This window comes from Micromonospora noduli, assembly GCF_003264475.1.
Lineage (GTDB): Bacteria > Actinomycetota > Actinomycetes > Mycobacteriales > Micromonosporaceae > Micromonospora > Micromonospora noduli.
Genome location: NZ_PYAC01000005.1, coordinates 114330 through 170450, shown reverse-complemented (window position 1 = coordinate 170450; position 56121 = coordinate 114330). Strand labels below are relative to the sequence as shown.

54 protein-coding genes and 1 tRNA gene (1 of these 55 cut by a window edge) are annotated in these 56121 nt (G+C 71.0%); 25 read left to right on the top strand and 30 right to left on the bottom strand.

Features of this window, described 5'->3' with window-relative positions; translation table 11 throughout:
* The first annotated feature begins 64 nt into the window (after window positions 1-64).
* Complete coding sequence (locus MED15_RS09050) at window positions 65-331, top strand: BldC family transcriptional regulator (RefSeq protein WP_007454516.1); 267 nt, start codon at window positions 65-67, stop codon at window positions 329-331.
* Between the two features lie 143 nt (window positions 332-474).
* Here MED15_RS09050 and MED15_RS09045 read toward each other — a convergent pair whose 3' ends face one another.
* Window positions 475-1104, bottom strand: coding sequence for a UbiX family flavin prenyltransferase (locus MED15_RS09045; protein ID WP_091395700.1), 630 nt, complete (start codon window positions 1102-1104; stop codon window positions 475-477).
* A gap of 152 nt (window positions 1105-1256) precedes the next feature.
* Between MED15_RS09045 and MED15_RS09040 the strand changes: the two genes are divergently transcribed.
* A complete protein-coding gene (locus MED15_RS09040; RefSeq protein WP_112735326.1) occupies window positions 1257-2243 on the top strand; it encodes a terpene synthase family protein in 987 nt (328 codons plus the stop codon).
* A gap of 21 nt (window positions 2244-2264) precedes the next feature.
* Here the strand turns inward: MED15_RS09040 and mqnP are convergent, their stop codons facing one another.
* Window positions 2265-3176, bottom strand: a complete 912-nt coding sequence (mqnP, locus tag MED15_RS09035) for a menaquinone biosynthesis prenyltransferase MqnP (protein WP_112735324.1) — start codon at window positions 3174-3176, stop codon at window positions 2265-2267.
* On the bottom strand, window positions 3176-4636 hold the full coding sequence (locus tag MED15_RS09030) for a menaquinone biosynthesis decarboxylase (RefSeq protein ID WP_112586383.1): 1461 nt from the start codon (window positions 4634-4636) through the stop codon (window positions 3176-3178). Before MED15_RS09030 ends, mqnP begins: the two co-directional genes overlap by 1 nt.
* Before the next feature lie 278 nt (window positions 4637-4914).
* On the opposite strand from MED15_RS09030, the gene MED15_RS09025 reads away from it, so the two are divergent.
* Complete coding sequence (locus MED15_RS09025) at window positions 4915-5790, top strand: alpha/beta fold hydrolase (protein ID WP_112735322.1); 876 nt, start codon at window positions 4915-4917, stop codon at window positions 5788-5790.
* Between the two features lie 24 nt (window positions 5791-5814).
* Here the strand turns inward: MED15_RS09025 and MED15_RS09020 are convergent, their stop codons facing one another.
* The gene (locus tag MED15_RS09020) at window positions 5815-6372 is read right to left on the bottom strand and encodes a carboxymuconolactone decarboxylase family protein (protein WP_112603219.1); all 558 of its coding nucleotides are present in this window, start codon (window positions 6370-6372) and stop codon (window positions 5815-5817) included.
* 82 nt (window positions 6373-6454) lie between these two features.
* On the opposite strand from MED15_RS09020, the gene MED15_RS09015 reads away from it, so the two are divergent.
* Window positions 6455-6931, top strand: coding sequence for a MarR family winged helix-turn-helix transcriptional regulator (locus MED15_RS09015; protein ID WP_112586377.1), 477 nt, complete (start codon window positions 6455-6457; stop codon window positions 6929-6931).
* Window positions 6932-7063: 132 nt separating this feature from the next.
* Here the strand turns inward: MED15_RS09015 and MED15_RS09010 are convergent, their stop codons facing one another.
* The gene (locus MED15_RS09010; RefSeq protein ID WP_112586376.1) at window positions 7064-7252 is read right to left on the bottom strand and encodes a DUF397 domain-containing protein; all 189 of its coding nucleotides are present in this window, start codon (window positions 7250-7252) and stop codon (window positions 7064-7066) included.
* A complete protein-coding gene (locus MED15_RS09005) occupies window positions 7243-8049 on the bottom strand; it encodes a helix-turn-helix domain-containing protein (protein ID WP_112735320.1) in 807 nt (268 codons plus the stop codon). Before MED15_RS09005 ends, MED15_RS09010 begins: the two co-directional genes overlap by 10 nt.
* Window positions 8050-8397: 348 nt before the next feature.
* Here MED15_RS09005 and MED15_RS09000 point away from each other — a divergent pair, with 348 nt between their 5' ends.
* Window positions 8398-9759, top strand: coding sequence for a hypothetical protein (locus MED15_RS09000; protein ID WP_146766705.1), 1362 nt, complete (start codon window positions 8398-8400; stop codon window positions 9757-9759).
* A 70-nt stretch (window positions 9760-9829) separates the two neighbouring features.
* Here the strand turns inward: MED15_RS09000 and ccsB are convergent, their stop codons facing one another.
* The 6 genes from ccsB to hemL all read right to left on the bottom strand — a co-directional run bounded on the left by ccsB (window position 9830) and on the right by hemL (window position 15880).
* Window positions 9830-10801, bottom strand: coding sequence for a c-type cytochrome biogenesis protein CcsB (gene ccsB, locus MED15_RS08995; protein ID WP_112586370.1), 972 nt, complete (start codon window positions 10799-10801; stop codon window positions 9830-9832).
* On the bottom strand, window positions 10801-12444 hold the full coding sequence (gene resB / locus MED15_RS08990) for a cytochrome c biogenesis protein ResB (RefSeq protein ID WP_112603227.1): 1644 nt from the start codon (window positions 12442-12444) through the stop codon (window positions 10801-10803). Before resB ends, ccsB begins: the two co-directional genes overlap by 1 nt.
* Window positions 12444-13262: a cytochrome c biogenesis CcdA family protein gene (locus MED15_RS08985; protein WP_112735316.1), complete on the bottom strand. Its 819-nt coding sequence runs from the start codon at window positions 13260-13262 to the stop codon at window positions 12444-12446. The genes resB and MED15_RS08985 overlap by 1 nt, the downstream gene beginning before the upstream one ends.
* Window positions 13262-13831, bottom strand: a complete 570-nt coding sequence (locus tag MED15_RS08980) for a TlpA family protein disulfide reductase (protein ID WP_112586364.1) — start codon at window positions 13829-13831, stop codon at window positions 13262-13264. Before MED15_RS08980 ends, MED15_RS08985 begins: the two co-directional genes overlap by 1 nt.
* Complete coding sequence (locus tag MED15_RS08975) at window positions 13831-14478, bottom strand: histidine phosphatase family protein (RefSeq protein ID WP_091395739.1); 648 nt, start codon at window positions 14476-14478, stop codon at window positions 13831-13833. Before MED15_RS08975 ends, MED15_RS08980 begins: the two co-directional genes overlap by 1 nt.
* 64 nt (window positions 14479-14542) lie before the next feature.
* Window positions 14543-15880, bottom strand: a complete 1338-nt coding sequence (gene hemL, locus MED15_RS08970; RefSeq protein ID WP_112735314.1) for a glutamate-1-semialdehyde 2,1-aminomutase — start codon at window positions 15878-15880, stop codon at window positions 14543-14545.
* A 179-nt stretch (window positions 15881-16059) separates the two neighbouring features.
* On the opposite strand from hemL, the gene MED15_RS08965 reads away from it, so the two are divergent.
* The gene (locus MED15_RS08965; RefSeq protein WP_088951070.1) at window positions 16060-16395 is read left to right on the top strand and encodes an STAS domain-containing protein; all 336 of its coding nucleotides are present in this window, start codon (window positions 16060-16062) and stop codon (window positions 16393-16395) included.
* 14 nt (window positions 16396-16409) lie between these two features.
* Here the strand turns inward: MED15_RS08965 and MED15_RS08960 are convergent, their stop codons facing one another.
* Window positions 16410-16964 (bottom strand): response regulator, encoded by a 555-nt coding sequence (locus MED15_RS08960; RefSeq protein ID WP_091395745.1) that lies wholly within the window; start codon window positions 16962-16964, stop codon window positions 16410-16412.
* The gene (locus tag MED15_RS08955; RefSeq protein ID WP_373861084.1) at window positions 16961-21331 is read right to left on the bottom strand and encodes a HAMP domain-containing protein; all 4371 of its coding nucleotides are present in this window, start codon (window positions 21329-21331) and stop codon (window positions 16961-16963) included. Before MED15_RS08955 ends, MED15_RS08960 begins: the two co-directional genes overlap by 4 nt.
* Window positions 21332-21622: 291 nt before the next feature.
* On the opposite strand from MED15_RS08955, the gene MED15_RS08950 reads away from it, so the two are divergent.
* Together MED15_RS08950 and MED15_RS08945 are read left to right on the top strand one after the other, a co-directional pair.
* The gene (locus MED15_RS08950; RefSeq protein WP_112603233.1) at window positions 21623-23695 is read left to right on the top strand and encodes a SpoIIE family protein phosphatase; all 2073 of its coding nucleotides are present in this window, start codon (window positions 21623-21625) and stop codon (window positions 23693-23695) included.
* A gap of 48 nt (window positions 23696-23743) precedes the next feature.
* Entirely contained in the window at window positions 23744-24175 is a 432-nt protein-coding gene (locus tag MED15_RS08945) for a hypothetical protein (RefSeq protein WP_112735312.1), read from the top strand.
* A 68-nt stretch (window positions 24176-24243) separates the two neighbouring features.
* Here MED15_RS08945 and MED15_RS08940 read toward each other — a convergent pair whose 3' ends face one another.
* Window positions 24244-25602, bottom strand: coding sequence for an FAD-binding oxidoreductase (locus MED15_RS08940; RefSeq protein WP_112586462.1), 1359 nt, complete (start codon window positions 25600-25602; stop codon window positions 24244-24246).
* Between the two features lie 96 nt (window positions 25603-25698).
* On the opposite strand from MED15_RS08940, the gene MED15_RS08935 reads away from it, so the two are divergent.
* Together MED15_RS08935 and MED15_RS08930 are read left to right on the top strand one after the other, a co-directional pair.
* Window positions 25699-27795, top strand: a complete 2097-nt coding sequence (locus MED15_RS08935; protein ID WP_112586460.1) for a S9 family peptidase — start codon at window positions 25699-25701, stop codon at window positions 27793-27795.
* A 19-nt stretch (window positions 27796-27814) separates the two neighbouring features.
* Window positions 27815-27997, top strand: coding sequence for a hypothetical protein (locus tag MED15_RS08930; RefSeq protein WP_112586358.1), 183 nt, complete (start codon window positions 27815-27817; stop codon window positions 27995-27997).
* A gap of 33 nt (window positions 27998-28030) precedes the next feature.
* Here the strand turns inward: MED15_RS08930 and MED15_RS08925 are convergent, their stop codons facing one another.
* The 3 genes from MED15_RS08925 to MED15_RS08910 form a co-directional block, all read right to left on the bottom strand.
* Window positions 28031-30151 (bottom strand): bifunctional polysaccharide deacetylase/glycosyltransferase family 2 protein, encoded by a 2121-nt coding sequence (locus MED15_RS08925; protein WP_244220418.1) that lies wholly within the window; start codon window positions 30149-30151, stop codon window positions 28031-28033.
* On the bottom strand, window positions 30151-30576 hold the full coding sequence (locus tag MED15_RS08920; protein ID WP_112698808.1) for a hypothetical protein: 426 nt from the start codon (window positions 30574-30576) through the stop codon (window positions 30151-30153). Before MED15_RS08920 ends, MED15_RS08925 begins: the two co-directional genes overlap by 1 nt.
* 1512 nt (window positions 30577-32088) lie before the next feature.
* Complete coding sequence (locus tag MED15_RS08910) at window positions 32089-32673, bottom strand: TIGR03086 family metal-binding protein (protein ID WP_112698807.1); 585 nt, start codon at window positions 32671-32673, stop codon at window positions 32089-32091.
* A 31-nt stretch (window positions 32674-32704) separates the two neighbouring features.
* Here MED15_RS08910 and MED15_RS08905 point away from each other — a divergent pair, with 31 nt between their 5' ends.
* Window positions 32705-33532 carry a helix-turn-helix domain-containing protein gene (locus MED15_RS08905; protein ID WP_112735309.1) on the top strand — a complete coding sequence of 276 codons (828 nt, stop codon included), beginning with the start codon at window positions 32705-32707 and terminating at the stop codon, window positions 33530-33532.
* A 14-nt stretch (window positions 33533-33546) separates the two neighbouring features.
* Here the strand turns inward: MED15_RS08905 and MED15_RS08900 are convergent, their stop codons facing one another.
* From MED15_RS08900 to MED15_RS08875, 6 genes are read right to left on the bottom strand one after another with little or no spacing between them, the layout of a single operon-like run.
* Window positions 33547-35076, bottom strand: coding sequence for a SpoIIE family protein phosphatase (locus tag MED15_RS08900; RefSeq protein WP_208646600.1), 1530 nt, complete (start codon window positions 35074-35076; stop codon window positions 33547-33549).
* 13 nt (window positions 35077-35089) lie between these two features.
* Window positions 35090-36451 (bottom strand): sensor histidine kinase, encoded by a 1362-nt coding sequence (locus MED15_RS08895; protein WP_112698821.1) that lies wholly within the window; start codon window positions 36449-36451, stop codon window positions 35090-35092.
* Window positions 36448-37461 carry a SpoIIE family protein phosphatase gene (locus tag MED15_RS08890; protein WP_112603327.1) on the bottom strand — a complete coding sequence of 338 codons (1014 nt, stop codon included), beginning with the start codon at window positions 37459-37461 and terminating at the stop codon, window positions 36448-36450. Before MED15_RS08890 ends, MED15_RS08895 begins: the two co-directional genes overlap by 4 nt.
* Window positions 37458-37877 carry an anti-sigma regulatory factor gene (locus MED15_RS08885; RefSeq protein ID WP_091395782.1) on the bottom strand — a complete coding sequence of 140 codons (420 nt, stop codon included), beginning with the start codon at window positions 37875-37877 and terminating at the stop codon, window positions 37458-37460. The genes MED15_RS08890 and MED15_RS08885 overlap by 4 nt, the downstream gene beginning before the upstream one ends.
* Window positions 37874-38284, bottom strand: coding sequence for an STAS domain-containing protein (locus MED15_RS08880; protein ID WP_112586344.1), 411 nt, complete (start codon window positions 38282-38284; stop codon window positions 37874-37876). The genes MED15_RS08885 and MED15_RS08880 overlap by 4 nt, the downstream gene beginning before the upstream one ends.
* Window positions 38284-39144, bottom strand: coding sequence for an STAS domain-containing protein (locus MED15_RS08875; RefSeq protein ID WP_112586342.1), 861 nt, complete (start codon window positions 39142-39144; stop codon window positions 38284-38286). The genes MED15_RS08880 and MED15_RS08875 overlap by 1 nt, the downstream gene beginning before the upstream one ends.
* Window positions 39145-39307: 163 nt before the next feature.
* Between MED15_RS08875 and MED15_RS08870 the strand changes: the two genes are divergently transcribed.
* On the top strand, window positions 39308-39664 hold the full coding sequence (locus tag MED15_RS08870) for an STAS domain-containing protein (protein ID WP_091395791.1): 357 nt from the start codon (window positions 39308-39310) through the stop codon (window positions 39662-39664).
* 13 nt (window positions 39665-39677) lie between these two features.
* On the opposite strand, the gene MED15_RS08865 is transcribed toward MED15_RS08870, so the two are convergent.
* Window positions 39678-40958, bottom strand: a complete 1281-nt coding sequence (locus tag MED15_RS08865) for an MFS transporter (protein WP_112698803.1) — start codon at window positions 40956-40958, stop codon at window positions 39678-39680.
* Window positions 40959-41008: 50 nt separating this feature from the next.
* On the opposite strand from MED15_RS08865, the gene MED15_RS08860 reads away from it, so the two are divergent.
* The 4 genes from MED15_RS08860 to MED15_RS08840 all read left to right on the top strand — a co-directional run bounded on the left by MED15_RS08860 (window position 41009) and on the right by MED15_RS08840 (window position 43415).
* Window positions 41009-41725, top strand: coding sequence for a FadR/GntR family transcriptional regulator (locus MED15_RS08860; RefSeq protein WP_112735306.1), 717 nt, complete (start codon window positions 41009-41011; stop codon window positions 41723-41725).
* Between the two features lie 39 nt (window positions 41726-41764).
* Window positions 41765-42238 (top strand): large conductance mechanosensitive channel protein MscL, encoded by a 474-nt coding sequence (gene mscL / locus MED15_RS08855; RefSeq protein ID WP_112624633.1) that lies wholly within the window; start codon window positions 41765-41767, stop codon window positions 42236-42238.
* An 81-nt stretch (window positions 42239-42319) separates the two neighbouring features.
* Window positions 42320-42571: a hypothetical protein gene (locus MED15_RS08850; protein WP_030486188.1), complete on the top strand. Its 252-nt coding sequence runs from the start codon at window positions 42320-42322 to the stop codon at window positions 42569-42571.
* 472 nt (window positions 42572-43043) lie between these two features.
* Window positions 43044-43415, top strand: coding sequence for a hypothetical protein (locus MED15_RS08840; protein ID WP_091395802.1), 372 nt, complete (start codon window positions 43044-43046; stop codon window positions 43413-43415).
* 67 nt (window positions 43416-43482) lie between these two features.
* On the opposite strand, the gene MED15_RS08835 is transcribed toward MED15_RS08840, so the two are convergent.
* Entirely contained in the window at window positions 43483-44748 is a 1266-nt protein-coding gene (locus tag MED15_RS08835; RefSeq protein ID WP_112725787.1) for a benzoate/H(+) symporter BenE family transporter, read from the bottom strand.
* 55 nt (window positions 44749-44803) lie between these two features.
* On the opposite strand from MED15_RS08835, the gene MED15_RS08830 reads away from it, so the two are divergent.
* The 7 genes from MED15_RS08830 (at window position 44804) to MED15_RS08800 (ending at window position 50740) form a co-directional block, all read left to right on the top strand.
* On the top strand, window positions 44804-45361 hold the full coding sequence (locus MED15_RS08830) for an XRE family transcriptional regulator (RefSeq protein ID WP_225855400.1): 558 nt from the start codon (window positions 44804-44806) through the stop codon (window positions 45359-45361).
* Between the two features lie 115 nt (window positions 45362-45476).
* The gene (locus tag MED15_RS08825) at window positions 45477-46196 is read left to right on the top strand and encodes a PP2C family protein-serine/threonine phosphatase (RefSeq protein ID WP_112586332.1); all 720 of its coding nucleotides are present in this window, start codon (window positions 45477-45479) and stop codon (window positions 46194-46196) included.
* Between the two features lie 102 nt (window positions 46197-46298).
* Window positions 46299-46637, top strand: coding sequence for a PadR family transcriptional regulator (locus MED15_RS08820; RefSeq protein WP_112586330.1), 339 nt, complete (start codon window positions 46299-46301; stop codon window positions 46635-46637).
* Window positions 46634-47479: an ABC transporter ATP-binding protein gene (locus tag MED15_RS08815; RefSeq protein WP_112733778.1), complete on the top strand. Its 846-nt coding sequence runs from the start codon at window positions 46634-46636 to the stop codon at window positions 47477-47479. The genes MED15_RS08820 and MED15_RS08815 overlap by 4 nt, the downstream gene beginning before the upstream one ends.
* A complete protein-coding gene (locus MED15_RS08810; RefSeq protein WP_112586327.1) occupies window positions 47476-48168 on the top strand; it encodes a hypothetical protein in 693 nt (230 codons plus the stop codon). The genes MED15_RS08815 and MED15_RS08810 overlap by 4 nt, the downstream gene beginning before the upstream one ends.
* Window positions 48169-48236: 68 nt before the next feature.
* Window positions 48237-49427, top strand: a complete 1191-nt coding sequence (locus MED15_RS08805) for a GNAT family N-acetyltransferase (RefSeq protein WP_112586325.1) — start codon at window positions 48237-48239, stop codon at window positions 49425-49427.
* 128 nt (window positions 49428-49555) lie between these two features.
* Window positions 49556-50740 (top strand): hypothetical protein, encoded by a 1185-nt coding sequence (locus MED15_RS08800; protein WP_112586323.1) that lies wholly within the window; start codon window positions 49556-49558, stop codon window positions 50738-50740.
* 106 nt (window positions 50741-50846) lie between these two features.
* Here MED15_RS08800 and MED15_RS08795 read toward each other — a convergent pair whose 3' ends face one another.
* Window positions 50847-51929 (bottom strand): NAD-dependent epimerase/dehydratase family protein, encoded by a 1083-nt coding sequence (locus MED15_RS08795; protein WP_112603257.1) that lies wholly within the window; start codon window positions 51927-51929, stop codon window positions 50847-50849.
* Window positions 51930-52076: 147 nt separating this feature from the next.
* On the bottom strand, window positions 52077-52379 hold the full coding sequence (locus tag MED15_RS08790) for a hypothetical protein (RefSeq protein ID WP_112586319.1): 303 nt from the start codon (window positions 52377-52379) through the stop codon (window positions 52077-52079).
* Window positions 52380-52590: 211 nt separating this feature from the next.
* Between MED15_RS08790 and MED15_RS08785 the strand changes: the two genes are divergently transcribed.
* Window positions 52591-52665 (top strand) — tRNA-Lys (locus tag MED15_RS08785).
* Between the two features lie 338 nt (window positions 52666-53003).
* On the opposite strand, the gene MED15_RS08775 is transcribed toward MED15_RS08785, so the two are convergent.
* Window positions 53004-53888, bottom strand: coding sequence for a DUF1963 domain-containing protein (locus MED15_RS08775; protein WP_112735304.1), 885 nt, complete (start codon window positions 53886-53888; stop codon window positions 53004-53006).
* 475 nt (window positions 53889-54363) lie between these two features.
* Entirely contained in the window at window positions 54364-55089 is a 726-nt protein-coding gene (locus tag MED15_RS08770) for a DUF4839 domain-containing protein (RefSeq protein WP_112603289.1), read from the bottom strand.
* A gap of 186 nt (window positions 55090-55275) precedes the next feature.
* Here MED15_RS08770 and MED15_RS08765 point away from each other — a divergent pair, with 186 nt between their 5' ends.
* On the top strand, window positions 55276-56121 hold the 5' portion of the coding sequence (locus MED15_RS08765) for an SdrD B-like domain-containing protein (protein ID WP_112603291.1). 57 nt of this gene lie beyond the right edge of the window; 846 of the gene's 903 nt are visible here — the first part of the coding sequence; the start codon lies at window positions 55276-55278; its stop codon lies off the right edge, out of view.

Sequence of the window (56121 nt, the reverse complement as noted above, 5' to 3'; positions counted from 1 at the left end):
GGGCTACGCACCAGCCGGGGGCAGTGTGTTCAGCCGGGGGCTTCGTCGACGCGAGGAGGGGGCTGTGGACACTGGAGATCGCCTGCTGACACCGGGTGAGGTCGCCGCGCTGTTTCGGGTAGACCCGAAAACTGTGACGAGATGGGCGGCGGCCGGCCGGATAGGAAGCATCCGGACTCCAGGCGGGCATCGCCGGTTTCGGGAATCCGAGGTGCGAGCCCTGCTTGAGGGGGAGGGCATGCTGGACGAGGTGGATGAGGTCGGTAAACCACGCAACGTGGGGCCGGCGGCATCCACGGGGCCGGGTCCGGCCAACGCCGGCATGTACTGAACTGGTGCGGACAACGCCACGCGGACCGGACACCAGTCCGGTCCGCGTCCCGCTTCGGCCAACAGCCGGGCGGCAGCACCGCTCGTTCTGAGCAGCACAACGGTGCCCAGCGCGAGCGGACGACTCAGCATGAGCGGGACGGCTCAGCTTCGGGCTGCGCCAAGCTGGCCGGACCATCGCCGGAACAGAGTGTGCGGGACGCCGAGCGCGTCCAGCACCTTGCCGGCCACGAAGTCGACCAACTGCTGCGCGCTGGCCGCCGCGCCGGCACCGTAGAAGCCGGGGCTGGCCGGCAGCACCACCGCGCCCGCGTCGTGCAGGGCGATGAGGTGCTCCAGGTGGCTGCGGGTCACCGGTGTCTCCCGGGGGACCAGCACCACGGGACGGCGTTCCTTGAGGTTGACCTCGGCGGCACGCTGCAACAGGTCCTTGGAGAGCCCGATCGCGATGCCCGCGCAGGCGGCCGTGCTGGCCGGGACCACCGCCATCCCGCGTACCCGGTAGGAGCCGCTGCTCGGCCCTGCGGCCAGGTCGCCGGCCGGCCAGTGCCGCACATCCGCCGTGGTCAGGTCGCGGTCCAGCCAGGCGGCGAGGTCCTCGGCCCAGTGCCCGTCACGGAAGGGTCGGCCGGTCTCGTCGAGCACTGTGAGTCGTGCCGCCCGGGACACGATCAGGTCCACCGGCTCGCCCGCGTCGAGCAGTCCGCCGATCACGGCCGCCGCGTACGGCGTACCGGAGGCACCGGAGACCCCGACCACCCATGGTTCCCGCATGCCCCCAGCCTGCCTGGTCCGGCTGGTCCGCTGGTGGGCACCCCCGGGGTTGGTCCAGTCCGACATGTCGGACGGGGTACCTGCGCATCCCACCGACCTGACATGCTGCCGCTGGCGATTCGCACCGGAACCATCTCGAGGAGGAGGCATCGGTGACGACCGGCGAGATCCTCCGGGCGCTGCGTGGCGAATGTCCGATCCCGCCCCGGCTTCCACCACCACACGCCGATCGTGTGCAGGACTGGCTGCTCGGTCTGCTGCCCGAGCTGGGCCTTCCACTGGACGCCGCCGCGCTGCACCGGCTGTCCCGGGGCGCCTTCGCCCGGTACGCCGCGCGGCTCTACCCGGCGGCGACCGAAGCCGACCTGCGGGCGCTGGCCGCACTGTTCACCTGGTTCTTCCTGGTGGACGACGCCTGCGACGGGCCGAGTCGGTTGACGCCGGAGCAGATCCGGGCGCTGCGCAACGGCACAGTGGCACTGCTGCACGAAGGCACCCGGCTGCGGCAGACCGGGCTGACCGGCCCGCTGCGGCGACTGCTGGTGCTGGCCTGGCGGGAGCCGCGCCGCCGGATGCCGGCCCGGTGGCGGCACCGTTTCGCCGACGCGGTGGCCCGACACCTCGACGGCACCTGGCAGGAGGCCGTCAACAAGGAGGCCGGCCGCCGTCCCGGCGTGGACGAGTACGTCGAGCTGCGTCGGTCGACCTCGGCGGCGGAGGTGTCGTACCCGCTTGTGGAGTTCGTCAGCGGCCGGCCACTGCCCGACCCGGTCTACCACCACCCGCTGCTGCGTCAGATCGCTCGCACCGGCAACGACCTGCTCTCCTGGTACAACGACCTGGCCTCGCTGGAACGGGACCGGGTGACCGCCGGCGGGCACAACCTGGTCCTCGCCATCGAGGCCGAACTGGGCGTGCCGGAGGCGGAGGCGGTCGAACGGGCGGCCGAGCACTGGCGGGAGGCGATGCGGCGCTTCGTCGCGTTGCGCGCCGCGGTGCCGTCGTTCGGCCCGGCGTTGGACGAGGCGGTCGCCGACCATCTCGACGGGATCGCGAACGCCGTGCGCGGGACCATCGACTGGACCTTCGAGAGCGCCCGCTACCCGGTCAGCACCACCCCGCCAGCCTCAGGGCCGTAGGCCGAGCCGGACCACCCAGCCTCAGGGCCGTAGGCCGAGCCGGATCACCAGGTCGAGCAGTGCGAAGAGGAACAGCGCGATGCCGACGAACCCGTTTGCGGTGAAGAACGCCCGGTTGACCTTGCTGAGGTCGGTCGGGGTGACCACCAGGTGCTGGTAGGCGAACGCCACAGCGGTCAGCGCCAGCCCGATCCACCAGAGCCAACCGAGACCGATCAGCGCACCGAACCAGATGAACAGGGCGAAGGTCACCACGTGCGCGACGGTGGAGGCGTGCAACGCGAAGCGCCGACCGTACCGGGCGGGCACGCTGTGCACGCCGATCTCCCTGTCGATCTCGGAGTCCTGGCAGGCGTAGATCAGGTCGAAGCCGCCGATCCACAGCCCCACCGCCGCGCCGAGCAGCCAGGCCGGTCCGGAGCCGTCCAGGGTGCCGGTGACCGCCAGCCAGGCGCCGACCGGGCCGACCGCCTGGGCGATCCCGAGGATGGCGTGCGGCCAGTTGGTGAACCGCTTGGCGTAGGGGTAGACGACCAGCGGCACCACGGCGAGCGGCGCGAGCACCAGGCAGAGCGGGTTGAGCAGGGCGGCGGCAACGAGGAAGACCACAAGCGCGACGGCCGCGCCGGTCCAGGCCGTCCGCACGCTCACCGCTCCGGTGACCAGTTCCCGACCGGCGGTACGCGGGTTCCGCGCGTCGATCTTACGGTCGAGGATCCGGTTGGCGGCCATCGCGAACGTCCGCGCCCCGACCATCGCAACAGTGATCAGCAGCAGGTCGAGCCACCGTACCCGCCCGCCGGAACTCTGCATCGCGGCAAGCGCGGAGAGGAACGCGAACGGCAGCGCGAAGACGGAGTGCTCGACGGCGACGAGCTTCAGGAAGGACTTGGTCCGGCCCGGCTTCGCCGTCGGTGCGTCGATGACGGCCATCAGATCCCGTACTCCTTCCAGCGCTTGTCGACCAGGGCCGTGACTTCCGGGCTCATGCTCATTTCCTCCGGCCAACCGCGGGTGTAACCCTCGGTGGGCAGCTTGCGGGTCGCGTCGACGCCAGCCTTACCGCCCCAGAACTGCTGGTACGACGAGTGGTCGAGGTGGTCCACCGGACCCTCGGTGAGCAGCAGGTCGCGGGCGTAGTCGACGTTGCCGAAGGCTCGGAAGGCGACCTCGTTGTAGTCGTGCACGTCGCAGTCCTCGTCGACGATCACGATCAGCTTGGTCAGTGACATCAGGTGCGCGCCCCAGATCGCGTTCATCACCTTCTGCGCGTGCTTCGGGTAGCGCTTGCGGATCGAGACGATCGCGCAGTTGTGGAAGACGCCGGCGGCCGGCAGGTCGTAGTCGACGATGTCCGGGATCATCAGCTTGAGCAGCGGCTGGAAGATCCGCTCGGTGGCCTTGCCGAGGCCGTGGTCCTCCTGCGGCGGCTTCGAGGTGACGATCGAGTGGTAGACCGGCTTGCGCTGCATGGTCATCGCCTCGATGTGCAGCACGGGGAACGGCTCGACCGGCGTGTAGAAGCCGGTGTGGTCGCCGAACGGCCCCTCGGGCAGCCGCTCACCCGGCTCCAGGTAGCCCTCCAGCACGATCTGCGCGTTCGCCGGCACCTGCAACGGCACTGTGAGGCAGTCGACCATCTCCACCCGCTCGCCGCGCAGGAACCCGGCGAACAGGTACTCGTCGATGTCGCTGGGCAGCGGCGCGCTGGCCGCGTACGAGACGACCGGGTCGCAGCCGATCGCGACCGCGACCGGCAGGCGCTGCCCGAGCCGCTCGGCGACCGCGTGGTGCGCCGTCGAGTCCTTGTGGATCTGCCAGTGCATGCCCAGGGTGTTGCGGCCGTGCTGCTGGAGTCGGTACAGGCCGAGGTTGCGCTTGCCGGTCTCCGGGTGCTTGGTGTGGGTCAGCCCGTAGTTGTGGAAGATCCCGCCGTCGTCGGGCCAGACCTGCAACCCCGGCAGCCGGTTGAGGTCGACGTCCTCACCCCGGTAGACGACCTCCTGGCAGGGGGCGGTCTTCACCTTGCGCGGCGGCAGCGACTTGAGCTGCATGACCTTGCCGAGGCCCTCCCGGATGCCCGACCAGCCGACCGGCAGTTCCGGCTTGATCATCGCGCCGATCCGGGCACCGACCTCGTCCAGCGAGTCGACGCCGAGGGCCATCGCCATCCGCTTCTCGGTGCCGAACAGGTTGATCGCCACCGGCATCTCGCCCCGGGTCGGACGCTCGAAGAGCAGCGCCGGGCCGCCGGCCCGCACCGTGCGGGTGACCACCTCGCTGATCTCCAGAGTCGGATCGACCGGGACGTCGATCCGGCGCAACTCCCCCGCGCGCTCCAGCGCCGCGATGAAGTCCTTGAGATCGGTGTACGGGAAGCCACGAGCCGCCATGTCGACCAGTCTCCCGCACCGGCTCCCGCACGGCCCAAGCCGGGTGCTGTGACGCTCGCGATCGCCCGCCGAGACCGGCCGGCCGGACGGCGGGCAGCGGACGGCGCGTCTAGATCGACTCGGCTTTCAGGAAACCGCGGTGTCCCAGGCCGCCGGACACCGCGACTTCAAGGAAGGCGAGTGGATCACCGCTCATGGGCCGCCCCTCGGGGCATGGCGGGCGCTTGAGCGGGTAGCCGGGCGGGCGGCAGAGGGCGGGGCGGCGGGCGGAGGCGGCGATGGGCGCGGAACGGGTTCCGGCGGGGTTCACCGAGCAACGGGCTCGGGTCGGCCAGATCAGCATGAACTACGTCCGTGGGGGTGCCGGCCCGCCACTGGTGCTGCTGCACGGGTATCCGCAGTGTTGGTACATGTGGCGGCACCTGCTGCCCGAGTTGGGGCGCTCCTTCGACGTGGTCGCACCCGACCTGCGCGGCTTCGGGGGCAGTGACGCCCCGGACGGCGGGTACGACAAGAAGACGGTCGCCGCCGACCTGCACGGACTACTCGATCAGCTTGGCCTGGTCGGTGACCTCCGGCTGGTCGGGCACGACCTGGGGACCATGGTGGCGTACGCGTACGCCGCCGCCCATCCGCAGCGGGTGAGTCGGCTGGTGCTCAGCGAGGCGCCGATCCCCGACGAGAGCATCTACACGTTCCCCGCGCTCACCTCGGCCGGGCCCGGGGTGTGGAACTTCGGCTACTTCTCCCTCGGCAACGGGCTGCCGGAGGCGCTGGTCAACGGGCGGGAGTCGCTCTGGGTGGACAAGTTCACCGACGCGCTGATGGTGCGCAAGGGCAGCATCGCCGCGCCCGACGTCGAGGAGTTCGCCAGCCATCTGCGCGACCCGGCGCATCTGCGGGCCAGCTTCGCCTACTTCCGGGCGTTCGAGCAGGACATCGCGGACAACGCGGCGTACCGGGGCACGAAGCTGACGATGCCGGTGCTGGCTGTCGGGGCGGCGGCCAGCCTCGGCGGGCAGGTCGCCGAGCAGGTTCGGCGGTACGCCGACACGGTCCGCGGCGAGGTGATCAAGGACTGCGGGCACTGGCTGTACGAGGAGCGCCCCGACGAGATGCTCGCCCTGCTGCGGGACTTCCTCGGGGCGTCCTGAACAGCGGCTGTCCGGCGCCCCCGGTCAGGCGGCGGCGGGCGTCCAGGCGTGGGCGGCCAGCGGCGGGTCGAGCGGTGCCCGGGTGAGCCGGTTGGCGAAGGTGGACATGGTGTACGCGCCGACCCCGAGCACCACGTCCAGCGCGTGCCGGGGCTGGTAGCCGGCGGCCAGGAAGTCCTCCAGCTCGTCCTCCGGCACTGCGCCCCGGTGGTCGAGCACGGCCAGCGTGAAGCGGCGCAGCGCCTCCAGGCGCGGGTCGGGCAGCACCGAGCCGGCACGCAGGGCGGTGATCAGCTCGGGGGTCGCGCCGAGTCGGGTCAGCTTGCCGGTGTGCAGGGCAACGCAGAAATGGCATTCGTGACTGGTGGAGACCGTCAGGATGACCACCTCCCGGTCCAGCGGGGCGAGGTCGGTCTGCTCGAAGCCCGTGCTGGCGGTGAGGAAGCCGGTGAGCAACTGCGGCGAATCGGCCATCAGCGCCACCGGGGTGGGCAGCCAGCCGAACCGGCCGCGCACTCCCTCGATGGACCGACGGGCGGCGGCGGGTGCGGTCTCAGCGGTGTGGGCGGTGAAGACGGGCATGGCTGCCTACTTTCCGAAGCTTGGATCGGGGGACGTAAGATGGTCAACGTGGTTGACGAAATAGTAAACGTGGTTGTCGAACATGGCAACCGCTGATCCCGCGCGCCCCGGCTTCGCGCTACCGCTGCTGCTCCTGGCCGGCTTCCGGACGCTGATCGACGACCTGCACGCCGAGCTGGCCCGGGAGGGGCATCCGGAGCTGCGACCGCTGCACGGGTTCGTGCTCCAGGCCGTTGGGGCGGACGGCACCACCGCCACCGAGCTGGGCCAGCGGCTGGGCATCTCCAAACAGGCCGCCGGCAAGACCGTCGACCGGTTGGTGGCCGTCGGCTACCTGGAGCGGGTCGACGACCCCTCCGACGCCCGACGCCGGCTGGTCCGGGTGACCCCGCGCGGCGCCGACGGGCTACGCCGCTCAGCCGAGATCTTCGACCGGCTGCGTGCACAGTGGGCGGACACGCTCGGCCCGGAACGGGTCACCGCTATGGAAGACGACCTCGGCACGATGGCCTCGGCCAACTGGTTCCGACTCGACGTGCCCGGCTGGTTCGGCGGCTGACCCCAGTTGCTGCGCAGGCATGAGCCGGTGGCGAGTCGTGGACCGGATCGACGCCATTTCGCCGAGGTGGCGGTTGCCGGGCGACCCGTGCCGGATGCGGTGCAGCCTGCGGTTGCCCGGTTCAGCGCGCGGTCAGCGGGCGCGGGCCAGCTCGACGAAGGCCCGCCACGCGGCGGGGGTGAAGGTCAGCAGGTCGCCGTCGCGGTCCTTGGAATCGCGGACGTGCACCCGGCCGGGCAGGTTGTCGGCGACCTCGACGCACGCGCCGGCGTCGTTGCCGCTCCGGGTGGACTTGCGCCAGCGGGCTCCGGTCAGATCCATGGCTTCACGATCTCCTCGAGCAGGTCGATCGACTGCTGCCGGGGCAGCGCGTCACTGCGCAGACTCTCCCACCTTCCGAGCAGGGTCGCCACCTCGAAGATGTCGTCCACTGCGGTGCCACCGGTCTGGTTGTCGAGGAAGCCGAGCCAGCTGCCGTCGGCGGTGCGGCCGAGGATGAACGGCCCGAAGAGCCCGGCGTGCAGGCCCACGCCCTGCGGCAGCACGTGCACCCTGATGTGCGGGCGGCGGGCGCACGCCACCAGGTGCCGCAACTGCTCGGCCAGCACCTCGGCGCAGCCCTCCGCGAAGCGCTGCAACGCGGCCTCGTCGATCACGGCGGTGAGCTGCGGCGGGTGCTCCCGGTCGAGGATCGTCTGCCGCTCCAGCCGGGCCGCCACCAACTCCTCCACCCGGTCGGCGGTGAGCCCCAGGTCGAGCCGGAACACCGCCCGGGCATAGTCGGCGGTCTGCAACAGCCCCGGAATCATCGTCGCGCCGAAGCAGCGCAGCTGGGTGGCGACCCGTTCGACCTCCAGCCACGGGCGGAACCAGACCGGCTCGCCGTCGCGCCGGCCCAGCTCGCGCAGCGAGACCAGCAGGCCGCCGGTGTCGAGCACCTCGTCGGCCCGGATCAGGTACGCCTCGTTGGGCGCCGTCTGCCCCAGCTCGACGGCCGACACCATCGACGGCGAGTAGTGCGCGCGTTTGCCGTACTCCTCCTGAGTCAGCCCGGCCGCGAGCCGGGACCGCCAGAGCTGCTCCCGGATCAGCGCCGCCGTGGACACCACTGTGGTCACTGCGCCCCACCTTCCGCCGCGATTGTCGGGTCAGGCGACCCATCCGCCGCACGGTAGCGAGCGCCTGACACTGTGTCATGCCGTGACGCGCATATCGCGGTAACGCGAGCAGCGACCCCGCCTGACCGCCCGGCTCGACAGCCGCCACTGAGAGATCCACTCGGGTTTCAGGGAGTCGCGGCGTCCCGGGCCGCACGACATCCCGACTTCCTGAAAGTCGAGTGGATCAAGGCCGAAATCGTGATCGAAAACTGTCACAGGTGATCTCTAAGATCATGGATGCCGATCGGGTCGGGGTGCTGCGAGCCCGGCTTCTTCCGATCGGCTCATCCCTCTTCAAGGAGATCCATGAGATCTGTGCACGTTGCGCGTGGCAGGCTCTTGCGCGGCCTGACCGCGCTGGTCGTGGGCACCGCAGGGGTCGCCGTGGCGGCTGGCCCGGCCGCGGCTCAGGACGACCCCGGCTGGGTCGACGGCTGGCTGGGTGACGTCACTGTCGGCGGCCCCGGCGCTCCCGGCCGCACTGTGCCGCTGACCCTGAACAGCACCGGCGCCAGCCAGCCCCGGGTGACCATCGACCTGACCGGCCTGGCCGGGGTAGCCACCGCCGGCTTCCCCGACTACTGCGTCACCCAGGGCACCTCGGTGACCTGCCCGATGCCGCCGACAGCCATCGAGGAGTTCGGCACGCTCACCGGCACCATCCCGGTGGTGTTCCGACCCGCGCCCGGCGCGGTCGACGGCGCGACCGGCACCCTCGACTACACGGCGCTCGGCGAGCAGACCGAGGCGTACGCCCAGCAGGCGACGGTCACCGTGCGGTCCGGGCCCGACCTGCTCGACCTGGTCGACGAGCACCTGACCGGCGTCGAGGTGGGCGACAACCTCGCCGTACCGGTGTCAGTGGTCAACGCCGGCGACCACCCGGCGGTGGATCTGCGGCTCACCATGCGCTTCCCGGTGGGCCTCGTGCCGACCAACTACCGCAACTGCCGGTACGGCACCAACCAGTCGCTCGCCACAGTGATGGTCTGCACAGTGCGGGGCACGTTCGCGCCCGGCCAACGCCACGAGCTGCGGGGTGGGCTCGGCACCACTGTCGGCCCGGCGACGCTCGGCAGCAAGCGGATCACCCAGGTCGTAGAGCCGCTGGCCAGTGCCGGGCCGCTCCCGAGCGGGGTAAAGCTCAGGAGCCGCGACGCCGACCGGGCGCTGCGGCTACGGCCGGTGGGCACTGCGCTCGACGTGCTCCCGGTCGAGGCGAGCCGGGCCGACGGCCAGACCTACCTGCGCGGGGTGCACGGCGCCTTCGACATCGTCGCGACGGGCGCGGCCGTCACCGGTGCCGTCGGTGACACCGTGCGGGTCACCGTCGGCCTGCGCAACACAGGTCCGGGCGTGCCAGACGGCAGCATCTCCGGCGAGAGCGTCGGGGCCTTCCTCTTCACCCCACCCGCCGGGGTCACCGTGCTGGCCACCCCGCCGGGTTGCTGGTTGAGCGGTGACGAGGAGGAGCCCGAGACCGTCCCGGCAACCTGGTACTGCAACGGACCGGGGTCGGTCTTTCCCGCCGGCACCACTCACGCGGTCGGGTTCGACCTGCGGATCGACAGCCTGTCGGGGGCTCCCGGCGAGGTCCAGCCGTTTCAGCGCTACCCCCGGGTGGACGACGACCCGAGCAACGACATCGCCCCGGTGACCGTGAACTGACCACACCCGCCGAAACGATGCGGGCCGGTCACGGACGATTCCGTGGCCGGCCCGCGCGTCATCGAACAGGTCAGTCCAGCCCGCCATACGAGTGCAGGCCGGTGAAGAAGATGTTCACGCCGAACAGGTTCATCAGCATGGTGAGGAAGCCGAGCACCGCGATCCAGGTGGCCACGTTGCGCTTCACGCTGGGCGTCGCGCGAGCGTGCAGGTAGCCGGCGTACACCACCCAGGAGATGAACGCCCAGGTCTCCTTCGGGTCCCAGCCCCACGGCCGACCCCAGGCCGCCTCGGCCCAGATGGCACCGGCGATCACCGCGAAGGTGAAGATCGGGAACGCGAAGGCGTGCAGCGCGAAGGTCAGCCGCTCCAGGCCGGCCGCGCCGGGCAGCCGCTTGGCCAGGGTGTACGGGAAGCTCCGCTTGCCCTGCTCGTACCCGTTGCGCATCAGGAAGCCGACCGCCGGCACCACGCCGAGCAGGAAGATGCCGGACGCGAAGACGATCGTCGAGACGTGGATGATGAACCAGTACGAGTTCAGCGCCGGCACCAGCGGCACGATCGGCACGTACAGCACCAGCTCGGCGGTGGCGACCAGCAGCACCATCACCAGGGTGAGGAACAGCCCGAGCTTGCGCAGCGACTGTCGCTTCCAGAGCACCACCAACCAGGCGGCCACCCCGATGAACGTCACCGTGAGCACGAACTCGTACATGTTGCCCCAGGGCATCCGGTCCGCGGCGAGCCCACGGGTGACCAGCGCCGCCAGGTGCAGCACGGCGGCGACCGCGGTGGCCCCCACCCCGAAGAGGCCCGCCAGCCGGGCCCGCCCTGCGGAACGGTCGACAGTGGGCGGCGACGGGACCGGCGCGGGCGGCGTCGGGACGACACCGCCGCCGGCACCGACCAACTCGCGCACCGGAGCCGCCGTGGCGACCCGGGTACGCACGTTGCCCAGCGCGTACTCGACGGCGTGGCCGATCATCGCGACCAGGTACGCCAGGATCGCGAAGGTCACCAGATTGTCGGAGAGTGCGGACATCACTCGGCTCCTTCTCGCACGCCGGCCCGCTCAGCGGAGTCAGCGCCATCACCAGCCCGTTCGGCACCGCTGACGGCGGCGACCAGCTGGGTGAACTCGTCGGCGAACCCTGGATAGTCGGTACGCGGCAACCCACCGACCTCCATCAAGCTACTACCGCTCGTCGGAGATCCTTCCCCGGGGTCGGCCGGCACCACCCGGAAGAACACCCGGCGGCGCTTCCCGAACAGCGAACCCATCAGCCCGACCAGCAGGACGCCGCAGCTGACCAGCAGCATCGTCGAGCCGGGATCGTGCCGGATGGAGAGGGTGACGTACCGCTCCGTGCCCAGGAACTCGACTGTCGTGCCGTCGTCCAGCTTCCAGGTCTCGCCCTTGCGGAGCAGTTTGGTGCCGACCTCCTTGACCTTGCCGGCTCGCACCTGCCGCTGGTCGAGTTGGTAGACCGAGCCGGGGATGCCGGCGTCCAGGCCGAGGTTGCCCCGGTAGGCGACCAGGTTCAGCGCGGGGTTGCGCTCGGTCGGGTACTCCGAGCGGACGAACGGCGCCTGCTCGGGCGCGGTGGGCAGGTAGATGCCGGTGAAAGCCATCTGCTGATCCGGTGCGCGCTGGCCGGTCGCCGGGTCGACGTTCGCGTCCGGGAAGGCCGCCAGCCCCTCGCTGGTCAGGCCCATGTCGCCGGTGGTCAGGAACGGCTCGTCACTGATCTGGCTGTTGCCGAACCGGTCGGTGTAGCGGATCACCGGGGCGTACCCGTGGCCGAGCAGGTAGACGCTCGCGTCGTTCAGGCGCAGCGGCGCGTTCACCGAGAAGTCGGCGCTACGGGTCGGCTCGTCCGGGCCGTCGACGGTGACCGTGGCGTTGAAGAACTCCGGCTGGCCGGAGGCAAGGAACCGGGCCTCGAAGTCGTCCAGCCGCAGGCAGAAGCGGGGCAGGTCGGCGCTGCTCACCTGGGGGCCGAGCTTCGCCTCGGCGTACTGCTGGCGGGTGTTGCAGAACGCGTTGTCCGCGCCGGCCACCAGCAGCCGGTTGCCGCTCCAGCCGTACCAGGAGCCGAGCGCCACCCCGATCAGCACCGCGATCAGCGAGGTGTGGAACAGCAGGTTGCCGGTCTCCTTGAGGTAGCCCTTCTCGGCGGAGACCTCGTCGCCGCGCACCTCGACGCGCCAGCGGCGCTTGCGCAGCGCCTCCGCGATCGCCGCCGCCCCACCGGGCGGGGCGGGCAGGACTGTGTGCTGCGGCAGCCGGGCCATCCGCTTCGGCGCGGCCGGCGGCCGGGACCGCAGCGTGCGGACGTGGTCGCGCAGCCGGGGCGTGATGCAGCCGATCAGGGAGGTGAACAGCAGCAGGTAGATCGCGGAGAACCAGACCGACCCGAAGACCTCGAACGCGCCGATCCGGTCCAGTCGGGGGGCCCAGTCCGGGTGGTCGACGAAATACTCGTTGACCTTTTCCGGGCTGATCCCGCGCTGTGGCAGCACCGAGCCGGGGATGGCGGCGATCGCGAGCAGGAAGAGCAGGATCAGCGCCGTACGCATGCTGGTGAGCTGCCGCCACGAATTGCGCAGCAGGGCCAGCAGCCGGTTCGGCCGGCGGCGTGGCGCGGGCGCCGCGGTCTCCGGTCGGTCGTCGACGACCGTCATCAGATGCTCACCTCGCCCACCCCGACGGTGGTCTGCAGCCAGATCACGAAGCTCTGCCATCCGCCGGTGACCAGGGCCAGACCGATCAGGATGAGCAGGGCGCCGCCGACCCGGGTGACCCAGCGGCTGTTGCGCCGGACGGCGCGGAAGACCCCGAGCAGGCGTTCGAAGCCCAGCCCGAAGACGACGAACGGTATCCCCAACCCGAGGCAGTACGCCACGGCGAGCACCACGGCTCGGTCGCTCTGGCCGCTGGCGGTGGCCATGCCCATCACCGCGCCGAGCGTGGGGCCGGTGCAGGGCACCCAACTGAGCGCGAAGACCGCCCCGAAGACCGGTGCGCCGAGCAGCCCGGCCGACGGCAACCGGGAGATCCGGAACTCCCGTTGCAGGGCCGGGATCATCCCGAGGTAGCTCAACCCCGCCACGATGATCAGCACGCCGACGCCGATCTGCAACTCGCGCTCGTAGTCGAAGAACACCCGGCCGATGCTGGCGAAGAGGATCGCTGTGGCCACGAAGACGACTGTGAACCCGCCGATGAAGAGCAGCGTCCCGGCGAGCACCCGACCCTTGACCGCGCCGACCCGCGCGACCCGCTCCTTGACCGCGACACCCCCGCCGGCCGGCGCGGGATCGGCCTCCGGCCGCCGGCCCTCCAGGTCGGCGCCGGCCAGACCGGTCACGTACGACAGGTAACCGGGGACGAGCGGAAGCACGCACGGGGAGAGGAAGCTGACCAGGCCGGCGAGCGCCGCCGCGCCGATGGCGAGCAGCAGCGGCCCGCTGAGGGCCAACTCCCGGAAGGTCTCGCCCATCAGTTCGGGGCCGGCTTCTCGGCGGCGACCCGTTCGACGATCGGTTGCAGGCCCTCCTGCTTGACGGCGGCCCGGATCACCGCCGCGATCCGGCCGTCCCGGTCGAGCACCACCGTCGCCGGCACGCTGTTCGGCGGGATGTCCAGCGCGAGTGCCGTCTTGCTGGACGGGTCGAACAGGCTCGGATAGGTGACCCGGCCCTTCTCGAACGCCTTGGCCTTGTCCCGCGAATCCTGGACGTTGATGCCGAGGAAGTTCACCCCGGAGCCCTTGGTGGCCTGGTAGACGGCTTCCAGGTCGTCAGCCTCGGCGCGGCAGGGCGCGCACCAGGAACCCCAGAAGTTGACCACCACGACCTGACCGCGCGCCTCGCTGACGTCGTAGCTGCCGCCGAGCAGCAGCTCACCGGCGACCTTCGGGGGCGCGGAGCGCTGGTCCGGTGCGCACTCGAAGATCCCGTCGGTGGTGGTCGTGCAGGTCTTCTCCTGCGCCTTCGACGACGTGCAGCCGACCAGCGCCATCGCGGCGACGGTGGCGAGCAGACCGGCGGTCCACCTCCGGGCGTTCATCAGGCCCCCTTGGCCGTCCGGGCGGTCGCGGAGAGAGCGATCAGGTGCGCGGCCGGCTCGCTGTAGCCGATGCCCGCCACCTTCGCACCGTCGAAGTGGAACGAGGTGAGGCTGGCCAGCCCGCACTGCCGCTTGCGCGGGTCGTGCCAGAGCCGCTTGCGCTCGACGTAACGGCGCAGCGTCCAGATCGGGAGCTGGTGCGACACCAGCACCGCCTCGCGTCCCTCGGCGGCGACCCGGGCGGCGTGCACGGCGGCGAACATCCGCTCGGCGATCACCCGGTACGCCTCACCCCAGGACGGGGTCACCGGGTCGCGCAGCACCCACCAGTTGCGCGGGTCGCGGAACGACCCGTCACCCGGGGAGACCTTCTTGCCCTCGAACCAGTTGGCGCTCTCGATCAGCCGCTCGTCCACCCCGACCGGCAGCCCGAACTGGGCGGCGATCGGCTCGGCGGTCTGCTGGGCGCGCTCCAGCGGGCTGGCCACCACGTGCACGATCTCCCGCTCGGCCAGGCCCTGCGCGGCGGCCTTGGCCATCTGCACACCCAGCTCGGACAGCCGGAAACCGGGCAGCCGGCCGTAGAGGATCTGGTCGGGGTTGTACACCTCGCCGTGCCGAAGCACGTGGACCACCGTCTTGCTCAAGGCTGCGCTCCCTCTGTTCGCGACTGCGGGGCTCGCAAACCCGGCTCACTCCTCGCGCTCACGCTCAACCCCCGTGACCGGCCGCTGCCGCCGCGTTCGCCGCCGTGGGCAGCGCGTCGGCGATGTGTTCCAGAGCGGCGTCGTCCAACGCCGCCGACACGAACCACGACTCGAACGCGCTCGGCGGCAGGTAGACGCCGGCGGCGAGCATCGCGTGGAAGAACGCCTTGAACGCCGGCACCTGCTGCGTGCGCGCGCTGTCGTAGTCGACCACGTCGGCGTCGGTGAAGAAGACCGAGAACATGCTGCCCGCGTACGAAAGCCGGTGCGGGACCCCGGCGGCGGCCAACGCGTCGGATGCCAGCTTGCCCACGACGGCGGCCGTCTGATCGAGGCGCTGGTACAGCGCATCGTCGGCGAGCCGCAGGGTCGCCAGGCCGGCGGCGCAGGCGAGCGGGTTACCGGAGAGGGTGCCGGCCTGGTAGACCGGGCCGGCCGGCGCGAGCCGCGCCATGATGTCCGCGCGCCCGCCGAACGCCGCGGCGGGCAGGCCGCCACCCATGACCTTGCCGTACGTCCACAGGTCGGCGTCGGAGGCGTCGAGGCCGTGCCACCCGGCGCGGGAGACCCGGAACCCGGTCATCACCTCGTCCACCACGAGCAGGGCGCCGTGTGCGTGCGCGATCCGGGCGAGCTGCTGGTTGAAGCCGTCGCGGGGGGCCACCACGCCCATGTTGCCAGCGGCGGCCTCGGTGATCACCGCGGCGATGTGCTGGCCCTCGGCGGCGAACGCCTCCTCGACGGCCCGGATGTCGTTGTACGGAAGCACTATCGTCTCGCTGGCCGCCGCGCCGGTGACACCGGGCGAGTCGGGCAGGCCCAGCGTGGCCACGCCGGAGCCGGCGGCGGCGAGCAGCGCGTCCACGTGGCCGTGGTAGCAGCCGGCGAACTTGACGATCTTCGAGCGGCCGGTGAAGCCGCGGGCCAGCCGGATCGCCGACATGGTCGCCTCGGTGCCGGAGTTGACCAGGCGGACCTGCTCCATCGGGGTCCGGTCGACCAGCTCGGCGGCCAGCTCCACCTCACCCGGCGTGGGGGTGCCGAAGCTGGTGCCCTTGGCGGCGGCGGCCTGCACGGCGGCCACCACCTCGGGATGCGCGTGCCCGAGGATCAGCGGACCCCAGGAGCAGACCAGGTCGACGTAGCGGCGACCGTCGGCGTCGTACAGCCACGGGCCCTCGCCACGGACCATGAAACGCGGGGTGCCGCCGACCGCCTGGAAGGCGCGCACAGGGGAGTTCACCCCGCCCGGCACGATGGCGCGGGCGCGGTCGAACAGGGCCTCGGAGGCCGGCGCGTCGGCTGGGTAGCGGCCGGATCCGGCGGGAAAGATGTCGGTCACGATGCCGCCATTGTGACAGCGCCGGACGGTCAACCAGCAGCCACCCCGCGGTGGGGTTACCCGGCTCACCTGTGACCCGCGCCGGTCGGCAGCGCCGACACGGTGGGCCTCGTGGCCTGGACGGCGACGGCTCGCGGCCTCGACAGGCCAGGTCGGTCGGATCGCGCTAGGCTGACCGGGTGGATCGTGCCGAACTGTCCATCACGCTACACCGGACGGGCGACGAAGCAGTCTTGCGCCTGGCCGGTGAGATCGACATGCTCACGGCGGCCCAGCTCTCCACCGTCGTCAACGAGGTGCTGGCCGACCCCCCGCCGAAGATCGTGCTCGACCTCGGCGGCGTCACCTTCTGCGACTCGCAGGGCCTGGGCACCCTGGTCGTGCTCAGCCGCAAGGCCAGCCACGCGCAGAGCCTGCTGATGTTGACGCACGTGGGCGACTTCCTGATCCGCGTACTGGACATCACCGGCCTGCGCAGCGCCCTGATGATCCGCAACGACCAGCCCACCGGCTGAGCCGCCCCGCCGCGTCAGGCGGTGTTGCCCCAGCGGGCCTGTTCGAGCAGCCGTACCGCCCGGTCGCGGACCTCCGGGTCGTCCGAGCGGAGCTGGGCGGTCGCCTCGTCGACCGCGTCGGTGAGCCGCCGCCACTGCGTGTCGCGCTCCCGGACCAGATCCGACTGGGTGGCGAGCTGCCGGGTCTTCACCCACAGCTCGACGAAGACCGACACCTTCGCCCGGAGCACCCACGGATCGAACGGCTTGGTGAGGTAGTCAACAGCGCCCACCTGGTAACCCCGAAGGGCGAGCTGGGCGTCCCGGTCGGCGGCGGTGAGGAAGATGATCGGCACGTGCCGCGTCCGCTCGCGGCGCTTGATGTGGCTCGCCGTCTCGAAGCCGTCCATGTCCGGCATCTGCGCGTCCAACAGGATCACCGCGAAGTCGTCCACCAGCAACTGCTTGAGCGCCGCCTCACCGCTCTCCACCGCCACGGACTGGACCGGCAGGCCCTGAAGGATCGCCTCCAGGGCCGTCAGGTTCTGCCGGCGGTCGTCCACGAGCAGCGCTTTGGCCATCTGGGTCACGAAGTCTCCTCGGTCCGGCTGCCGTTGATCCAGGACGACATCAGTTCGATCAGGTCGTCCAGGTCGACCGGCTTGGTGATGTAGTCGCTGCCCCCGGCAGCGAGCGCCGACTCACGGTCACCCGGCATCGCCTTCGCGGTCAGGAAGACCACCGGAAGGTCGGCGAACCGGTGGTTGCGGCGAATCTGGCGGGTGGTCTCGTAACCGTCCTGGTCAGGCATCATGGCGTCCATCAGCACGATGTCCACCTCCGGATGCTCGGCCAGCAGACGGACACCGTCCGCCCCGTTGTCCGAGTACAGCACGGTCATCCCGTGCAGCTCCAACGCACTGGTCAAGGCGAAGACGTTGCGGACGTCGTCGTCCACGATCAGCACCGTGGCGCCGTCCAGTTGACGGGTGGCCGGTGCCTCCGGCCGTTCCGGCAGCAGTTCCAGCGGCGGCATCAGCAGCGACGACGGCAGCCCGGCGCGCTGCGGCGACGGAGCCTGCGGCGCGACCACTGCGTCCGGGGCCAGCACCTGCGGCACGAACAGGGTGAAGGTCGAGCCCTGACCGGGCGCGGACGAGACGGTGATGGTGCCGCCGATCAGTCGGGCCAGATCGCGGCTGATCGACAGGCCCAGACCAGTGCCGCCGTACCGGCGGCTGGTAGTGCCGTCGGCCTGCTGGAACGCCTCGAAGATGATCGACAGCTTGTCGTCGGAGATGCCGATCCCGGTGTCGATCACGGTGAACGCGATCACCTGCTGGGCGTTCGTCAGCGCCGGCACGTCGAAGACCGCGTTCTCCGCGGCCGGGGCGATCCGCAGCGTCACCGCACCGTTGTCGGTGAACTTCACCGCGTTCGAGAGCAGGTTGCGCAGGATCTGCTGCAACCGCTGCGCGTCGGTCACCAACGCCGGCGGCAGATCCTTGCTCACCCGTACCTGGAAGTCCAGGTTCTTCTCCTCGGCCTGCGGCGCGAACGCCTGCTCGACGTAGCCGCGTAGCTCGGTGAAGCGGATCTCGGTCGGCTCGACGTCCATCCGACCCGCCTCGATCTTGGACAGGTCGAGGATGTCGTCGATCAGACGCAGCAGGTCGGAGCCGGACCCGTGGATGGTCCGGGCGAACTCGATCTGCTTCGGGCTGAGGTTCTGCTCCGAGTTCTCGGCCAGCAGACGGGCCAGCAGCAGCAACGAGTTCAGCGGGGTCCGCAGCTCGTGGCTCATGTTGGCCAGGAACTCCGACTTGTACGCCGACGCCCGGGTCAGCTGCTGCGCCTTCTCCTCCAGGCCCAGCCGGGCCAGCTCGATCTCCCGGTTCTTCGTCTCGATGTTGCCCTTCTGCTCGGACAGCAGAGTGGCCTTCTCCTCCAGCTCGGCGTTGGTGCGCTGCAACTCCGCCGACTGCTCCTGCATCTCGTGCGCCAGCCGCTGCGACTGGGCCAGCAGCTCCTCCGTACGCCGGTTGGCCTGGATGGTGTTGACAGCGATGCCGATGGTGAGCACCAGCCGCTCCAGGAACGACAGGTGCAGCTCGGAGAAGGCCGACACGCTGGCGAACTCGATCACCCCGAGCAGCTCGCCCTCGAACAGGACCGGGAGCACCACCAGGTCGGACGGGGGTGTCTCGGCCAGGCCGGAGCGCAGGGTGAGCCGGCTGTTCGGGGAGGCGCTGACCCGGATCGTGCGACGGGAGAGCGCGGTCTGCCCGACCAGCCCCTCACCCGGCCCGAAGGTGACGTCGTGCCCCCGCGCCACGTACCCGTACGAGGAGGTCAGCCGCAGCCGCATGCTGCCGTCGGCGTCGTCGGCCAGGAAGAAGGCGCCGAGCTGGGCGTCGACCAGCGGAGTCACCTCGGTCATGATCATGCGGCAGACCTCGCCGAGGTCGCGCTGGCCCTGCAACAGGCCGCCGATCCGGGCGAGGTTGGAGTCCAGCCAGCCCTGCTCGGCGTTCTTCTTGGTCGTCTCCCGGAGGGTGACGATCATCTGGTTGATGTTGTCCTTCAGCTCGGCGACCTCGCCCTGCGCCTTGACCGCGATCCGCTGGGTCAGGTCGCCGCGGGTCACCGACGTGGACACCTGGGCGATGGCCCGCAACTGCGTGGTCAGCGTCGAGGCGAGCTGGTTGACGTTCTCGGTGAGGTCGCGCCAGGTGCCGGAAACACCCTTCACCTGCGCCTGACCGCCGAGCTTGCCCTCGATACCGACCTCGCGGGCCACCCGGGTCACCTCGTCGGCGAACGACGACAGCTGGTCGACCATCGTGTTGACAGTCGACTTCAGCTCCAGGATCTCGCCCTGGGCGTCCACGGTGATCTTCTGCGACAGGTCACCCTTGGCCACGGCGGTGGTCACCGAGGCGATGTTGCGGACCTGGCTGGTCAGGTTCGACGCCATCGAGTTCACGTTGTCGGTCAGGTCCCGCCAGGTGCCGGAAACACCCTTCACCTGCGCCTGACCGCCGAGCTTGCCCTCGGTGCCCACCTCGCGGGCCACCCGGGTCACCTCGTCGGCGAACGACGACAGCTGGTCGACCATCGTGTTGACAGTCGACTTCAGCTCCAGGATCTCACCCCGCGCATCCACCGTGATCTTCTGCGACAGGTCACCCTTCGCCACCGCCGTGGAGACCTGGGCGATGTTGCGGACCTGGGCGGTCAGGTTCGACGCCATCGAGTTCACGTTGTCGGTCAGGTCCCGCCAGGTGCCGGCGACCCCACGCACCTGCGCCTGGCCGCCCAACTTGCCCTCGGTGCCCACCTCACGCGCGACCCGGGTCACCTCGTCGGCGAACGACGACAGCTGGTCCACCATCGTGTTGACAGTCGACTTCAGCTCAAGGATCTCACCCCGCGCATCCACCGTGATCTTCTGCGACAGGTCACCCTTCGCCACCGCCGTGGTCACCGAGGCGATGTTGCGGACCTGGCTGGTCAAGTTCGACGCCATCGAGTTCACGTTGTCGGTCAGGTCCCGCCAGGTGCCGGAAACACCCTTCACCTGCGCCTGACCGCCCAGGTTGCCCTCGGTGCCCACCTCACGGGCCACCCGGGTCACCTCGTCGGCGAACGACGACAGCTGGTCCACCATCGTGTTGACGGTGTTCTTCAGCTCCAGGATCTCGCCCTGGGCGTCCACCGTGATCTTCTGCGACAGGTCGCCCTTCGCCACCGCAGTGGAAACCTGGGAGATGTTGCGGACCTGGCTGGTCAGGTTGCCGGCCAACTGGTTGACGTTCTCGGTGAGGTCCCGCCAGGTGCCGGAGACGCCGCGCACCTGGGCCTGACCGCCCAACTTGCCCTCGATGCCCACCTCACGCGCGACCCGGGTCACCTCGTCGGCGAACGACGACAGCTGGTCCACCATCGTGTTGACGGTGTCCTTCAGCTCCAGGATCTCGCCCTGCGCCGCCACAGTGATCTTCTGTGACAGGTCGCCGCGCGCGACCGCCGTGGAGACCTGCGCGATGTTACGGACCTGGGCGGTCAGGTTCGACGCCATCGAGTTGACGCTGTCGGTCAGGTCCTTCCAGGTGCCGGCCACGTTCGGCACCTCGGCCTGGCCGCCCAACTTGCCCTCGGTGCCCACCTCACGGGCCACCCGGGTCACCTGCTCGGCGAAGAGCCGCAGCGTGTCGGTGAGGTAGTTCATCGTCGCGGCCAGCTCGGCCACCTCGCCACGCGCGCCGACAGTGATCTTCTGCGACAGGTCGCCCTTGGCCACCGCCGTCGCCACCTGCGAGATCGACCGCACCTGGCCGGTCAGGTTCGACGCCATGGTGTTCACCGAGTCGGTGAGGTCCTTCCAGGTGCCGGCGACGCCCCGCACGTCGGCCTGGCCACCCAACTTGCCCTCGGTGCCCACCTCACGGGCCACCCGGGTCACCTCGTCGGCGAACGACGACAGCTGGTCCACCATCGTGTTCACTGTGCGCCCGATGCGCAGGTACTCACCGCGCAGCGGCCGACCGTCGATCTCCAACGCCATGTGCTGGGACAGGTCACCGTCGGCGACGGCCACGATCACCCGGGCGATCTCGGTGGTCGGTCGACCCAGGTCGTCGATCAGCGAGTTGATCGCCCGCTGCCCCTCCGCCCAGGAGCCGTCCAGCCCCTCGTCGTCGAGCCGCTCGGTGAGCCGGCCGTCGCGACCGACGATCCGGCTGATCCGTCGCAGGTCCAGGTACTGCCGCTCCTGGAGCGAGACCACCTCGTTGAACGCGTCCGCCACCTCGCCGGCCGCGCCGGCTCGGCGGGGAAGCCGAACCTTCAGGTCGCCGCGCCCGATCCGTCGCAGTGCCTCGGCCAACTCACCGAGGAGCGCCTCGTGGTCGGACGCGGACGGATCCGCCACCGACTGCTTCGACGTGGTCATCATTCCTCGCTCAACTCGGGGGCGCCGGTCCGTGCGGACACACCGGCACCCCATATTGTGCCCGCGCGCGCCGTGGTGCCAGGGTGCGCGACCCGCCAGGTGGCATCGATCGCCCCGTAGACCCGCCCAATCGGCGTCGAGCCGGCACGGCGCGTCGCAAACCTCGCCGGGCTCCCGGACCGGTCGTTTCGACGCGTCAACCCGCTCCCTGCCGCCGGTGCCGCTGACCGACGCGACAGCCCGCGATCGGTGATCGGCTTGGCACCCGGCAGGGGGACGGTGGAGGATACGGGGGTGTCAGCCGAGGCGGGGCCCGCGACGGCCGGGGCCCGGGACGGGGCCGTCCGGCGTGTGCGGCTGCCCGCCGACCGCCGTACGCCGGCCGCCGCCCGCGCCGTGGTCCGCTCGGTGTTGACCGAGTCACACCTGGACGAGCTGGCCAACGAGGCGCTGCTGCTCACCACCGAGCTGACCACCAACGCCGTCGAGCACGCCCGCACCGAACTGGACATCGAGGTCGTCGCGGACGAGATCGGGCTGACCGTCACCGTCTCCGACTTCGCCCCCGGTTCCGGCGACGAGCTGACCGTCGGCGACCGCAACGACTCCACCGAGATCAACGAGGTCTCCGTGCGGGGCCGGGGCCTGTTGCTGGTCGACCACTTCGCCAGCCGCTGGGGCACCACGTACCTGCCCACCGGGAAGGGCGTCTGGTTCCGGCTGGACCGCCCCGGCGCCGACCAGCCCTCCAGCGGGACCATCGGCGAATCGACACCGGCCAACGCCGGCCCTCGGACGAGCGCCGACGGGTCCGCGCCGAGCGCCAGCGCGATGAGCGAACTCATGCAGACCGCCCCCGACCTGTACGGGGACGACCCGTTGCCCGACTTCGCCACCAGCCTGCTCAGCCGGGTCGCCGAGATGGTGGGCGCAGCCGGCGGCACGATCCGTCTGGACCGTGGCGACGGGCAGGGCAGTCAGGTGCTGGCCCGCTTCGGTCGGCCGCCCCGCCCCGGCATCGACCTGCTCCGGGTGCCACTGACGGTGCACCGCCCGTACGCCGGGGAGTTGGAGTTGGACGCCGCGCCCTCGGCGTACGCCCAACCGTTGGCGGTGCTCACCGCCGAGCGGCTGTCGCTGCACCTGGAGAACGACCGGCTGCGCCGGGCCGACGTCCGCCGGCAGGTGTGGCTGACGTTCCTGGCCGAGGCGAGCGAACTGCTGGCCCAGTCGTTGGACGTCGACCTGACCATGGCGCTGGTGCCGCAGTTGGTGGTGCCGCGACTCGGCCAGTGGTGCGCTGTGCACACCACCGACGAGTGGGGTCGGCTCCGGCTGGCGGCGGCCAGCCACGCCGACGAGTCAATGCTTCCGCAGTTGCACAAGGTGCTGGCGGAGACCGGGCCGGACTCGATCCAGGCCCGCCTCCGCGAGGCGTCCCGCAGCGCGGCGCAGATCCCCCTGGGCGGGCCGATGGAGGGTTTCGCCGTCCCGCTGATCGCCCGCGGGCAGCGGCTCGGGACCCTGGCGGTGGGGCGGCACCAGCGGCACCGACACGACCCGGACGAGGTGGCCGTGTTGGAGGACGTGGCCCGACGGGCCGCGCTGGCCATCGAGAACGCCCGCATCCACGCCGAACGCCGTCGGGTGGCGCAGACGCTCCAGCAGTCTCTGCTGCCGCCGGTGCTCCCGCTGGTGGACGGGATCGGTTTCGCCGCCGAGTACGTCCCGACCGGCGACGACGCCGAGGTGGGCGGCGACTTCTACGACGTGGTGCCGCTGCCCGACGGGCGCTGGCTGGTGGTGATCGGTGACGTCTCGGGCAAGGGTGTCCAGGCCGCCGCGGTGACCGGGCTGGTCCGGGACGTCATCCGGGTGCTGGTCGGCGACGGCAAACCGTTACCGGAGGCGCTGGCGCGACTCAACGAGACACTTGTCGAGCGCGGTAGCGGTCGCTACTGCACGCTGGCGCTGGCAGCGGTCGGGCAGGGCGAGGGTGACAAGTTGGACGTCTCGCTGCACCTCGCCGGGCACGACCGGCCGGTGCTGCTGGCCGCGGCGGGCGGCGCCGAGTTCGTCGGCACCGGCGGCACCGCGCTCGGCCTGCTCGACACGATCACCTCACCGACGGCGAAGATCACGCTCGCGCCGGGCGATTCGCTGATCTTCTACACCGATGGCGTCACCGAGCGGCGGCGTGGCCGGGAGCTGTTCGGCACCGACCGACTGCGGGACGCCGCCGCGCCCCTGGCCGGATATTCGGCCGACGTGGTGGCCGCCCGGCTGCGCGCCGCGGCGATCAACTTCTCGGTCGAGCCACCCCGGGACGACATCGCCGTCCTTGTGCTCCGCAACGACGCGACCTGACCGCGGCGCGGCCCCCGAATCTCGGGCCCGCTCGGTAGATTGACGGCCATGACGAGCGCCGCGCAGGTCACGTCGTACTCCCGGCCGGCGGTCCGGGCCCTGATCGTCGCGCAGTTCGCGACCATCGGCGCCTTCCTCACCGTGCTGCTGCTCTACGTCGGTCGGATGACGAGCGCCGGCGTCGGCCCGGCCGAGATGTTGACCGGCGCGTACGACCCGAAGGACATGCTCCCGTTCGGGATGAGTGGGCTGAACCCGTTCCTCTGGCTCTATGCCGTGGTCGGGGTGCTCTATCTGACGGGTGCGGTGCTCGGGCTGCCGTTGGCGATCGTCGCGGTGGTGCTGGTCGCCAGGGAGCGCGAGGCCCTGCCCCGGGCGACCCGGTCACTGCTGCTGGCCGGCGCGGTCGGAGGCCTGCTGGTGCTGGTGGCCCGCTTCACCCCGTCGCTGCTGGACATGCACCGGTGGTGGCTGGACTAATCCCGGCCGGGCCGCACCTGCCGACAGGCTCACCCGGCCGCGCCGACGGCTCATTCGCCGGCCAGGCCTCACAGGCCGCCGGGGAGCCGCCCGGGCGCGAGGCGGTGCTCCGGATCCAGGTGCCGCTTCGCGGCCCGCAACTGGGCCAGGCCCGCCAGCTCACCCCAGAGGTCGACCGCCTGGCGGACCGCCGCCGGAGCGGACACCACCACGCAGCGGCCCTGCCGGGCCAACAGCACCCCTCGGACGGCGGCCAGGATGGACGCCACCCGATCGGCTGCCAGCGCCCCGGGCAGTGCCGCGTGCACCACGCCCAGCCCGGCGGACCCGCGCACCGGCACCGGCGCGCCGGCCGCGTCGCGTAGCGCGTAGACGGCGGCGTGCAGGTCGCCGATCGGCACCTCCAGGCGCAGCGCCGTGTCACCGGGCGCGAACGGGTAGCGGCGCCACCACGTCGGCGCGGAGTGGGCGATCGTCGCCTCCCCGTGCAGCAGGCCGACCAGCCGCTCGGCACGCTCGGTGACGTCGGCGGGGCCGCCCTCCAGCAGCACCACCAGGCTGCCGGCCCGGGACGGGGCACCGGCCCGGCCGGACATCGACGGATGACGCTCCCGGGCGGTGGCCGCCGGATGACCGGGCGGGTACGGCGTACGGGGGCGGGGGGTGCCTCCGGGCAGGTCCAGCTCGATGGCCGACGGCTCCAACCGAGCGGCGAGGATCGTCCGGACCAGGTCGTGCACCTCCAACGGCGTCCACACCGGGCGGGACACCCAGAGCCTGCTCGCCGGCACCGGCTGCACCCGCAGGCTCGCCGACACCAACACGCCGAGCGCGCCCTGGGAGCCGCAGAGCAGGCGGGCCAGGTCGAGCCCGGGCGCGCCACCGCCGACGCTGATCAGTTCGCCGTCGGCGGCGAGGTAACGCACACCGAGCAGTTGGTCGCAGGGGCTGCCGTGGCGGTGGCGCAGCGGGCCGGCCTCGCCGGCGGCCAGCACACCGCCCACTGTCGCGCCGGGCGAGGGGGCGTCCATCGCCAGCCGCTGCCCGGTGCGCTCCAGGGTGGCCTGAACCGCCCGCAGTGGAGTGCCGGCCCCCACGTCGGTGACCAGCGAGTCGACCGGCTCGTGACCGATGCCGGCCAGCCGGCCGGTGTCGAGCAGGATGTCAACCTGAACGGGCGCAGCCCCCCAGTCGATCTTCGTGCCCGCACCCCGGGGCACCACCGTCAGATCGTGCACGGCGGCCAGCCGCAGCACCTCGGCGGCGGCGTGCGGGCCGCCCGGGACGGCCACCCAACGCGCCGGTCGCCCCGCCACCTCGTCGGCCGGCCCGGCCAGCCGGGAGAACGGCGGACCGCAGATCGCCGCCAACCGCCGGGTGATCTCAAGGGCTCCGGACCGGCCGAGGGAACTCGCTGCTGCCGCCATGCCGGCCATCGTACATGTGTTCGAAAGCCGTGGTGGCGAGTATCGGGATGCCGCTGGTCCGGCGCGCTGCGCCTGCCGGCCGGTAACGTGGCCGCCGTGACCACCGAGACTGCCCCGCCCGCGGCGAAGCGGGTGCCCAGCGAGCGCACCCACCACGGCGACACAGTCGTCGACGAGTACGCCTGGCTCGCCGCCAAGGACGACCCGGAGACGATCGCCTACCTGACCGCCGAGAACGAGTACACCGACGCGCGTACGGCACACCTGGCCGACCTGCGCGCCGACCTGTTCGAGGAGACTCGCCGACGCACCCAGGAAACCGACCTGTCCGTGCCGACCCGCAAGGGCGGGCACTGGTACTACACCCGGACGGTCGAGGGGCAACAGTACGGAGTGCAGTGTCGCCGGGCGGTCCGCGACGGTGAGACCGACCCGCCGGTCAGCGCGGACGGCGCCCCGCTCGACGGCGAGGAGGTGCTTCTCGACGGCAACCTGCTGGCCGAGGGGCACGACTTCTTCTCGCTCGGCGCGTTCGACGTCAGCCCGGACGGTCGCTGGCTGGCCTACTCCACCGACTTCTCCGGTGACGAGCGCTTCACCCTGCGGGTGAAGGACCTGACCACCGGCGAGCTGCTCCCGGACGAGGTGCCGGACACGTTCTACGGCACCGCCTGGTCGACCGACGCCTCGGTGCTGTTCTACGTGACTGTGGACGACGCCTGGCGGCCGAACCGGGTCTGGCGGCACACCATCGGCTCCGCCGCCGCCGACGACGTGGTGGTCCACCAGGAGGACGACGAGCGGTTCTGGGTGGGGGTGGAGCTGACCCGGTCGGAGAAGTTCATCCTCATCGACGTGCACAGCAAGGTGACCAGCGAGGTGCTGGTGATCCCCGCCGGCAACCCGACCGGCGCGCCGGCCGTGATCGCTCCCCGCCGACAGGGCGTCGAATACACCGTGGAGCACCACGGCCACCGTTTCCTGATCCTGCACAACGACGGCGCTGAGGACTTCGCGCTGGCGTTCACCTCGGCGGACGTACCGGGCGACTGGGTGCCGCTGATCGAGCACACCCCCGGCACCCGACTGGAGGCCGTCGACGCCTTCGCCAACCACCTGGTGGTGTCGCTGCGCACCGACGGGCTCACCGGGCTGCGGGTGCTGCCGGTGGGCAGTGACGACGGGCACGACATCGACTTCCCCGAGCCGCTGTACAGCGTCGGGTTGGACGCCAACCCGGAGTACCGCACCGGCCAGGTCCGGCTGCGTTACTCGTCGCTGATCACCCCCGACTCGGTGTACGACTACGACCTGGTCACCCGGCAGATGGTGCTGCTCAAGCAGAAGCCGGTGCTGCCCGGGCCGGACGGGCGACCGTACGACCCGGCCGAGTACGAGCAGCACCGCGACTGGGCGCTCGCCGACGACGGCACCCGGGTGCCGATCTCACTGGTCTGCCGCGTCGGCACCCCCCGGGACGGCTCGGCGCCCTGCGAGCTGTACGGCTACGGCTCGTACGAGGCCAGCATGGACCCGTGGTTCTCGGTGGCCCGCCTTTCCCTACTGGACCGGGGCGTGGTCTTCGCGGTGGCGCACATCCGGGGCGGCGGTGAGCTGGGCCGACGGTGGTACGACCAGGGCAAACTGCTGGCCAAGAAGAACACCTTCACCGACTTCGTGGCGTGCGCCCGGCACCTCGTCAAGGCCGGCTGGACGGCAAGCGACCGGTTGGTCGCCCGGGGCGCCTCGGCCGGTGGCCTGCTGATGGGCGCGGTGGCCAACCTCGCGCCGGACGCGTTCACCGGGATCGTGGCACAGGTGCCGTTCGTGGACGCGCTCACGTCGATCCTCGACCCGTCGCTGCCGCTGACCGTCACCGAGTGGGAGGAGTGGGGCAACCCTCTCGACGACCCCGAGGTGTACGCGTACATGAAGTCCTACACGCCGTACGAGAACGTGGCCGCCGTGGACTATCCCGCGATCCTCGCGGTGACCAGCCTCAACGACACCCGGGTGCTCTACTCGGAGCCGGCGAAGTGGATCGCCCGGCTGCGGGCGGTCGCCCCGGGCGGCGACTACCTGCTCAAGACCGAGATGGGTGCCGGGCACGGCGGTCCGAGCGGTCGCTACGACTCCTGGCGCGAGGAGGCGTTCATCAACGCCTGGATCCTGGACCGCATCGGCCACGCCTGACGGCGATCGGGGGGTGGTCATGACCGACGAGGACGAGAACGAGGACGGGGCGGAGGCCGGCGCGCCGCCGGGTGCGGCCCGGCGCGCGTCCGCCTGGATGATCCTCGCGATCGTGGCCGCCGCCCTGCTCGTTTGCTGCTGCTCGGCCGCCGTCGGCCTGCTGATCTCCTGGTCGGCCGGCCTCTTCCACACCCCGACCTGACCGGCGGACGGCTGACGCCGCATCGAGGTGGCGTCAGCCGCGGCCGGCCCCTACCAACGCTGCCGCCTCGCCGGTCCGCACCATCCGCTGCCAGCGCAGCCGGTTGCCGATCAACGCGGTGACCACCGACTGCACCACCACCAGGTACATGAGCTGCCGGTAGACCAGTTGCTGGAACGGCAGCGCCCACAGTGGGCCGTACCGCTCCCGGTCCAGTCGCAGCGCGTACGCGGCGGTGGCCGCCTGGAGCAGCAGTAGTCCCGCCCAGGCCAGGGCGAGGGTCGACCAGGGCAGGAAGAGCAGGCCGTACACGGCGAACACGTCGACCGCCGGCGCGGTGAGCGGCAACACGATCTGGAACACCGTGAGGTACGGCAGGCCGCGCCGCCCCAGTTTGCCTCCGGCACCCGACTCGCGCAGCGCGTGCCGGTGCTTCCACATCGCCTGCATGGTGCCGTAGCACCAGCGGTAGCGCTGCCGCCAGAGCTGGCGCAACGACGACGGGGCCTCGGTCCAGGCGATGGCCGACTCCTCGTAGACGACCCGCCAGCCGGCCCGGAGCACCTTCATGGTGAGGTCCGTGTCCTCGGCCAGCGTGTCCGACGGCACCCCTCCCACCCGCAGCAGCACCTCGCGGCGGAACGCGCCGATCGCGCCGGGAATGGTCGGCATGCACTCCAGCACGTCGTACATCCGTCGGTCGAGGTTGAAGCCGATCACGTACTCCAGGTGCTGCCACCGACCGAGCAGCCGACGCCGGTTGGCGACCTTGGTGTTGCCGCTGATCGCGCCCACCGACGGGTCGGCGAAGCCCTGCACCAGGCGGTGCACTGTGTCCGGCTGGAAGACGGTGTCACCGTCGACCAGCACCAGAAGGTTCGCCCGGGCCGCCCTGATGCCCGTGTTCAGCGCCGCCGGCTTGCCGGCGTTGGCCTGCCGGATCACGCGCACCCCGCGCAGTCGCATCCGCTCCACGATGTCGGCGGTGCCGTCGTCCGACCCGTCGTCCACGACGATCACCTCCAACGCCGGGTACGCGCTGGCCAGCAGGGACCGAACAGTGGCGGCGATGTTCGCCGCCTCGTTGTACGCGGGCACGATCACCGACACCGGTACCCGCACCTCGGGACGGTCCCGGCGGGGCCGGCGGACCCGGCGCACGTGCCGCTGGGCGCAGAACACCTGCACGGCCAGACGCGCCACCCCGAGCACGAGTGCGGTGGCGAGCAGGAAGTTCATCACCTCGGCGGACCAGCGGGCCCCGGTCTGGGTCCAGCGCAGTGCGGTGCCGCTCAGTCGGGTACCGGTGCCCGCCGGAACCATCGACGGTGAGGCGTCGATGCCGGCGGAGACGGTGGTGAACCGGTAGCCTTGATCGCCGAGCGCGGGCAGCAGGCGGTCCAGCGCGGCGAGGGTCTGCGCCCGGTCACCGCCGCCGTCGTGCATCAACACCACAGCCCCCTTGCCCCGCTTCGGGGTGGCGGACCGCACGATCTGGTCGGTGCCGGGGCGCTGCCAGTCCTTGGTGTCCAGGTCGGTGAGCACCGCGACGTGCCCAGCACCGGCGGCGGCGCGCAACGCGGCGTACTCGGACCCGGTCAGCGCCGTCGGCACCGAGGAGAACGGCGGCCGGAGCAGGGTCACTTCCCGGCCGGTGGCCGATGCGACAGCCTTGCGGGTCAGCGACAGTTCGAGGTCACGCCGCCACGGCGACACCTCGGCGAGGTCGGCGTGGGTGAACGTGTGCGACCCGACCTCGTGCCCCTCGGCGAGGATCCGCCGGACCAGTTCGGGGTGCTCGTTGACCCGGGCGCCCACCACGAAGAAGGTGGCGTGCGCGCCGTGCCGACGTAGCACGTCGAGAACCTGTGGCGTCCAGCGCGGGTCCGGCCCGTCGTCGAAGGTCAGCGCGATGGTGCGGTCCGGCAATGCCCGGCTGACCGGTTCCGTGCGATCCAGCCGTAGCACCGGGCCACCCGAGCTGACGGCGGCCGGCACATCCGACGCGGGCCGCGCGGTGGCGTTTCCCGAGCCGCCCGCGAGACCACTCAGCAGTCCGTTGACGGTGAGCGCCGCCAGCAGCAGGAGCAGCCCGAGCAGGAGCAGCAGCCAGTGCGCACGAGGGTCTCGCCGGGCGACGTGTCTCGCCATCATCACTGCGGCTTACCGGGCGACCTGCTCGGCTTGGCGGTCCTGCGGCGCTCGTCACCACGGCCCGGTTGGTCGGTGGCGGACGGCGTCGGAGTGGCCGTGGCGGTCGTGGTCGGGGATCGGTCGCTGGTCCGGGTGGTGCGCGGCAGCGGCGCCGACGTACGGGCCGCCGGCGACGGCGACGGCGACTCGCCCACCCGGGGCGGGTTGACCCCGTCCACGCCGGCCTCCACCGGGCGCGTCCCCCGGGAGTCGTCCGACCAGCCGGGCAGCGGCACCGACGTGTCCAGGAAGAGCCCCGCGGCGATCAGGACGAGGCTGGTGAGCAGGCCAAGGCCCATGGCGGTGCCCGCGATGACGGTCAGCCGTCGGCGACGCCCGGTGCCGTCGACGAACACCGGCGGGACAGGGCCCGGTTGACTGTGCATCTGGCAAACTCCCACGGGTTTCCGTGCCAGGACCGTCCGGTCTGACATCGGAGACCCGATCGTCCGGGCCTCCGTTGCACACAGCGGCCCCGCCACCAGCGGTGTTACATCGACTCAGGACGGCGAGCAGCGCCGCGAAGGTCGGGCTGCCCGCCCACGGGTCGGGCATCGCCGGCCCGCCGCGAGCAGGGGCCACCGAGCGGCGAGCGTGCCGACGCAACCACCGCCCACACGGTCTCACTAACGCCAGGACCAGCAGTTACCCGATAAGTAATAGCTAGGCCCCGCCCCCACGCCGACACAGCCAAGTTCGCCAATGCTCGTGGCAACGATCAACGGGCCTTGTTCCAAGGTGGACCCCCTGATAGGGTCAACTCGCCAGCTGGTTAGCGCTTAGTCCATGGATTCTCAATAAGCGTGATTGATGATTGGAATCAATAACCACCGCTTCATCTAGGACAGGGGCGAAAATGAAGCAGCGCGGCAGGAGTGCGGCGGTAATTGCCGCCGTGGCACTTGGAATTCTCGCTATTCCCTCAAGTGCATCAGCAAGCGACATCTCCACCTGCTTGACTAAATGGGGACCGGGTCCCGACGGCTACATAACGGTGGCCTACCCGTTCAACGACTGTGGCGGGCGGTCCATCCGGGTGAAGATCGTGATGACAGCCGGGCCGGATGGTCCGTGCTGGACTCTCAGCTATTCCCAGAAAGCAGATTGGAAGCCGGGCTTCGGGCTTAGTCCTCGGCTGGGATCCTGCTAATTAACGCGCTTCAGGCAGCAGCCTGAACTCCGCTTAGCGATTCCTCTGACAATAGCGCGGTCGGGCGCCGGTCTGACTATCTTCGCATCGGTGCCCGACCGCCAAAAAGTCACGACGCAGACTAAGTGGTTGACATTCTTGCCGCCTCAGGGGCATGGGCCGATACGCTGAACGCATCAGCAATGACCTTGAGTAGACGACTCTCGCCATTCTTGGCTGCGCGAACACTGCTGTGGGTCCGGTTCGCCGGTCCGCCGACTGTTTGCTGAACGTCGGCGCATTAGCCCCGCATCTGTTGCGTACGTGGCCGGCGATGAGTTCAGCTCGGTCGAGTCTCGTCGGCGCCCCTGTGGTCATGCGGGCGCCACGCTGAACAGTTCCCGCCAGGTGAGCGCGGCCGGCCGTGCCTCTCGCCGCCCCGAACACGTCGCTGAGGGTGGCGGCCGGGTCGGCCTTGACCACCGTCAGCTCACGCAGCCGTGCGGTGTGCGCGGCCCGCTGGGCGATCAGGTACGACTGGGCCCGACCGACGTCGGCGACCAGCAGCGCCATCACGACCTTGGCGAAGAGGTGTGCTGGCCACGTACGGCATGGGCGGTTCCAGGTCAACACCCCACCCCACTCCCATCCACTCCCATCCCCGCCCCCGTCTCGATTCGGTTGATCAAGAAGTTTGCGTCACCGGCGCGCCGGAATCTGACGCGAACTTCTTGATCAGCGAGGGCCGGGGCAGGGGGTGGGGGTGGGGTTAGGGGGTTTGGGGCCAGGTGGGGGTGCGGCCGGTCTGGGTCAGCAGGTGGGCCAGGTCGGGGGCCAGGTCGGGGGTTGGAGTGGGGGCGGGCAGTGGGTCGGCGAAGACGCCCATCTTGCGGGCGGTGGGGCCCAACTGCTCCACCAGCGTGTGCAGTTCGGCCACCGCCTCCGGGGCCGGGTGGTACGGCTGGCCGGTGGCGACCGCGAGATCCCAGCCGTGCACTGTCAGGTCCAGCAGGGCCATACCGCCAATGGCGGACTGCGGCATGGGCATACGCGGTGACATGCCCTCCACGCTGGACGGGTCCGACCAGGCGGCGATCAACCGACCGGTCTCCACCTCGAAGCGGTCCCGCCAGCCGTCGCCCAGGTGGTCGGGCTTCTCGGCCCACTCCACCTGTCGTTTCTCGGCCAGGTCCTGAAAGTTGACCACCACCTGGAAGAGGTGGTTGAGCAGATCACGGACCAGGTAGTCCTGGCACGGCGTGGGCAGGTCCAGTTGGTCGTCGGAGATACCCCGTACGACATCGACGGTTCGCGGCGCGGCGGCCGCCAGCAGCTCGCTAGTCTGAGTGGACATAGGGCCAGCGTATGAGGGTGGTCTTGAACAAATGCGACAGCGACCGCGTGGCGACAGCCGGGGAATTCTCGACCCCGGGCGTCTGCTGCGCGAGGTGCGCTTCCGTCGACACCTGCCGGCGGAATCGCTGCGCCAGTGGGTCGAGCACTACTGGTTGATCGACTGGGTGTTGAGCGCGCCGTTCGAGCAACGGGTCGTGCCGCACCCGGCGGTCAACGTGGTGTTCCGGCGGGACGACGACGGGCCCGAGTCCGGCGAGGTGGCCGGGGTGGGCCGCGACCTGTTCCGGATCACGCTCAGCGGCACCGGCAGGGTGTCCGGGGTGCAGTTCCGCCCCGGCGGCTTCCACCCGTTCTGGCGGCGTGCGGTCAGTGAGCTGACCGGCCGCAGGGTGCCGTTGCCCGCCGGCCGGCTGACCCCCCCGGACGCCCCGGTGGGCGAGGGCACGTTCCCGGGAGCAGCCACCTCGGCGACCAGCGACGACGAGCGCTGCCGGGCGCTGGACACCCTCCTCACCTCCTGGCAGCCGGAGCCGGACCCGACGGCCGAGGAGGCCGTCCGCCTGGCCGAGGCGATCCGTACCGACCGGACGGTGCTGCGCGTCGACGACTTCGCCGCGCGGCACGACGTTCCGGTCCGCCGGTTGCAGCGGCTCTTCCTGGAGTACGTGGGGGTCGGGCCGAAGTGGGTGATCCGCCGCTACCGGCTCCAGGAGGCGGTCGAACAGGCCGCCGGTGGCCCGCTCAGCTGGGCTGACCTCGCCGCCGACCTCGGCTACAGCGACCAGGCCCACCTGGTCCGTGACTTCACAGCCGTGGCCGGGGTGTCCCCCGCCGCGTACGCCCGCTCAGTGAGCTGAGGAGAGCTGACAGATCAGCGACGCCGCAGGACGACCACGGCGACGTCGTCCTGGATCTCCGGTGGAGCCAGTTCCACCAGCAGTCGGGCGCAGAACTGGTCCAGGTCACCGTCGACAGTCGCGGCGACCCTGGCCAGCGCGGCCAGCCCCTCGTCGATGGAGGCGTCCCGTCGCTCGATCAGCCCGTCGGTGTAGAAGACCAGCGTGGCCCCTGCCGGGACCACGAACTCCAGATCGGCAGGGCGCGGGGCGCGGATGCCGAGCAGCGGCGCGGAGTGCTGCACGAACTCGACCTTGCCATCCATGATCATCAGCGGCGGAAGGTGCCCGGCACTGGCCAACCGGACGTGTCCGGTCGGCGGGTGCATCAGCAGTACGCAGAGCGTCGCCACCTCGTTCGGCAGCAGCGTCCGCATCAGCTCGTTGACCCGGTGCAGGATCTCGCCGGGCTGGTGGCCCTCGACCGCGTACGCCCGCACCGCGTGCCGCAGCTCGGCCATCACGGTCGCCGCGTGCAGCGAGTGGCCGGCGACGTCCCCGATCGCGAGCAGCAGATGCCCGTCGAGCATCACCAGCTCGTAGAAGTCGCCGCCCACCTCGGTCCGCGCGCTGGCCGGCTCGTAGCGCACCGCGAGGTCCAGGCCGGCCACGGTGGGCAGCCCACGCGGGAGCAGGCTGCGTTGGAGGGTGACAGCGATCCGGTGCTCCTCGTCGAAGGAGCGCTGCCCCTCCACGGCCGCCGCCACCGCCTGAGCCAGCTGCTTGAGCACCGGGGTCCGCGCGGTCTGGGTGGCGGTCGGGACCACCACGTACAGCGGGGCCCGGTCCTCGCGCAGTCGGGCGGCGGCGACTGTCACAGTGTCGTCCGCCGGCCAGTCGACGAGCGCCCAGTTCGCCGGGGTCTCCACCCGGACTGTGGCACCGGTGGGCACCCCGCTGTCGTCGACGACCCACGGCACCACGGCGGCCACCGCGCCGGGCCCGACGCAGACACCCGCGAGGCAGTCACCGTCGAAGGTTTCGGCGATCACCGCCGCCGGACTCTTGAAGATCTGGGCGGCGCCCTCGGCAGCGGCCTCCAGCAGGCGCGCGAACGTCGGCGCCGCATGCACCGCGACGGTCGTGTCGGCCAACCCGAGCAGCCGCTCGGCGAGCAGTTCAGCGCGCTGGCGGGCCTGGTAGTAGCGCAGCACCGCCCGGGTGGTGGCGATCAGCTCCTCGGGCTCGATCGGCTCGGTCAGGTACGCGTCAGCGCCCCGGGTCAGCCCCTGGGCGCGGTCGGCCACGTCCACAGCGTGCGCCGACACGTGGATCACCGGCATCGCCGGGTGCCGCGCCTTGATCTGTTCGCAGACCTCGTAGCCGCTCAGGTCGGGCAACCGGACGTCAAGGACCACCAGATCGATCCGGTCCACCTCGACCCGAGCCAACGCATCGGCGCCGTTCTCGGCCTCCAGCACTGTGAACCCGGCCCGGGTCAGCCAGCTGACCAGCAGGTAACGCTTGGTACGACTGTCGTCGACCACCAGGATGGTTGTCGGCATGGCGTCCACGCCGTCACGCCCCGCCGGTGGGTAGGGAGACGGTGAATGTGCTGCCCTCGCCCGGCGCGCTGGCCAGCTCCAGTGTCCCGCCGAGCAGCGTCACCAACCGCCGGGCGTACGGCAGACCGAGGCCGGTGCCGCCGACCCGGGTGGCTCCGGGGATCTGGTAGAACTCCTCGAAGATCCGGTCGTGCAGCTCGGGAGCGATGCCCGGCCCGGTGTCGCTGACCTCGAACTGCCAACGGTCGCCGTTCTGGTTGGCCCGCAGCCGCACCTCGCCGCGCTCGGTGAACTTCAACCCGTTGTGCAGCAGGTTGCGCAGCACCTGGCCGAGCAGCACCTCGTCGGTGCGCAGCAGGGCCGGCCCGGTGGGCTCCTCCACGACCAGCTCCACCCCCGGTCGGGTGGCCAGCGCGCGCAGGGTGCCGCGCAGTTGACCGAAGACCGGCCGCAGGTCGACCTCGGCCAGCTCCGGCTCGATCCGGCCGGACTCCGCCTTGGCCAGGTCGAGGAGTTCGTTGACCAGGTTGAGCAGGTCCGCCGCCGAGGAGCGGATCAGATCGACCTGGCGGCCCTGCTCGTCGGTGAGCGGGTCGGAGGCGGAGTCGGTGAGCAGCCGCCCCAGACCGATGATCGCGGTGACCGGGGCGCGCAGCTCGTGGCTCACGTTGGCCAGGAACCGGCTCTTCGACTCACTCGCCGCGCGAAGCTGGGCCGACTTCTCGTCCAGCTCGGCGTAGAGGGCCACGACGCCCCGGTTGGTCTCCTCCAACTCCTCGGTGAGCTGGTTGTAGAGCGCCAGCACGCCGCGGTTGGTCTCGGCCAGCTCCTCGTTCAGCACGGCCAGCTCGTCGCGCTGACTGCGCACCTCGTCGAGTGCAGAGATGAGCTGCCCGTTCTGCACTGTCAACTCGTCCAGCGCACTGCCCGGCGCGGTGCGGCCGAGTTCGGTACGGAACTCGGCGAGCCGCTCCGGGGTCGGCGTCGGCGCGTTGGCCGGGACTCGTCGGGACATCCGTACGACCGTAACCCCCTCGACGGTCAACACGCTCAGTGTGTCGACCAGTCGGGACACCGCGCCGGACTGCGGTTCGTAGCGATCGTCGGGCAGCGGGGACACCGGGGCCAGGTCGGCGCGCAGGTGGAACCGACCGTCGGCACCCGCGTCGACGTGGAAGGAGACGTCCGCTCCCCCGGTCGTCCGCAGCAGGTCCCGGGCGACCTCGCTGAGCGCGGTGGCGATCCGCACCTGGTCCTGGTGTTCGAGGCCGACCACAGCGGCCACCTCGCGCCCCCGCTGACGGATCACGAAGATGTCCTGCTCGACCCGCAGTGCCATCTGGAGCAGCGGCAGCGCGGCCGGCTCCCCGATCATGCCCACGACCTCGCGACCAGTACGCAGGCGTCGTCACGTCGCACACCCGCGTCACGGAGCAGGGTCGCCGCCATGACCAGCGGAGATCGCTCCGCCAGGCCCGGGTAGTCGGTCATCCGCCACCGGTCGACCACCCCGTCGCTGTGCATCACCAGCCGGGCGCCGGGACCGAACGGGTAGTCGTACTCTCGGATCGTCGGCCGCTGGTGGCCGGCGATGCCGGGCAGCGACACCAGCCCTCGACGGCGGCCGTCACCCTCGACGACCATGCCGGCGATGTTGCCCAGGCCGGCGTAGTGCAGCACCCCGGCCTCCGGCAGCAGCTCGCCGACGGCGAGCGCGGCGCCCCGGGTGTGCGACATGCTCCGGTGCAGGTGACCGACCACCATCGCCGGTGGGCCGGCCGGGGCGTCGCGGAACGCGGCCAGCGCGGCGTCGGTGGCGGCCCCGGCCAACGGGCCGTGCCCCAACCCGTCACTGACCAGCACCTGGTGCCGCCCGTCGACGACCCGCACGGCGTAGCCGTCGCCGCTGATCGTCTCGCCGGTCAGCGGACGGGTGAGGGCGCCGGCCCAGGACGGCCGTGCCGCCTCGGCCGGCCAGACCTGCACGGCGAGGACGGTGCCCCGGCCGGGCAGCGAGTATCCGTCGAACCAGCTGGCCTGCCGGACGATGGCACCCAGACCGATGCCGAGTGTGCCGGTGGTGGAGTGCCCGTCCTGGGACGAGACGGTCAGGTCGGCCATGCCCGGCCCGGAGTCGATGGCCACCAACTCCACCCCGGCCTGCCCGGCGCGGCGTACCGGCCGGAGCAGCAGGACGCCCTCGTCGGCGTGCTTGACCAGGTTGCTGGTCAGCTCGGCCGCGACGATGGCCAGGTCGGCGATGCGCGCCTCGCCCATTTCCACCTGTGCGCCGAGGCGTTCGGCGGCCCGCCGGACGGCGCTCGCCGCGCTGCTGGCCTCCACCCGGAACCAGATGCCACTGTCGGTGACCGCGTCGCCGTTCACCTGGACCACTTGGTGACCGTGATCCGCGTCCCGGTCTCCGCCGACGTCTCGATCTGGAACTCGTCGACGAGGCGTCGCGACCCGCTGAGCCCGAGGCCGAGGCCGCCGCCGCTGGTGTAGCCGTCGGTCATGGCCAGGTCGAGGTCCGCGATGCCCGGCCCGGAGTCGGCGAACACGATCTGCACGCCCTTGCGTCGGCCGTTGTCCACGACCGTCACCTCGACCGAACCGCCGCCGCCGTACACCAGGGTGTTGCGGGCCAACTCGCTCGCCGCGGTGACCACCTTGGTCTGGTCGACGAGGGACAGCTTGCTGGCCACCGCCACGGCGCGGACCAACTGCCGGACGCGCACCACGTCCTCATCGCTCCGGACCGACTGCGCCTGTGGCTGGCCCAGGTCGATGCCCGCGGTCACGGCGTGGCCGTCTCGGCGTCCGGATCGTCGTCGAGCTGGTAGTCGAGCTCGTCGGCGTGGGCCGCCGCGATCAGCTCCATGCCGCGCTCCACGTTCAGCGCGGTACGGATGCCGTTCAGTGACAGCCCGAGTTCGACAAGGGTGATGGCGACGGCCGGACGCATCCCGACCACCACCGTTTCCGCGTCCAGCACCTTGGAGATCGAGGCGATGGTGGAGAGCATCCGCCCGACGAAGGAGTCGACGATGTCCAGTGCCGTGATGTCAATGATGACGCCGTGGCAGCCGGTCGCGACGATCCGCTCGGCCAGGTCCTCCTGGAGCTGGACCGCCGTCTGGTCGGACATGTCGAGCTGGATGGAGACGAGCAGGATGTCACCGATCTTGAGGATCGGAACCCTCTCCATCAGGCGTCCCGGCGCGGCTGGCGGCGGGCGGTCTCCACCCCGTTGAGCCGCAGCACGTGGCGCAGCGCGTCGGCGAGGCTCGCCTTGGTGGCGATGTCGCCGAACTCGATGCCGAGCGCGACGATGGTCTGCGCGATCTGCGGACGGATGCCGGAGATGATGCAGTCGGCGCCCATCAGCCGGGCGGCCACCACGGTCTTCAGGATGTGCTGGGCGACCTGGGTGTCCACCGCCGGTACGCCGGTGATGTCGATGATCGCGTACGGCGAGCTGGTGTCGACAAGGGTCTGCAGCAGCCGCTCCATGACGACCTGGGCCCGGGCCGAGTCGAGGGTGCCGACCAGCGGGACGGCGACGACGCCCTCCCAGAGCTTGACCACCGGCGTGGAGAGCTCGAGCAACTGCTCGGCCTGATCGGCGATCAGGCTCTCCCGGGTGCGGACGAAGCTCTCGAAGGTGAACAAGCCCATCTCGTCGACCAGCTTCGAGAAGGCGACGTAGTCCTGCAGCGCGTTCGGGCCGCCGCTCTCCTGCACCAGCTCGGCCAGCACGTCCTTCAGAGCGAAGATGCTGACAGTGGTCTCGGTGGCGGAGAAGCCCTGCCGGGCCCGGCCACGGGACAGCTCGGAGAGCGCGGCGCGCAGTTCGGCGGCGCTGTCGGCGGACAGGTCGATGATGCCCTGTTCGCCCGTGGAGACGATGGCGCGATGCAGGTCCTGAACCTGTCGGCGCAGCTCCGCCTGGCTCAGCCGGCCTCGCAACGAACTGGTGACGATCTCGGTCCACCGAGTCGTGACCCGTTCGTCCTGCCCGCTCAGCAGCGCGGCGAACCGACCACTTTCTTCGGTGCTCAACGCCATTTCGAACCCCCTTGACCTGGACCGGGCGGACTCTATCACCGGGGCCTGACCAACTACTTGCCCCGTAGCAACGGAATGATGATGGCCACCGGATCAGGGCTCCCGTTCTACCTCCGACCGTGGTCGTGGGATACCGTTCCCCCGATAACAGGAGGTCTGGCGAATGTCGTTGACGGTGCACACGGAACAACGCGGCGACGTGGTCGTCGTGGCGGTCGCGGGCGAGCTGGACATGGCCACTGCACCGCAGCTGCAGGACCAGATCACCGACCTGCTCGACAAGGGCCGCAACCGGCTGGTGTTCGACCTGGCGGACGTCTCGTTCTGCGACTCGACCGGTCTGTCGGTCTTCGTCCGCGCCAAGAACAGCTGCGACGAGGCTGGCGGCGTGGTCCGGCTGGCCGCCCCGCAGCGCGGCGTGCTGCGCATCCTTGAGGTGAGCGGGCTGGTCGAGGTGCTGCACACCTACCCGACGGTGGATGAGGCAGTCGCCGGCGAATCGACGCCGGCTTCCTCCTGACCGTCCGCGTGCGTCACTCGTCCTCGACGTAACGGGGACGAGCGATCGCCATGCCCGCCGTCGTCTGCACGGCAAGGGCACCCAGCAGGAATCCGATCGGCGCGGTCCAGCCGCCGGTGGCCTCGTAGAGGATGCCGACCATCAGCGGGCCGAGGGCGGCGATCACGTACCCGGTGCTCTGCGCGAACGCGGAGAGCGCGACAGTGCCCTCGGCGGTGCGGGCGCGTAGGCCGATGGCGGTCAGGATCATCGGGAACGCTCCCTGACCGATCGCCAGCAGGGCGACCCAGAGCAGCGCGGCGCCGTGCGGTGCGAGCGCCAACCCCAGGTAGGCCAGCGCCGACGCGGTGGTCAGCCCGAGCACCAGCGGTCGCAGGGTGCCCAGCCGACCGGCCAGGGTGGGCATCAGCAGCGCGATCGGCACGCCGAGCGCGGTCACCCCGGCGAGCAGCAGCCCGGCCGACTCCGGCTGGTAACCGGCGTCGCGGAACAGCTGGGCCAGCCAGCCCATGATCGCGTACCCGCTGAGCGACTGCGCCCCGAAGTAGACGGCCATCGCCCAGCCGAGCCGGGTCCGCGCCGGCCGGACCCGCGCCGGCGTGGCGACGACCGCCGTCGGGGTCGCCCGCCGCGCCGCGGCGCGGGTCCGCAGCGCCAGCGGCACCCACGGGAGTACGGCCACCGCGGCCATCGCGGCCCAGACGCCGAGCCCGGCCCGCCACGACCCGAAGGCGTGCGCGATCGGCACCGCGGAGGCGGCGGCCACCGTCGTGCCCACTGTCAACGCCATCGTGTACGCCCCGGTGACCAGGCCGGTGCGGTGTGGGAAGTGCTGCTTGACCAGCATCGGCAGCAGGATGTTGGCGACCGCGATGCCGGACAGCGCCAGCGCGCTGGTGAGCACGAAGATCAAGGCCGAGTCGGTGATTACCCGGAGCACCTGGCCCACGGCGAGGGCGAACATGGCGACCACCAGCACCCGGGCCGGCGCCACCCGGCGGACCAGCCACGGGGTGAGCGCGCCGAGGCCGGCGAACGCGATGGTCGGCAGGGTGGTGACCAGACCGGCGGTGACACCGGAGAGGCCCAGCCCGTCGCGAACCTCGTCGAGCAGTGCGCCGAGGCTCGTCACCACGGCGCGCAGGTTGAGTGCGACCAGCAGCATCCCGACCAGCACCAGCGCACCACCGGTCGCCGGGTGCGTCCGCCGGCCGGTGCCGGGGTCCCGCGTTGGGCGAGGGTCGACGGCAACGGGGGCGGGCAGTGCCGGAGCGGCGGTTGGTGGCGGGGTCATGACCCTTAACCTACAATCATGGGATGAATTTGGGACCGGTGATGTAACCAGTGCCACCGTCGGTTGATTTCCCCTCCGCCCCGCCGGCACCGCCCCGCGGCCAGCCCGCCGTGCCGCCCCGCGGCCACCGCGTCCGGCAGACCACCGAGCAACTCCGCGCCCGGATCCTCGGCGGCGAATGGCCCGTCGGCGGGCGCATCCCCACCGAGCCACAACTGGTCGCCGCGCTGGGCGTCGGGCGCAACACGGTCCGCGAGGCGGTCCGCGCCCTGGTGCACGCCGGGGTGCTGGAGTGCAGGCAGGGCTCCGGCACCTACGTGGTGTCCACCGACGAACTGGCACCGGTGGTCGCCCGCCGACTCGGCGACGACCGGATGACCGAGGTCATCGAGGTACGCCGCGCCTTCGAGGTGGAGGCCGCCCGGCTCGCCGCGTTGAGGCGTACCCCGGAGGACCTGGCGGCGCTCGACGACGCGCTCGCCCAGCGCGAGGCCGCCTGGCACGGCGGCCGGGTCGACGCGTTCGTCGAGGCCGACGCGGCACTGCACACGGCGGTGGTCGCCGCCGCGCACAACGCCATGCTCGCCGAGCTGTACGCCTCGGTGGGCACCGCCCTGCGCAGCACTGTCGCCCAGGCCATGGGCGGGGAGCTCACCCCCGAGCGCTACGTCGACCACACCCGGCTGGTCGAGGCGATCCGGGCCGGCGATCCCGGCCGGGCGGCGCTCGAAGCCGGCGCTTTTCTGGAACCCGCCGAACGGGCATAGGTTGTGCCCGACAGAAAAGCGGACACCTCGGGAGTACGAATGCTCAAGGGCTTCAAAGACTTCATCATGCGCGGCAACGTCGTCGACCTGGCGGTCGGTGTCGTCATCGGCGCCGCGTTCACGGGCGTGGTCACCCAGCTCACCAAGTCGTTCCTCGAACCACTGATCCGGGTCATCGTGCTGGTCATCACGGGCAGCGACAAGGGTCTGGCCGGCACGGCGCCCGAGTTCCGTGGCATCCCGTTCGACTGGATCGCCTTCGTCAACGCGGTGATCACCTTCCTGCTCACCGCGGCGGCGCTCTACTTCCTGGTCGTCTACCCGATGAACCGGCTGGCCGAGCGGCGCAAGCGGGGCGAGGAGCCGCCGCCCTCGGCGCCGAGCGAGGAGGTCAAGCTGCTCACCGAGATCCGGGACGCCCTGGTCTCCGCCGGTCACACCACCCCCGGCCAGCAGCGTGGGGCGCTCGACGACGTGCTGGGCCGCCGCCCGGAGCCGCCGACGCAGCGCTGACCCGAACGGATGCACATCGGCCCCTGTGGGATTCCCGCAGGGGCCGCACCTTCTCGTACGTGTGTTCGATAGAGTCCCGCCATGGAGCAGCGAAAGCACTGGTGGAACGGGAAGTGGGGGCGGCTGGCCCGGCGGGACGTCTTCCTGCGGGTGGACGCCGACCGGTGGCACGTCGAGCAGCGGGCCGGCGGCGCCGAGGGCATCTCCCGTTTCTACGAGTACGGCAGTGCGGACGAGGCCGAGGACACCGTCCGGGCGCTGCTCGACGGCCCGGACACCTGGCGGGAGCTGTCCCCCCGCCCGCCCGGCGGCTGGACCCTCCCGAACAGCTGAGCGGGCGGAACGCCGTCTGCGCGTGTGCCGTGCGCCGGTGGCGTGTGCGTGTGCCGCTGGCGTGTGCCGCGTGCCGCTGGCGTCGCGGTCCGTCGCCCGCCACGTTGCGCCGGCGGTGGTTGCGCCGGCTGTGGAGGCGGTACTGCTTCCGACGGTTATGACCCTGAGGCATAAATATGCCTCAGAGTCATAACGCTCTCCGGGCCATCGCCTCCCGGCCCAATCGCCTCCCGGCCCATCGCCTGCGGACCTGCCACCTCCCGGTCTGTCACCTCCCGACCCACCACCTTGCGGCTCACCGCCCGACCCACTTCCCGCCCACCTCCTCCGGACCTGCGCCTCCGGACCTGTCGCCTCCGAGCCGCTACCCCTGGGACGAGGTGCCGACCACACCGAGGCTGCGGCGGCCGCTGAGCGTCGGTCGGGCAGGCGGCGGCGTTTAGCGGCGCGCCGCCCCGGGAACCGCAGCGGGATGGACCAGCAGGACGAGCAGCAGGCGACCATCTCGCGGATCACCACCGGGATGCCGGTGATCGACTCAGCTGGCACCGAGGTCGGGACCGTGGACCTCGTCCAGCGGGGCGACCCGAACGCGGTGACCGTCCAGACACCGACCGCCGACCCGGGCAGCAGCCTGGACGAGCTGATCGAGGCGACCGCGGTCGAGGAGCCGGACGTCCCGGCCGATCTGGCGGCGCGGCTGCTGCACAGCGGCTATCTGAAGGTCTCGACCGACCTGACCCGCACCGGCGCGGTCTACGTACCGGCCGACCGGATCGGGTCGGTGGCGGACGGGCGGGTCCTCCTTGCCGTCGGGGTGGCCGACCTGCCGCCCGAGGAGTGACCCCACCTCCCTGATCGACTCGGGTTCACGGAAATCGGGGCATCCGGAGCCTCGGGACCGCCCGACTTCATGAAACCCGAGTGGATCTTCCCTGCGCGGCGGGGGCCGGCTGGTCGGGCGCGGCGGGCTGGTCCGGCGAGCCGGGCTGGTCGGGCGCGGCGGGCTGGTCGGGCGCGGCGGGCTGGCGGCGGTGGAAGAGCAGCAGCATCAGGCAGCCCGCGACCAGGCCCCAGAACGCGCCGCCCACGCCGATCAGCGTCACCCCGGACGCGGTGACCACGAAGGTGACCACGGCGGCCTCCCGGGTCGCCGGGTCGGTCACCGCCGAGGCCAGCGCGGTGGCGAGGGCGCCCAGTAGCGCCAGCCCGGCGACCGCCTCGATGAGAATCGGTGGGGCGACCGCCACCAGCGTGGTGGCCACGCCGGCGCCCAGGCCGAGCACGGCCAGCCCGGCGCCCGCGGTGACCGAGGCGATCCATCGGCGCTCCGGGTCGGGGTGCGCGTCGGGGCCGGCGGCCAGCGCGGCGGTGATCGCCGCGAGATTCACCGCGTGCCCGCCGGCCGGGGCGGCGAGCAGACTGGCCAGGCCGGTGGTCCGCAGCGCGGCGCCGAACGGCGGCCGGTAGCCGTAGCCGACCAGCACCGCCATGCCGGGTACGTTCTGCGCGGCCATGGTGACCAGGAACAGCGGCAGGGCCAACCCGACCAGTGCGGACGCGTTCCAGGCCGGTGCGGTGAGCGTGACCGACGGGATCAGCGCGGCACCGGTCAGGCCGGTCGGCGGTGCGGTCAGTGCGATCGCCGCCACGGCCACCACCAGCGCACCGGGCACTGCCCAGCGGCGGGCGAATCGGTGCAGCAGCAGCCAACCGACCACCACCGATCCGGCCACCACCGGCAGCTCGACCAGCGCGCGGACCGGGGCGGTGCACAGCGGCAGCAGCACCCCGGCGAGCATCGCGCCGGCCACCGGCTTGGGGATGGCGGCCACCGCACGGCCGAGCGGCGGGAACAACCCGGCCGCGACGATCAGCACACCGGAGACGAGGAAGGCGCCCACCGCTACCGGCCATCCGCCCGGCGGCGGCCCGGTCGCCACCAGCAGCGCCGCGCCCGGAGTGGACCAGGCCGCGCTCATCGGTATCCGGTACCGCCAGCCCAACCAGACGGCGACGAACCCACTCGCCACGCAGAGAGCGAGCAGGCCGGAGGCGGCCTGTGCGTCCGACGCGCCCGCCGCTCGGAGCCCGGCCAGCACGACTGTGAACGAACTGGCGAAGCCCACCAGCGCGGTCACCACCCCCGCCAGCACCGGTTGCACGCGTCCGGCCACCCCACCCTCCCGACTGTTCCGTTTACGGAACGGAAGCGTGTAGCACGATAGCCGGGTGCCGCACTCACCACCAGCCCGCCCGGGCCTCGACGTGGATCCCGCCGTCGTCGGGCGCCGGGTCCGCGCCCTGCGCGAGGAGCAGGGGATCTCGCTGTCCACACTCGCCCGGCTCGCCGGTGTCGGAAAGGCCACCCTCTCCGGCCTGGAACACGGCACCCGCAACCCGACCCTGGAGACGCTCTGGGCGGTCACCGCGCAGCTCGGCGTACCGTTCACCGCCTTGCTGGCCGAACCGGCGGCCGAGCCCACCGTGCACGGCACCGCGGTCACCGCCACCCTGCTGGAGGTGTTCACCGACACCGACGCGACCTACGAGCTGTACCGGATGCGGGTCGCGCCCGGCGTCACCCAGCTCTCCCCCGCCCACGCGCCGGGGGTCACCGAGCACGTCACCGTGTTCGCCGGGGTGCTGCGCGCCGGGCCGGCCGACGCACCGCTGACCGCTCCGGCCGGCGGTCACCTCCGCTGGGTATCGGACGTGCCACACAGCTACGCGGCGGTGGGTGACGAGGAGGTCGCCGCGAGCCTGCTCCTGCGCTATCCGCGTCGCTGAGACCCCGCCGATCGGTCACGGACCGTCGGCCCCGTCGACGAAAATCGCAATCATTTCTCGACCTAGGTAGGAGGCGTAGAGACGAATGCGGGTTGTTCTTGGCAAGCTTGACCCCATGACGCTGATCCTCCGCTCGGTCATCCTCAACGACATCGGCTTGGTGCGCACCAACAACGAGGACTCCGCCCTCGCCGGTGACCGCCTGATCGCCGTCGCCGACGGCATGGGTGGGCTGCCTGCGGGCGAGGTGGCGAGCGAGATCGTGATCCGGATCCTGGACGAGCTGGCTCCGCCCACCGACCCCGACGGCGCCGCCGACGCGCTGCGTGCCGTGGTCAGCACCGCCAACCAGCGCATCCACGCCGCCATCACCGTCGACCCGAGCCGGGACGGCATGGGTACGACGCTCACCGCGGCGCTGCTGGCCGGGGAGACACTGGTGCTGGCCCAGGTGGGCGACTCCCGCTGCTACCTGCTGCGCGAGGGGGAGCTGACCCAGCTCACCCGGGACGACACGTTCGTGCAGGCGCTTGTCGATCAGGGCACCCTCTCTCCCGAGCAGGCCCGCCACCACCCGCAGCGGTCCCTGGTGACCCGGGCCGTGCAGGGCGCCGACACCCCACCCGCGGTCGGGGTGCTCACCGTGGTTCCCGGTGACCGGCTGCTGCTGTGCAGCGACGGGCTCTCCGACTACGTCGAGGACGAGGCCATCGCCGCGGCCCTGGGCATGTACGCCGACCGCCAGCAGTGCGGCGAGCAGTTGGTGAAGCTGGCCCACCACGCCGGCGCGCCGGACAACGTCACAGTCGTGGTCTCCGACGTCGTCGCCCGCTGACCCGTACGACTCACTCGGCGGCTCACCCGAACCGACTGGTTCGGGTTCCGCTGCCACAGTAGGTGGTTGTGCCATCTAGCTTGCGCCGCTACTGTCCCACGCGTGGATTCCGACCGGCGCGGGCAGTGGCTGCGGGGGGTGCTCGACATCTGCGTCCTGGCCCTGCTGTCCAAAGGCGAGTCCTACGGCTACCAGCTCGCCCAGGCGCTCGACGCGGCGGGCGTCGGGCCGATCCAGGGCGGCACGCTCTATCCCGTACTGCTGCGCCTACAGAAGACCGGCCTGGTGACCGCGCAGTGGCGGGAGGGCAACGCTGGGCCGGCCCGTAAGTACTACCGGCTCACCGACGACGGGCACGCGGCGCTCCGCGCCGGCGGCAGCGCCTGGCTCACCTTCGTCCAGCCGGTGAACGACATCGTCACGAAGGGGGTCACCCGGTGAACGCCGACGATTGGCTGCGTACGCTCACAGCCGAGCTGCACCAGCGCCGGGTCGCGGCGGACGCCGCACGGCACGTGGTCGCCGAGGCCGCCACGCACCTACGCGAGGGCGGCGGCGACCCCTGGGTCGTCTTCGGCCCACCCCAGCAGTACGCGGGCGCGGTCGTGGAGAGCATCGGCACCGCGCCCGGACCGCGCCCCGGGCCGGTCCGACTGCACGCGGCGGGCATCACCAAGAGGTACGGGCGACGAACCGTGCTGCGCGACGCCACGCTGACCGTCCGGGCCGGACAGATCGCGGCCGTCGTCGGCGCGAACGGCTGCGGCAAGAGCACCTTCCTGCGGATCTGCGCCGGACTCATGTCACCGGACGCCGGCAAGGTGACCGTCTCCGGGCGGCTCGGCTACTGCCCGCAGTCCGGCGGCACCGCCGACTTCCTGCTCGCCGACGAGCACTTCGTGCTGGTCGGCGCCGGTCAGGGTGTGGCCCGGGGCCCGGCCCGCCGCGCCGGTCGGGCGGCGGCCCGGCAGCTCGGCTGGGAAGCGGGCGGCGATGTGCAGGCCCGCCACCTGTCCGGCGGCACCCGACAGAAGCTCAACCTGACCATGTCCACGCTCAGCGCCCCCGACGTGCTGCTGCTCGACGAGCCGTACCAGGGCTTCGACCAGGGCACGTACGTCAACTTCTGGGACCAGCTCAGCAGGTTGCGCGACGCCGGCACGGCCATCGTCGTGGTGACCCACCTGCTCAACCAACTCGACCGGGTGGACATCGTGCTCGACCTGACCCCGGCACACGAGACCGGGTGGCACGCGCCCGGCATCCAGGGAGGTCGCCCGTGAACCGGCTCGTCACCGTCGCCGAGATGACCCTGCGGGAGCTGCTGCGGCGTCGAGGCGTACTCCTGCTGTTGTTGTTGATGCCGTTGACCTTCTACCTGATCCGGCGGGACGCCTACCTCGGGCAGTCGGTTCGCTCGCTGCTGCTCGGCGTGGGGTGGGCGGTGAGCACCGCCGCACTGTTCGCCACGACCGCGGCCCGCGAGTTGGAGCCGAGGCTGCGGCTGGCCGGCTACCGTCCACACCATCTCTATCTCGGTCGGATGCTCGGCCTGTGGACGGTGGGGCTGGTCATCTCCGTACCCTTCTTCCTCCTCCCGATTATCGACGGCGCGGACCTGCGGTACGGCGGCCTCGCGGCGGCGCTGCTCTGTTCCGTCGCGGTGGCGGCGCCGTTCGGGATGCTGATCGGTGCGCTGCTGCCCCGCGAGTTGGAGGGCACGCTGCTGCTCCTGACAGTGGTGACAGTGCAGATGCTGATCGACCCGGCCGGGTCCGGGGCGAGGTTGACGCCGTTCTGGTCGAGCCGGGAGATCGCCACCTGGACAGTCGACAACACCGACCAGGGCTACCTCTCCCGTGGCCTGCTGCACGGGCTCGTCGTCACCGCCCTGCTGGCCCTGGGCGTGGCCGCGGTGGCCAGCGTCCGCCTGCGCCGCCGTCGCCACCTTCGGCACCTGCCGGTCGGCTGACCGCCGTGCCGGCCGCGGATCGGGCCAATCCGGTTGCTGCGACCCGCGCGACGGGTTGAGATGGGCGAATGACCATCCGCCGGGTGACCGACGACGACCGTCTCACCACCAGCTTCCCGCTGGCCGCGTACGCCTTCGAGTCCTCGCCGCTCAGCGCTGCCCGGACCGCTGAGTTCCGCGACTACCTGCCCTACAACCAGGGCAACCGGACGCTGATCGCCGAGGAGGACGGCACCACGTTGGCCGCCGTCTCGGCCATCCCGATGCGACAGAACCTGCGCGGGGTGGTGCTGCCGATGGCCGGTGTCGCCGGGGTGGCGACCCATCCGCTGGCCCGCCGGCAGGGGCACGTCCGGACGTTGCTGCACCAACTCCTCGACGAGATGCGCGACGAGGGCCACCCGCTCAGCGCGCTCTATCCGTTCCGGCCCAGCTTCTACGCCCGGTTCGGCTACGTCGGACTGCCCAAGCCGCGCCGGGTCACCTTCACTCCCGCCAACCTGGGTTCGCTGCTCCGGGTGGACCTGCCCGGCGAGGTCGGCTGGGAACGCGTCGCCGCCGGCTATCCGGCGTGGCGGGCGTTCACCGAGCGCAACCTCCAGGAACGACACGGCTTCGCGATCTTCCCGGACTACCGGGCGGTCGGAATGCGTGACCGTGACGAGTACTGGCTGCTCACCGCCCGGGTCGGCGGGGAGGTCACCGGCGCGGTGACGTACCGGATCGACGAGCACGGCGGCACGCTGCACGGCAACGAACTGCTGGTAACCGACCCGCTCGCGCGGGCGCTGCTGTTGCAGTTCTTCGCCCGGCACGTCGACCAGATCGAGCGGGTCACCGTTCAGGTTCCGCCGGACGAGTTGCCCGAGCTGTGGCTGACCGACCTGGACGTGCACGTCGAGGCCCGTACGGCCGTGCCGGGTTCGTCCGCGCCGATGGCCCGGCTGCTGTCGCTGGACGCGTTGAGCGGGCTGCCCGCCGGCCCGGGCCGGGTGCGGATCGAGCTGACCGGGGACCGCTGGTTGGCCGGCACCCACCTGCTCGACGGCACGACCGGCGCGCTGGAGTTGGTCGACGACACCACCGGCCGCGCGCCGACGGCCACGCTCACCGCCGCCGGGCTCTCCGCCCTCGCGTACGGGGTGCTGGACCCAGCCGAGTTGCCGCTACGCGGTCTGGGTGAGGTGCCGGTGGACGCCGCCTCGGAGCTGCGCGGCCTCTTCCCCCGCCGGGTGCCGTACCTCTTCGCCGACTTCTGAGCCCGATTTGCCGCCGGGGCCCCACCGCGCCGCAGCAGGCGGGCGGCGGGCGTGGCTTAGCGGTGCATTAAGCCGGCCCGGCGGATTCGTCGCGACGCCGTCGCGGCTCCTAGCATCACTGGGTGCGCATGACGTCGCTTGCCGCTCTCCTCGTCCTCGGTGTCGCCACCGCGACCCTGCCCGCCTGCGCGCCCAACGACCCGGCCCCCGCCTTCGAGGCCGGCTCGACCGCCTCGCCGACGGCGCTGCCGACCGGCGGTCAGAGCGAAGCGCCGGGTGCGCGGGACGGCCTCGGCGGCCCGGGGGCCAGCGCCAGCCCGAAGCCCGCCAACAAGGTGCTCGCCGCCGGCAACCCGAACGGCAGGGCCACAGTGCCGACCGAGGCGCGGGCGGTGGACACCTCGAAGCCGACCCGGACCATCGGCACCGGCACCCCGGCGAGCTGCACCTCCGCGGCGGTCGTGAAGGCCGTCGCGGCCGGCGGTGTCATCACGTTCAACTGCGGACCGGCCCCGGTGACGATCAAGATGGCCGCCACCGCGAAGGTCCGCAACGCCAACGGGCCGAAGATCGTGCTGGACGGCGGCGGCACTGTCACGCTGAGCGGCCAAGGGCAGCGCCGCATCCTCTACATGAACACCTGCGACGAGGCCCAGGGCTTCACCACCTCCCACTGCCAGAACCAGGATCACCCGCAGCTCACCGTGCAGAACCTCACCTTCGCCGACGGCAACTCCACCGGTGAGAAGGCCGAGGGCGGCGGCGGTGGGGCGATCTTCGTACGCGGCGGGCGGCTGAAGGTCGTCAACTCGCGCTTCGTCCGCAACCGCTGCGACCGCACCGGCCCCGACCTGGGTGGCGCGGCCGTCCGGGTGCTGAGCCAGTACGAGAACAAGCCGGTGTACGTGGTGGGCAGCACCTTCGACGGCGGTTCCTGCTCCAACGGAGGGGCGTTGAGCAGCATCGGCGTGTCGTGGGTGGTGCTGAACAGCCTGCTCAGGAACAACGAGGCGATCGGCAGCGGTGCCAACCCGGCCAAGTCCGGTACGCCCGGCGGCGGCAGCGGCGGCGCGATCTACTGCGACGGCAACGAGTTCACCGTACGGATCGCCGGCACGATCATCGAGAACAACACTGCCAACGAGGGTGGCGGCGCGGTCTTCTTCGTGAGCAACAACCGCACCGGCACGATGAGGATCGAAAACTCGACTCTGCGCCGCAACCCGAGCGCCAAGTTCGAGACCCGCGGCTTCCCCGGCATCTTCTTCCTGGGCGCCCGCAACCCCACGCTGACCAACTCCAAGCTCTCCTAACCAGGCCCCTGCCCCCCCGCTTGCGACCGCGCCGGTGATCAAGAGGTTTCGGTCATCGGGGCGGTGTTTCCTGACCGAACGCTCTTGATCAACAAGCTGGGGTGGGTCAGTAGGGATTTCCTTCGCCTGGGGGGCGGGCACGGAGGAGGGCGGCGGGGCGGCCGGGCAGGTCCCGTGCGCCGGACATCGGCGGGCTCGGCGTGTGGTCGCCGTCGGCCATCCCGGCGAAGAGTTCCTTGAGCGCCGTCAGCGCACTGATCTTGGGCTGCCAGCCCAGCTCGGTCTCCGCGCGCTCGCTGGACATCAGCGGGGCGTTCAGACCCAGCTCCACCCAGCCCACGTCGACCGGTTGCAGCCGCGCCCGCCAGGTCAGCGCCGCCGCCACCCGCAGCACCGGCGCGGCGACCGGCACCGTCCAACCATGAAAGTGCCGGGCCACCAGCTCCGGAGTGAGCACCGGGTCCGCGGCGACGTTGAAGGCACCGCGCGCATCACCCAACACCGCCCGGGCGTACGCGTCGGCCACGTCATCGGCGTGCACCGCCTGCATCCGCAACCGGCGGTTCGTCGGCACCAGCGGGATCCGGCCGTAGCGCAGCAGCCGCACCGGCGCCAACGGGCCGAGGAAGTAACGCGTGATCTCCGCACCCGCGGCCCGCTGGAAGATCAACCCGGGTCGCATCCGCACCACCCGCAGCGTCGGTTGATCCCGTTCGACCCCGTCCAGCAGCGCCTCCACCTCCGCCTTGTGCTCGCTGTACGACGAACCGGGCACACCGGTGGCCGGCCACCGCTCACTGATCGGGTGATCCTTCGGGCCGGGCGCGTAGGTGCCGACCGACGAGGCGTACACCAGGGCCGGAACACCGGCCTGGACCACCGCGTTGATCACCGCCCGGCTGCCCTCGACGTTGGTCCGGCGCAGCACCCGCTGGTCGTGGCTGGGCTGGATCTGCCAGGCCAGGTGCACCACGGCGTCCGCACCCGCGAACACCTCGGCAAGCTGCCCGGTCGCGCTCGGCGCGCCGATGTCGCAGGAGTGCCACTCCACCTGGTCGTACGGCTCGCCGGCATCCGGGCCGGGCAACCGTCGAACGACCCCGGCCAGCTCCACGCCCCGCTCCCGGCGCAGCCGCCGCAGCAGCGCCGTACCGACGTTGCCGCTCGCCCCCACCACCACGATCCGCATGCCCGACCCCGTACCCGCCCAGCAGCAGCTCAACCGCCCACCAGCGCGGCGGGGGCTTGCGGCGCGTGCGGCTTGATCCACTCGACTTCCTGAAAGTCGCGGCATCCGCGCGCGCAGAACACCCCGACTTCCGGGATCCCGAGTCGATCAAGGGCGAGGAGACTCCCGTACCCAGCCGTGCTTCTCCTTGCCCCGCCTACCGGCGGTGGCGGCCAGGCAGCGTGGACAGATCCAGCCCACGGCGTCCGCCTCAGTGAGCACGTCGGTACCCGAGTAGTCGAAGCGCACATGCGGGAAGCGACGCAGTCGGGTCCGGCTCAGTGCCAGGCCACAGACCGTCTGGTTCTGGCCGGGCAACCAGGCGTGCACCTCGCCACCCGGTTGGCGTACGCCATCGCGCCCGGCCTCCTCCCCGGAGGCCGCCACGGCCGGCAATCGGCTCGATCCCATGCCGGTCCTGGTTCCCCACCGACACACACCCATGCACCACAGCGCGAGGTCGCTTGGTTCACGTCCGATCACCGACCCAGCGCCCCGCACCCTCGACCGTGCCGCCGACAAGTCATGATCACGTGAGGGGGCAGCCGGCCGGCCGCAGCCATCGACGGCGGGCCGGAAGCCGAGAGCCGTCGCCGCTCACCGTCGGGTAACCTGAGCGCGCGGGCCGCTAGCTCAATGGCAGAGCTGTGGACTTTTAATCCATAGGTTCAGGGTTCGAGTCCCTGGCGGCCCACCACAGACCCCCTCTGAGCTGCAGAAACCCTAACGGAAGATCATCCGGCACACCCGGGGCACAACTGAGATCGGATATTGGCCGGCGGAAGGTTCCCGGTTGGCGTGCCTCAGCGCCTTCTGCACCTCTTGGGGCTCGACACCGTTGCGCATCAAACGTCGTAGCGAAGAAGTGGCGCAGGGAGTGGAAGGTGCCGTCCTTCGGCCATCCGGCGTGAGCAGTCAGGTGAAGCAGCGAAGCCACCCGAGTGAAGCCAGCGGCCGGGCTGCCGGCGATGTCGGGCTTCACTTGATCCGTTGCACATCAGCTTCACTTGACGGGGGACAGCCGCCGTCGGTGTTCTATGGGACCAACTCAGCCACGGAAAGTGCCTCGTCCAGACGACTAGCGGCCAGGTCGTCGTGGCGGATCACGAAACTCCCGTCGCTCCGGTAATAAAGCTCGTTGTCTACGGGAAAGCGGGCGAGCGACACCCACTCACTCGTCAGCCGGTGTGTCTCCTTCTCCACATGGGAATACCATTTCGCGACCGGGATGACGATCTCGCCGATCTTCTCGCGCCACGCGAGGGTCTGCTCCGCAATACTCTTGATTACTTCCTCGTCGGCGTACCCGCCGATATAGGCGCTGATGTACCCGTTGTCAGGCGGCCAGAGTTTGTCGGCCAGAGCACAGAGTTCGTCAAGGTGCGGCAGGTCACGCTCGAGGTCACGGGCCAACTGCTGCTGGAAGGGCGACAGGTCGTCCTCGTCCTCCTCGTCCTCGTCGTCCCTCCCGAACCAATCGGGGAACTCAGCGCGCAGCGTGGCGCCGACGTCGTACTGCTCGCCGACGAACGCGTCGTCGGTGGATCCTGTCGCCAGCTCGGTATCGGTACCGGTCGGCACATACACGACTCGCCCGAACCTTCGCTCCCCGGTGGCAGCGGCCTGCTCGTGGTTCAGGAAGAACAGCAGCGAGCCGTCTGCCGGCAGGCCGAAGCCGTCGATTCTTGGCAGCGCCGCACAGTCGACCGAGAAGATGAACGGCAACGGACTGACCCCGTCGGACGGCCAGTCCATGCCCACCGGCAGCCGGGGCAACCCACCGAACTGCCCGACCGGAACACCGCCGGATCCCCCGCTCAACCGGATCGACAAACGGAGGTGCTGGATGAACCGGCTGACCTCGTCGTCCGGGATGCCCAACGCGAGCGCTGCACGATGAAACTGCCCCTGATGATCCATAGCGCAACATCGTGCCACGAAGACAACACCAGAGGGCGAGCCCGGCGACCGGGTGCCCCACGGCCCGCACGCGCTGTCGTCGGCATCGCTGTCGCCAGCGAAGTGGACGCTCCTATGGCCTCAGTCCCAGTCACCTCGGCAAGATCCCCGGGCACAAGCGCCCGATCCCCGCAGCACGAGAGGGATTCAGGGTTCGAGTCCCTGGCGGCCCACTCTTATGCAGGTCAGCGGCCCATTGTGGGGCCGCTATTGCCGTGATCGGGGCCAGAACTGGGCATGCCGAAGACCTGCATCGCCACCAAGGGGTGAACGTTCAGGTCGGCCAGGACGGAGGTGCAGGTTCGACGGCCGCCGGTTGCGGGACCGACGCTGCGACGCAGCCGGAGTTCCGCGGATCAAGGTCCGGCCGTGACATGTCCGCCTAGATGATCACCGGGCAAACTGGTCCGGTAGTGACGCGGCTGGCCCATCTTGACTACCGGACTTCCGTCGAGACCGGGTCGAGGAGGAAGAGGCACTGGGCGGTTTTGAACTCGCCTATCTCGGCGACGAAGCGGAACTTGTCGCCTACGCCAACGGTGGCGGGGATCTGCTTGCCGGTTAGTTTCAGGTCAAGGATGTTGACGTCCTCGTACTTGAAGGCCGGGCCGGTCGTCGTGTTCGGGCCCTTGTCGCCTGGGCCCAGGAGGAAGTCGTAGCGGGTGTCGTAGTCACCGTGCGGTGCCATGTTCACGATCGAGCCGTTGAACGCGACCGTCTTGCCCTCGTACCTGGTCGCGAAGGCCACGTTCGCGTCGTCGCAATCGTCCGCCTTCAGCAGCGCGGCGAACTCCGGATTGTTCTGCGGCGTGATCACCTCAGTGGCAGCCGACACGACAGCGGTCGGAGCCGGCGTAGCAGACGGTTTCTCGCTCACAGCAGCCGTCGACTTGTCTGACTCGTGCTTCTTTTCGTCTTCGCCGCTGAGTGCCGAGGCGGCGCCGATGACGACGGCCAGGATCACGAGGACGGCGGCCGCCGCGCCGATCAGGAGCCACGGCTGCGGCTTCTTTGGCCGACGGAAGTTGACGGTGGAGCGAAGCGTGCCTGGTGCTTGTTGCACGAGCTCCCAGCCATCCTTCTGCATCTTCGAGATGACCCAGCCGTCGGTGCCGCGAACTGGCCGTACGGTCTTGTACTCGTACTTGATCTCGTCGGCCATGCGGCTCCGCGCCCCCTAAATGGACTGCTCACACCAACTGCCTGGCGCAGCATAGGGGACAGGCACAACTGACACCGGCTCTGTGTAACGCCGGGCTGATCGACGACGCCGGATGAGTGGAGATCTTGATCTCCAGTCCGGCCTTCACCGTCCTGGGAGGGCCGTCACCCGCGACGTGAGGAACCTATGCGCCCTCGTTCCCTTTCCCGCTCGATCCGACGTACCTTCTCCACCTCGCTGGCCACCCTCGCCCTCGTCGGGGGCGCGGCGGCACTTGCTCCGGCCGACGCGGTGGCGGCCGGGCGACTCCAGCCCGATCTGGTCGTCGATCTGATGATGACCGACGTGCTGAATCCGGCGGAGGGCGAGACCTTCTCCGCCGAGATCGACATCCGGAACTACGGCACCGGAGCGTCGGACCCGATCAGCGTCACTGTCGCGGTGCCCGCCGGGCTCAGGACAACGACCCCGTCGGTCGGTGCCCCTGGCTGGACCTGCACGGCAGTGAGCACGACGAGCTACACGTGCTCGTATCCGCAATTGGCGGCCGGTGGTCGGGCGAGCCGGCTGTTCGTGCCGTTCGTCGTGGCCGGCGCGACACCGGGCAGCAGGGTGCCCATCACCACGAGCATCACCCCGCAACGCCGCGAGACGAACACCGACAACAACACCGAATCCGTCACGGTGGCGATCTCGGGCACGTGCGTCATCCGCGGCAGTGTGTGGCACGACCTTGACCGGGATGGGCAGCGCGAGGCGGATGAGCCGGCCATCGCCGGTGGCCCGGACGGCGTGTTGGAGGTGAGTCTGTCGAGTCCGCAGCGACAGGCAATTGGTGGTGGCTCGGCCACCGTCAACCCGGACGGAACCTGGTCGATCACCGCCCGCACCGAGCTGCTGTACGAGGTCCGGCTGGAGGCAGCCGCCACGTACGGCCGGAGTGTCGCAGACGTGGGTGACGACGCCACGGACTCGGACATCGTGAGGTCGTACCAGTTCGAGCCGACCCTGCTGGTCGCCAGCGCCGAATTC

Bases quoted from the DNA above. Each gene is read 5' to 3' on its own strand.
- MED15_RS08985 (WP_112735316.1), bottom strand. From the start codon at position 13,262: ATGGGCGAGACCTTCCGGGAGTTGGCCCTCAGCGGGCCGCTGCTGCTC.
- MED15_RS09025 (WP_112735322.1), top strand. From the start codon at position 4,915: ATGGGCGCGGAACGGGTTCCGGCGGGGTTCACCGAGCAACGGGCTCGG.
- MED15_RS08805 (WP_112586325.1), top strand. From the start codon at position 48,237: ATGACCATCCGCCGGGTGACCGACGACGACCGTCTCACCACCAGCTTC.
- ccsB (WP_112586370.1), bottom strand. From the start codon at position 10,801: ATGTCCGCACTCTCCGACAATCTGGTGACCTTCGCGATCCTGGCGTAC.
- MED15_RS09020 (WP_112603219.1), bottom strand. From the start codon at position 6,372: ATGCCCGTCTTCACCGCCCACACCGCTGAGACCGCACCCGCCGCCGCC.
- MED15_RS08870 (WP_091395791.1), top strand. From the start codon at position 39,308: ATGTCGTTGACGGTGCACACGGAACAACGCGGCGACGTGGTCGTCGTG.
- MED15_RS09010 (WP_112586376.1), bottom strand. From the start codon at position 7,252: ATGGATCTGACCGGAGCCCGCTGGCGCAAGTCCACCCGGAGCGGCAAC.
- MED15_RS08955 (WP_373861084.1), bottom strand. From the start codon at position 21,331: ATGATGACCACGTCGAAGCAGTCGGTGGCGGATCCGTCCGCGTCCGAC.
- MED15_RS08850 (WP_030486188.1), top strand. From the start codon at position 42,320: ATGGAGCAGCGAAAGCACTGGTGGAACGGGAAGTGGGGGCGGCTGGCC.
- MED15_RS08895 (WP_112698821.1), bottom strand. From the start codon at position 36,451: ATGATCGGGGAGCCGGCCGCGCTGCCGCTGCTCCAGATGGCACTGCGG.
- MED15_RS08900 (WP_208646600.1), bottom strand. From the start codon at position 35,076: ATGCCGACAACCATCCTGGTGGTCGACGACAGTCGTACCAAGCGTTAC.
- MED15_RS08920 (WP_112698808.1), bottom strand. From the start codon at position 30,576: ATGCACAGTCAACCGGGCCCTGTCCCGCCGGTGTTCGTCGACGGCACC.
- mscL (WP_112624633.1), top strand. From the start codon at position 41,765: ATGCTCAAGGGCTTCAAAGACTTCATCATGCGCGGCAACGTCGTCGAC.
- MED15_RS08880 (WP_112586344.1), bottom strand. From the start codon at position 38,284: ATGGAGAGGGTTCCGATCCTCAAGATCGGTGACATCCTGCTCGTCTCC.
- MED15_RS08775 (WP_112735304.1), bottom strand. From the start codon at position 53,888: ATGGATCATCAGGGGCAGTTTCATCGTGCAGCGCTCGCGTTGGGCATC.
- MED15_RS08825 (WP_112586332.1), top strand. From the start codon at position 45,477: ATGACGCTGATCCTCCGCTCGGTCATCCTCAACGACATCGGCTTGGTG.
- resB (WP_112603227.1), bottom strand. From the start codon at position 12,444: ATGACGGTCGTCGACGACCGACCGGAGACCGCGGCGCCCGCGCCACGC.
- MED15_RS08865 (WP_112698803.1), bottom strand. From the start codon at position 40,958: ATGACCCCGCCACCAACCGCCGCTCCGGCACTGCCCGCCCCCGTTGCC.
- MED15_RS08875 (WP_112586342.1), bottom strand. From the start codon at position 39,144: ATGGCGTTGAGCACCGAAGAAAGTGGTCGGTTCGCCGCGCTGCTGAGC.
- MED15_RS08910 (WP_112698807.1), bottom strand. From the start codon at position 32,673: ATGTCCACTCAGACTAGCGAGCTGCTGGCGGCCGCCGCGCCGCGAACC.
- mqnP (WP_112735324.1), bottom strand. From the start codon at position 3,176: ATGGCCGTCATCGACGCACCGACGGCGAAGCCGGGCCGGACCAAGTCC.
- MED15_RS08790 (WP_112586319.1), bottom strand. From the start codon at position 52,379: ATGGGATCGAGCCGATTGCCGGCCGTGGCGGCCTCCGGGGAGGAGGCC.
- MED15_RS08945 (WP_112735312.1), top strand. From the start codon at position 23,744: ATGACGAGCGCCGCGCAGGTCACGTCGTACTCCCGGCCGGCGGTCCGG.
- MED15_RS08770 (WP_112603289.1), bottom strand. From the start codon at position 55,089: ATGGCCGACGAGATCAAGTACGAGTACAAGACCGTACGGCCAGTTCGC.
- MED15_RS09000 (WP_146766705.1), top strand. From the start codon at position 8,398: ATGAGATCTGTGCACGTTGCGCGTGGCAGGCTCTTGCGCGGCCTGACC.
- MED15_RS08795 (WP_112603257.1), bottom strand. From the start codon at position 51,929: ATGCGGATCGTGGTGGTGGGGGCGAGCGGCAACGTCGGTACGGCGCTG.
- MED15_RS09030 (WP_112586383.1), bottom strand. From the start codon at position 4,636: ATGGCGGCTCGTGGCTTCCCGTACACCGATCTCAAGGACTTCATCGCG.
- MED15_RS08925 (WP_244220418.1), bottom strand. From the start codon at position 30,151: ATGATGGCGAGACACGTCGCCCGGCGAGACCCTCGTGCGCACTGGCTG.
- MED15_RS08940 (WP_112586462.1), bottom strand. From the start codon at position 25,602: ATGGCGGCAGCAGCGAGTTCCCTCGGCCGGTCCGGAGCCCTTGAGATC.
- MED15_RS08800 (WP_112586323.1), top strand. From the start codon at position 49,556: ATGACGTCGCTTGCCGCTCTCCTCGTCCTCGGTGTCGCCACCGCGACC.
- MED15_RS08840 (WP_091395802.1), top strand. From the start codon at position 43,044: ATGGACCAGCAGGACGAGCAGCAGGCGACCATCTCGCGGATCACCACC.
- MED15_RS09045 (WP_091395700.1), bottom strand. From the start codon at position 1,104: ATGCGGGAACCATGGGTGGTCGGGGTCTCCGGTGCCTCCGGTACGCCG.
- MED15_RS09015 (WP_112586377.1), top strand. From the start codon at position 6,455: ATGGCAACCGCTGATCCCGCGCGCCCCGGCTTCGCGCTACCGCTGCTG.
- MED15_RS08905 (WP_112735309.1), top strand. From the start codon at position 32,705: ATGCGACAGCGACCGCGTGGCGACAGCCGGGGAATTCTCGACCCCGGG.
- MED15_RS08930 (WP_112586358.1), top strand. From the start codon at position 27,815: ATGACCGACGAGGACGAGAACGAGGACGGGGCGGAGGCCGGCGCGCCG.
- MED15_RS08980 (WP_112586364.1), bottom strand. From the start codon at position 13,831: ATGAACGCCCGGAGGTGGACCGCCGGTCTGCTCGCCACCGTCGCCGCG.